The sequence below is a fragment of the Microcoleus sp. Pol10D4 genome, from assembly GCF_036701555.1.
Classification (GTDB): Bacteria; Cyanobacteriota; Cyanobacteriia; order Cyanobacteriales; family Microcoleaceae; genus Microcoleus.
The window spans coordinates 113,661-171,331 of record NZ_JAUBRA010000006.1; the positions used below are offsets into that span (position 1 = coordinate 113,661).

Here is a 57,671-nt window from a genome sequence, read left to right on the forward strand (position 1 = left end):
CAGATGGAACGAAAGTAGAAGGAAATTGGCAACAGGGGCAGCTTAAAAAATAAGCTTATAACTCACATCTTGCACCATTCTCAAGAACTGGCAAGATGCCCGTTCCACAAAAGATAAATTTTCTTGTGGGTGGAACAGGCATCTTGCCTGTTCATAAAAGCCTAATTGAGAAGGGTGCAATATCTCAGTTATAACCTATTTCTCCCTACTTGTTTACCCCCTCCTCACCAATGACATTAATGCGCTTTACAGCCGACACACCGGCGTTTTATAGCGATTTTCAAGTTGGTGAGCGTAGCGGAGGGCTTTTAATTTCACATCCGATTTACACAGGGTCTTTTTTCTGATTTTCGGGAGTGCTCGAAGAAGAGTTATTTTTTTTAACTGCATATCGACGCAGATAGATTACGTTTTGGGGCAACGGATTTGGTAGAAATTTTTCCCTTGTTCTCCCTAAAAGGAGTTTAAATCCTCGGCGTTTTGTTCATGCAGCTTGTTTAAAAGGCTGCAATTTCTCAGTTCAAACCACCCTAGCTAATTAATTTGCAGTGTTTCTACAACTAAAAAAACAAGGCCGACTGATTGTCTCGTTCTTAATGAGTTTTACTTTATTTTTGCTTCTAAATAATGGGGTTCAATCCTCGCCTCAAACAGGCACTCAAATTCTTTGGGATACCTATGGAATTCCACATATTTACGGAGAAAATAGTAAAAGCCTTTTCTACGCTTTTGGGTGGGCGCAGATGCAAAGTCACGGTAATCTGATTTTGCGTCTTTACGGGCAAGCTCGCGGGCAAGCTGCGGAATTTTGGGGTGAAGATTATCTGGAATCGGATCGCTGGGTGCAAACTATGGGAATTCCTAATCGTGCAAAGGCGTGGTATGAATCACAAACTCCCATTTTTCGCAACTATCTCGATGCTTTTGTTGGCGGAATGAATGCCTATGCAAAAGAACACCCAGAGGCGCTCACGGAAGAATTAAATGTAGCATTGCCCCTCAAACCAGTAGATGTATTGGCACACGCGCAACGCGTCATTAATTTTACTTTTATAGTCGAGCCAGATCGCCTTGAAAATCTCACTGAAAATGATACCCCCAAAGGCTCTAATGGTTGGGCGATCGCTCCTTCCCATTCTCAAAGCGGCAATGCCATGCTATTGGCAAATCCTCACCTTCCTTGGTCGGATTTATATTTATGGTACGAAGCGCAACTGGTTGGCCCAGAAATTAACGCTTACGGAGCGACTCTCGTCGGATTTCCTGTATTAACGATCGCCTTTAACGACAACTTGGGATGGACTCATACTGTCAACACTCACGATGGCTGGGATGCCTACGAATTGCCCCTCGCTAACGGGGGCTATCGCTTCGATGGCAAAATCCGAAAATTTGACAGAGAAGAGAAGGTTTTAAAAGTCAAAGAAAAGAATGGGAATTTGCGATCGGAATCTCTAGTAGTGCGGCGTTCTGTTCACGGGCCGATTCTCACAGAAAAACAGGGCAAAGCGATCGCCCTGCGCGTTGTCGGACTCGATAAACCAGCAGCCCTTCAGCAGTGGTGGGATATGGCACGCTCAAATAACTTTTCTGAATTTGAAACCGCTTTAAAGCGCTTGGAAATTCCCATGTTTACGGTCATGTATGCCGATCGAGAGGGGCATATCATGCACTTGTTTAACGGTCAAGTCCCCATTCGCAAAAAAGGAGATTTTAAATACTGGTCAGGCACGATCGCAGGCAATACCTCAGAGACTTTGTGGAGCAAAAATCATCCCTATGCGGATTTGCCGCGCGTTGTCGATCCGCCCAGCGGTTGGTTGCAAAATACCAACGATCCGCCTTGGACAACGACGTTTCCCAGCCCGATCGCACCGGATAAATATCCCGCCTACATGGCACCGCGCGGCCCGATGGATTTGCGATCGCAGCGATCGGCAAAAATGCTGTTAGAAGATGAAAAAATCTCTTTCGATGAATTGATGCAATACAAACATTCTACTCAGGTAGAACTCGCCGATCGCCTCCTCGATGATTTAATTCCCGTCGCACGACAAGGCAGTGCTCAAGCGCGCCGCGCTGCGGAAGTTCTCGCCACTTGGAATCGCAAAGTCGATGCTGACAGTCGCGGTGCGGTGCTGTTTGCCTTTTGGAAAAAAGCGATGGATGACGATAAGTTATTCGCTAAACCTTGGAGCGAAGATGCGCCGCTAACGACGCCAGACGGGTTGGCAAATCCTGCGGAGGCGGTGCGGGTGCTGGAAGCGACAGCAACCAAAGTTGAGGCGACTTATGGCGCGTTAGATGTGGCATGGGGGGAAGTCTTCCGATTGCCTGGGGAAGCGAATTTGCCGGCAAATGGAGGTGACGGTGATTTGGGTGTATTTCGCTCAGTATGGTTCGCTCCAGGGAAAGACGATCGCTTTCAAGCGGTTGCGGGCGATTCTTTTGTCGCTGCGATTGAGTTCTCGAATCCTGTGAAAGCGATGGCGCTAAACAGTTACGGCAACGCCACTCAACCTGGTTCGCCCCACGCCGGCGATCAGTCGCAGCTCTTTGCTCGCAAGGAATTGCGCCCTGTATGGCGATCGCGATCGGAAATTGAAGCTCACCTGAGTTCGCGCCAGAAACTATAGGAGAAGGAAGAAGGAAGAAGGAAGAAGTTATATCAAATCTGTTAGCATCGGAATTATTCCTATCTCTATTCTCTTAATCTGCGTGAATCAGCGTCAATCCATTGTCATCTGCGGTTAACACATTCTCTTTTTTTAACCGCAGATGATGGCAGATAAACACAGATTAACGCAGATGAATTAGATCGATTACGGTTGCAACATGGGTGATTGTTGACTGTTGACTGGGTTTTACTCTTCTGATGCTACCGGAATTGATATTAAAAGACCTCTCTCCGTTTCCCCTTTACCCATCGCGCAGCAGTCGGCAAGCATACCCACCGACTGCTACGAGCAATAAGCCCAGGGCGGAGATAGCGTATAACAAGGCCATGCCAGCACCGGCACCTGTCCCGATAATTGGGCCAAAAATAGCTGCTAAAAAACCTCCCGGTTGCATGGCGGGTTCAAAGACGCGATCGGCAAGTGGGCCTGCGATCAATAAACCGATCGCAGACGCCAATTGCATGATGACTGCTCTGGTAGCAAAAACGCGCCCTTGTACTTCTGGTGCGACTTTCGCCAACCATATCGCCTCGTTGGAACTGCCGAGGATGGGGAAATTGAAAGACGAACAAAATTGAGCGGGAACCCAGATGGAAAGCGCCTGGCCGAAAGCAAAGACTATTTTACTCAAGCCCGCGCCTGCCATGCCCAGCAGAAAGCCCCGGATTCGGCGTTTGGGGCCGCCCCAAATACTGATAATTGATGCTCCTAAAACGCCGCCGGCGCCGCCGGCTGAAAGGATAGTACCTAGGATTCTGGCATTGTTGCCGGTGCGTGCCAGAATCATCGGTGAGTAGAGGGCCGCGCCGATGTCGTGAGCGAACCAGAATAGCGAAACGGACGCCAGCAAGGCAAGCAGGCTGGGACGCTCGACGATGTAGCGGAATCCGAAGCTGAGTTCTTGCAATAGGTGAAAGCGAGTCGGCTGGGGATTGGAGGCGATATTGCTCCGCAACGCTGGCGCGATCGCGGGCTGGGGTATTTTGACAGATACTAGGGTGCCGATCGCGATTGTAAAAGTTGCCAGGTCGATCGTAAAAATCCCGCCGGGCCCAATTGCAGAATAGAGAATCCCCGCCAGCGTCGGAGCAATAATACTGGCCCCGTAATTTGCCAAAAAACTTAAACTGCTAGCGCGGCTGTAATGCTTTTCTGGCATCATTGTGGCGATCGCTGCTGAGTAAGCTAACTGCTGAATTTGGTCAAAAATTCCGTTAATCGCAGCCGCTATATATATATGCCATATTTGCAGGTTGTGGCTGATATAAAGTAATAGGATAGTGAGCGTTAACAAAGCTGAAACCGCATCACCGATCGCCATTAAAAATTTTCGATTCCAGCGATCGACGAGAATGCCAGCAACCGGAGCAAGCAAGATGCGTGGCAATTGAGTAAAAAACATCAACAAAGCCAAAGCTGTCGCTTGACTGGTGGATTCCCAAATCCAAATAGTCAGCGCAAACGCGGACATAGCGCTGCCAATCATCGAAGCAGTTTGTCCGAGCCAGAGTTGAATAAATTTTTGCATTAAATAAGCGATTGATAGGATTTAAAATTCAGAGGATAGGGGTTTTTAAGCAGGAGAATCACACCCGAATCAAACCGCACGCCGCTCTCATTAAAACCAAGGCCATTGCTGGCTCAGTGGAGATAATTCTTCATATTGCTGTCTCGCCTCCTTGCGGTAAAATTTCACCAAATGCCGCTGCCACCACATCAGTACACCCGTAACAAACAGTACAAACGCTGCTAATCCTGCGATCGCGTGTGCCAGCCGCAAGTAAATTCCGCCATAGCTGCCAATATGTAGCGGATAAAGCGAGTTGAGAATTCGATTTGCTACAGAAGCTGAATTTACACTGTCAGCCTGCAATATTTCGCCACTGTATTGGTCGAGATAAATGGTGCTAATCCCGTTTGGGTGCGGGTCATTGGGAAATTTTTTCCTTACTTTAAAACTTGCTTCAGGTGTCAAAGGCAGAGAAATAAAAGTGGTTTTAGCTTCCGGCCAAACGGTAGTAACTTGGTGTAAGATTTCGTCAAGATTTTGCCTTGAACTGCTAGAGTGGGGATGAGAATTCAAGGCGGGCTGTGGCTTTTCATTGGTTAGCCAATACAAAGCCGATTCAACCGGCGCGTAAAAAATTATCGCTGTTCCTGTAGCAGAGATCAGTATGAGAAAAGCGACTGATACAATGCCAGAAACGTTATGTAAATCAAAGACAGTCCGCTGCCAGTGAGCTTTCCAATTAATAGAAAATCCGCGAGTCAAATTGCGCCAACCCGTCCACAATACCAAACCAGTAAAAGTTAGTCCTAGCATTACTAGACCGCAAATGCCTACAAAAATATGACCTAATTCTCCTCCCGCTAATTCTGCGTGTAACGTAAAAACCAAACCTGTAAAAGTTTCTTTCCCAAGGCGCGCACCCTTAATTTTTCCACTGTAAGGATTGACATAAACGTTAACTACTTCCTCACTTTTTGACAGCATCGAAACTTGGCAAACTTCCTTCGCTGATCGCGGTAGCAAAATACTAAGAGCTTGATTTTGGGGATAAGCTTTTTCGACAATATGCAGGACATTTTCCAGCGGTATCCGTTCGCCTTGAGGAATAACTTGCAGGAGTTGGGGATTGAAGAACCGCTCGATTTCGGGACTAAAAATCAGCAAGCTGCCCGTTAAAGCAATTACTGCTAGAAATATTCCTACTACCAACCCCAAATACAAATGCAATTTGAATGCGAGTTTGCGGAAATTCATCTCTAGATTTTTCTCAAAGCCGTTAACTGTTCTCATTCAAGTCCGTTAGTGGGCCCGCGAGTCCGCCAGGGGTTGAAACCCCTGTCTAATAGCTAAAGTCCTCTCAAGAGGACTAATGATACTAAATCCGGGTTACTCACCCCCTTTTTGAACTGGCGAGCTATTTTTTCCCACTCTCCCCCTCTCCAGCAATAAAGGGGTTTTTAACCCGGATTTGGTATGAGTCCTTCAGTCCTCTTTTAGAGGACTTTAGCTTTGAGGCAGGGGTTTAAACCCCTGCCGGACTGTCGGTTTGACGTTAAATTGACACCTATGGGTAGTTCCGTGTCCCTACGGGGGAATTGAATACCTCATAAACCTTCAATCTGCTGTAATTACCAGTTAAGGCGGTAATTAACACTGAGAGTTAAACCTCTGCCTGCATAATTACCGCTGTCCGATCCAAATCCAGCTAAGTATTGGGAGATCACGGGAAAATATTGATTATTCAATAAATTCTCGACTTTGATTTGTAGCAGCCCTTTTCCTAGTTGAATTGTGCTGATGTAATCCAATGTGAGATAGCTGCTAATCGGGCCGCCATCCGAGCCGTCTTTGAAGGCTTGATCGCGATTTCCAGAATATAATAACTGTAACCGATTGTTCCATCCCTGCAAAGTTTCGTTTTGGAGATAAGCTGTTAGTTTGAGCGGTGGAATTCTGCTGCTATCGAGGGCGATGTAACGGTTGTCCTCCTCATATTCGCCATGAAGATAGGTAGCAGTCCCGCCGATCGACCATGCTCGTGCAGGTTGCCAATCCACAGTTCCTTCTAAGCCGTAAATGCGTTCTGGGGCGCGGATTAGTTCCAGGCGACCTGTGTTGCCAACTGGTTGAAAACTGATTCCTAGATCGGAGGTATTGTAAAAAGCGGCAAGCGACATTTGCACGGATTGCCACCCTCCTCGAATGCCAATTTCGTAGCTGTTGACTTTTTGCGGTTGAGTTACTTCTAACGAAGATTCAATTCCCACAAAATCGTCGGGGGGTTGGCGGAGAATGCGGCCGAAATCTGGAACTGAGAAACCTTGAGAAAAGTTGCCAAATACGTTGAAGGTGTCATTAAGTTTATAGACAGCCCCTGTATTAAATAGGGTGGCGTTAAATTTGCGATCGCCTCCTTCGATCTGGCGATCGTTAAAAGTGGTATAATCATTGACGTTTAACCCGACGCGTTCGTGACGTATCCCGCCACTTAAAATGACGATATCGTCAATATTCCATTCCAATTGACCGAAAAAGCCAAGGCTGTCATAAGTGTAAGGAGGAACGAAAGGACGCTCGGAAATTTTCCGGTAAACCCTGCCACCACTTGCGTCAACTCTCTCTGGGTCGTACAGGTCGAAACGCTGTTTGCTATCTTCAGTAATATAGTCAGAACCCCAAGTTAATCGAAGATTTTCGGCACTGGATAAAGGAGTGGTGACCGCAAGCCTTCCTCCTATTTGTTCGTTTTCGGCTCGCGAACGAGCAACGCCGACAAACGGGCCAAAGAAATCGGACGTGCGAAAATCAGAGGGAACACTTACATTGGAATTCGTTCGATAGTAAATTTGACTTTGAAGGCTGCTGCCAAAAAGGTTTTGGTTGGTGTAACTGAGGTTGAGCTGTGTACTTCTATTTCCCGGTGTTTCCCCGTCAATATCCAAATCTCCGGTTCGGATGGCGCGGGCTTTTTGCCGTCCTTCCTGGTCGTCAACACTAGGGTCTGGAATCACATTGGGATCTTGGGTTTCCCGATAGTGATTGACAGTTAGTTGCAGCCGCTGTTCGGTATCCAAATCTACCCCGACTTTGCCCATCACGTTGAAGAGGGTGCTGCTATCTCCGCCGAGTTCAAAATAGGGAATGCGATCGCCTTTGGCATCGTAAAAAGCTCCACTTCTGGCGATCGAGACAGTGCCCGTCAGATCGACATTGCCCGATCGGCCAGAAACCGTCTGCTGAGCGTTAAAGCTTAGAGCATCATCCGTGTTTGTTAAACCGCTACCGACGCCCACTTCAGTAACAGCAGTTAGCCTTTCCTCAGTTGGCCGACGAGTAATAATATTAACCACGCCACCTGTAGCCTGAGCGCCGTAGATTGCTGTAGACCCCCGCACTACTTCAATGCGTTCGATCGCGCTGGGATCGATGTTTCTAAATTCTCTGCCAAACGATTGAAGATTAGTTGTTTGCGGCACGCCGTCAATCAGAACGGAAACGTCGCGCCCCCGCAAAGTTTGTCCATAAGTGCTAGTTTGTTGAGTCGGAGGCGCGAAACCAGGAACCTGATTTGCCAGAGCTTCCCCGATATTTCTCGATTGTCCTACCTGCTGCTGAAGTTCTTCTGAGTCTACCACCGTTATAGAGCGCGGCACGTTTGACACTCTTTCTGAGGTTCGTGTTGCAGTGACAACGATTTCAATCGGGTCTCTCCCCGCCTGTGGTGTCCCAGGTGGCTGCGCTGTAGAGGGCAAGGGTTCTCCGGGTGTCCCAGGTGGCTGCGCTGTAGGTGGTAAGGGTTCTCCGGGCGTTCCTGGTGGCTGTGCTTTAGGTGGTAAGGGTTCTCCGGGCGTTCCTGGTGGCTGTGCTGTAGGTGGTAAAGGTTCTGCAGGTATCTCTACCTGCTGCCCTGTCGGTGGCAAGGGTGCTGCGGGTGTCCCCGGCCGCTGTGTTGTAGGAGCAGGTGCAGGCGGGCGAGCAGTCATCTCCGAGGTGGGTTTTAAGCCCAGAATCAGACCCGCAGCGTTAGGAATCACCCGTGCCACTGGTTGACCCCTCTCGCCAATGACTTTGATTCGGATGCTGTTGTTATCTAAAGGAGTAACGGTGACAGAAGCAATTCCCGCAGCCGGTTTGTCTTGACGAAACTCATTTCCCCCCGGTAATCGCAGTTGAGCGGTGATGACATCAACTTGTAAAGTTTCGCCAAAGCTGGCGCTGAAGACTTGCAGGGGCCTTCCATCTTCAGTGTCTAGGATGACTTCAATGCCTTCTGACGTGGGATTGAGGCGAACGCCCGTCACCTGCGCGATGTTGGAAGCGCACGCCGGCCCAGCGACTAACGCCGACACGACTCCTGCCAGCCCAAGGCTATTTAATAATTTCTGCGATCTCTTCATTAGTCTTTAATCAAAAATTAATGGAACTTCGGATATGTGGTTTACGTTGCTTGCACAACATGATTTGTGGCAGCGTTACTGCTCTTGTGTGCCTCTTGAAACTGACCTGCAGAAGATCCGGCCCAGTTGTCGGGCGCAGTTCGATCCGATCCTCCCGTCGCTAGTGGCATTTGTCTGGGAATACAGGAGGCGCGTCAGGGCGAACTCCTCAGTCCGGTGGCGCTCTGGACGATCGCCCACGGTGGGCATTTTCCTCGGTTAAAGGAAGTAGTCGCTGGACGCTTAATGAGAAAGTGCCTTAATTAGATAACAGAGCACTTGCATCTGTCAAGAGTTAACTAATGAAAAATTATGGCATCTTGTAATAGGGGGTCTCACCCCTCTATCTCCTTGAACACCACTTGCGTAGTATGGTTGATTGTGAGGGCTAGACAAACGATCGCCTAAAATGCTATGGCAAGAGTTAGAAAAGATTGTCAGATAGGCAACGATAGGAGTCAATAAAGTTTTTCAACTACTCTTGACAATTAATATCATCTAGCCTACTATGCTTAAAGTCGATAGCCGTAAAGCCCCTGAAGCTGATATCGAAGCTGGCTCGGACTGAAATCGCCCCGGAGCCATTGCCGAACAGCCCGATCGACCACAAAACGTTAAAAGAAGCGCTCATACCCGAATTGAAGACTCAAACGCGCTGATGAGAGACTCGTAACGCCCGACAACTGTTCACAGAAAGTCTATGTGGAAAGAATTTGGCGGAACTGGTTGGCGTACTGCAAACAAGATTTATTAGGTAAAAAGAATCGATGAGTCACGCAAGCATTAAGGGAAACCAACTCACCGAAAGTTGTACAAATTTAGTAGAACTCCTACAAAATAGAGCGTTACACCAACCAGAGCAGAAATATACATTTCTGTTAGACGGAAAAACTGAAACCGCCAGTTTGACTTATCGAGAGTTAGATGCGATCGCCCGATCGCACGCCGTGCGACTTCAGACATTGGGGCTCAGTGGCGAACGAGCCTTACTGCTTTTGCCGCCAGGATTGGACTATCTCGCCGCCTTTTTTGGATGCTTGTACGCCAAAGTGATCGCGGTTCCCCTCTATCCGCCGAAGCTGAAACGGAATTTAGCAAAAATTAGTGCGATCGCCCTAGATGCAGGAGCAACAATTGCGATCGCCCCGGCGCGACACTTGGAAAATTTAGAGCAGCTATGCGATCGAGCGCCGCAACTCAAAAGGCTGCACTGGCTGAGTGCAGAGGCGCTTTCCGATGACGGCGAAAAGTGGCAGCAGCCACCCATCGATCCCGACTCCGTGGCTTATCTTCAGTACACTTCCGGCTCAACCTCCACCCCCAAAGGCGTAATGGTGAGCCATGCAAACGTTTTGTACAACATCGAATATATTCATCGAGGCTTTGACCACGATTCCGAAAGCGTTGCGGTAACGTGGCTTCCCCCCTTTCACGACATGGGGTTAATTGACGGATTGCTCAAACCTTTGTATCTGGGAATTCCCTCTTACTTCATGCCGCCAGCCGCGTTTATTCAGAACCCGATGTGCTGGTTGGAAGCGATTTCGCGCTACAAAGCTACCCACAGCGGTGGGCCAAATTTTGCTTACGACTTGTGTGCTAGCAAAATCAGCAAAATGTTGGGCGATGGCCAAAAAATGCTCGATTTGAGTAGTTGGCGCGTGGCCTATAACGGCGCAGAACCCATCCACAAAGAAACCCTAGAACGATTTACCAAAGCTTTTGAGCCCTGCGGTTTTCAGGCGGATGCCTTTTGTCCTGCTTACGGAATGGCAGAAACCACGCTAAAAATTGCCACGGTTCGCAGCGGCGCAACACCGACTTTCTTAGCTGTTGACGCTGGGGCGCTGGAAAATAATCACATTGTAGAAATTGTCGAAGGCGAGGGGGGCGCGAGAACTTTAGTCGGCTGCGGTTTCCCTGAATTTGGCACTAAAGTTGCGATCGTCAATCCCGAATCTCTGACGCAATGTCAGCCGCAGGAAGTCGGAGAAATTTGGGTAGCTGGCGAAACAGTTGCGCGAGGCTATTGGAATCGCCCAGAAGAAACAGAAAAAACTTTTCAAGCATATCTTTCAGATACCAGCGAAGGGCCATTTTTCCGAACAGGAGATTTAGGCTTTTTACGCGATCGAGAACTGTTTATTACAGGGCGACTCAAAGATTTGATTATCATCCGAGGTCGCAACCTTTACCCACAAGATATAGAAAGAACGGCAGAGCGCAGCCATCCCAGTTTGCGGCAAGGGGCGATCGCGGCATTCTCGGTGGAAGTCGCAGGCGAAGAACAGCTCGTTATCGTGCCAGAATTACAATCTCGCAAAGCGCCGGATAATGCCGAGGAAATTATCAGCGCCATCCGATCCCGCATTGCTCAAGAATATGAAGTCCAAGTTTATGGAGTAGTGCTGATTAAGCCCGGAAGCATTCCGAAAACGACCAGCGGTAAAATTCAACGTCGCGCCGCCTATGCTGACTTTCTAGCTGACAATTTGGAAGTTGTCGCCAGTAGCGTTTTAGAGTTAGCTGATTCGGTGGAAATCGACAATCAGCTCACGCGAGAGATTCTGCTGAAAGCAGAGTTAGAAGAACGGCAGTCGCTTCTTGAGGCTTACCTTTGGCAGCAGGTAAACCGCCGGGGAATTCATTCCCCAGCTAATAGCCAAAGTCGGCTAAAGCCGACTGAAATCGATCAACCACTCAGTAGCTTTGGACTAGATTCTTTAAGAATTTTTGAGTTAAAAAATCAAATAGAGAGTGACTTGGGCGTTACTGTATCGGTTGCCGATTTGTTTGAGGATAGGAGCATTGCTCGACTGGCAGTGCAAATTTTAGAGCAACTAACAGGAAATACCAAAGCAGCCGTCATTGAACCTGTTTCTCGCTCGCGCCATCTTCCCCTGTCTTTTGCCCAAGAACGCTTGTGGTTCTTCGACCAATTGGAACCGGGAAACCCCTTCTACAATCTCTGCGGTGCGGTTCGGGTGACGGGGCAACTTAATGCAGAAGCACTCCGGCAAAGTATTGAGAAAATTATCGAGCGACACGAGATTTTAAGAACTGCGTTTGCTGGTGGAGAAAAAGAACAGATACAAGTTATTTTTGAGGCGAAAGTTTTCCCATTACCGCTGATAGATTTGAGCGACCGCTCCCCGGAGGAACGCGATAAAGCAGCGCAAAAACTGTCTGCGGAAGCAGCAAAATTGCCCTTTGATTTAACTCAACCACATCTGCTCCGTGCCAAACTTTTGCGCCTATCTGAAACAGAACATACCCTGCTTTTATCCGCCCACCATATCATTTTTGATGGGTGGTCTTTGGGCGTATTTTTACGGGAGCTAGCGGCATTTTATGAAGGATTATCTAATAAGAATTTAGCCACGATTCCACCGCTACCAATTCAGTATGCAGACTTTGCAACTTGGCAGCGCCAACAAATGCAGGGAGAAATATTAGAAGCTCAACTTACTTACTGGAAGCAGCAGTTAAGTGGCAGCGCAGCGGTTCTAAATTTACCAACAGACTTTTCTCGTCCCGCTGTTCAAAGTTACAAGGGAGGTCGGCAATTATTTGAATTGCCAGAGCACTTAACCGAGGCAATTACGCAATTGAGTCGCCGCGAAAAAACTACTCCATTTATGACATTGCTGGCAGCATTCAAAACACTGCTTTACCGCTACACGGGGCAAGAAGATATCCTCGTCGGTTCACCAATTGCCAGCCGCAATAGCAGCAAAACCGAATCATTAATTGGATTTTTTGTCAATACTTTAGTCCTGCGATCTGACTTAACCGGAAATCCCACTTTTCTAGAGTTGCTGAGTCGAGTGCGAGAGGTTGCGTTAGGCGCTTATGCACACCAAGAATTGCCATTTGAAAAGCTCGTAGAAGAATTGCAGCCGAATCGAGATTTAAGTCACTCGCCTTTATTCCAGGTGATGTTTGCCTTTCAAAATGCCTCGGAATTCGCCTTAGAATTGCCGGGTTTAAGCCTGAACTGCCAACAGATTCACAGCGGGACAGCAAATTTCGATTTAACCCTGGAATTAGAAGCCACAGCAACAGGTATTAGAGGGTGGTTTGAATATAGCTTAGACTTATTTGAATCGGCTACGATCGCGCGAATGGCAGGACACTTTCAGAACTTATTAGAAGGCATCGTTGCGAATCCCTCCGCGCGTCTATCAGATTTGCCCCTGCTTGCAGAAACAGAATGCCAACAACTTCTATTTGAGTGGAATAATACTGGGGTAAATTATCCCCCAAATGAGTGCGTTCACCGTTTGTTTGAAGCGCAGGCTGCGAAAACACCTGATGCTGTTGCGGTGCAATTTGAATGCCAAAGTTTGACCTACCGAGAACTGAACGATCGCGCAAATCAACTTGCCCATTATTTGCACTCTTTCGGCGTAAAACCAGATGGGATAGTAGGCGTTTATATGGCGCGATCGCTCGATGCGATCGTCGGAATTTTAGGCATATTAAAAGCAGGCGGCGCTTATTTGCCCCTCGACCCCATCTATGCTAAAGAACGCCTCGACTTCATGTTAGAAGACGCTGGAGTTAGCGTATTGCTGACGCAAGCAGAATTAAAAGCAGAAACGCCAACCCAAAATAATATTTCTGTGATTTGCTTGGATGCAGACTGGCAGACGATCGCCCAACAAAACAAGTCAAATCCTGAGAGCGCCGTTTTGCCAGAAAACCTAGCTTATATTATCTATACATCCGGGTCTACCGGCAAGCCAAAAGGAGTGATGGTGCAGCATCAATCTTTGGCGAATTATACGCAGGCTGCAAGTGTCGAATATGGCATCGAACCAGGCGATCGCATTCTCCAATTTGCTTCCCTCAGCTTCGACGCCAGCGCCGAAGAAATCTATCCCTGTTTAACGCGAGGCGCAACTTTGGTACTGCGCGGAAATTCCATGTTAGACAGCATTTCTTCCTTCCTGCAAAAATGCCGGGAATGGCAAATCACCGTCTTAGATTTACCGACAGCTTACTGGCGCGAATTAACGGCCAGACTCAGCACCGAAAAAGCAGAATTTCCACCATCAGTGCGCTTGACAATTATTGGCGGAGAAACTGCACTTTCAGCATCCCTGAATCAGTGGCAAAAATGCGTTTCAGAAAAAGTACGACTTGTCAATACTTACGGCCCCACAGAAACAACCATTGTCGCCACGTGGTGCGACACTCTCCCCACTTCCTCCTCTTCTTCTCTCCCCTCTGCGCCCTCTGCGCCCTCTGCGGTTAAAAACTCCCCAAAAACCTTGCCGATTGGTCGTCCAATTCCAAATGCCCGCACCTATGTACTCGATGCTAACTTGCAACCCGTTCCCATCGGAGTACCCGGCGAACTTTATATCGGAGGTGCGGGCGTTTCCAGAGGATATATCAACCGTTCGGATCTGAATCGAGAAAAATTTATTCCCGATCCTTTTAGCAACGTGCAAGGCGATCGCCTTTACAAAACAGGCGATTTAGTCCGCTATCTCCCCGACGGGAATTTAGAATTTCTCGATCGCACAGATCGCCAAGTAAAAATTCGCGGTTTTCGCATAGAGTTGGGAGAAATCGAATCCACACTCAGCCAACATCCAGACGTGCAAGAAGCAGTAATTCTCGCGCGCGAGGAAGATTCAGGCCAAAAGCGCTTAATCGCCTACCTAGTTTTAAACTCATCACTCAGCATTGGGAACTCTGCACTGATTAAAAATCTGCGTTCTTTTCTCCGGGAACAACTCCCAGATTATATGGTGCCTGCCAGTTTCATGTTTTTAGAAGCGATGCCATTAACGCCAAACGGTAAGGTAGATTTTAAGGCTTTTCCCGCACCGGAAACCAACAAGTCAGACGCCGATTTTATCGCTCCTGAGACTTTAGAAGAACAAGTATTAGCTGATATTTGGGCTGAGGTTCTCGGCTTAAAACAAGTGGAAATTAATGACAATTTCTTCGAGTTGGGAGGTCACTCTTTGCTGGCAACTCAACTGATTGCCAAGGTGCGCGATCGCTTTCAAGTCGAGCTATCGTTGCGCTGTCTGTTTCAATCCCCTACTGTCGCCAGTTTGGCAGTTGCGATCGCACAAGCTAAGAGCCAGCAGTCGCCCGAACCCCTGATTTCACTGCCCGCGATCGCCCCCGATCCTCAAAATCGCTACAAACCATTTCCGCTCAATGAAATGCAGCAGGCGTACTGGATCGGCCGAAATAGCTTCTTTGAAATGGGCAATGTTGCCATTCACGGCTATGTAGAAATTGAGAGCGACGAGTTAGATTTAGAGCGGTTTAGCCTCGCGTGGCAGCGAGTTGTAGAGCGTCACGATATGCTGCGGGCGATCGTACTTCCGAATGGACAGCAGCAAATTCTGGAAAACGTACCCGCTTATAAAATTGAGGTTTTGGATTTGCGATCGCTCGATTCAAAAGTTGCCGGCGAACAACTCGAAGCAATCCGCGATCGCCTTTCCCACCAAGTGCTGCCGCTCGATCGCTGGCCGCTGTTCGAGATTTGCGCTTCCAAAATTAATAAACGCCGCATCCGCCTCCACATCAGCATTGACGCCTTGTGCATAGACGGCTGGAGTTTTCAAATTTTGTTTGGAGATTTGGTCAAGTTTTACCGAAATCCCCATACTGCGATCGCGCCCTTGCAACTGTCTTTTCGCGACTGCGTGTTAGCTGCAATCGCCTTAGAAAACTCCCCATTTTACCAGCAATCCTTAGATTACTGGCGAACTCGCCTCAAAACCCTGCCACCAGCGCCGGAATTGCCCCTCGCCAAACACCCGAATTCCTTAACGCAGCCGCGATTTAAACGCTGGAGCGATCGCTTAGATTTCTCAACTTGGCAGCGACTCAAAACGCGCACAGCTCGCGCCAGCCTCACTCCTACGGGCTTATTGCTGGCCGCCTATGCGGAGGTTCTGTCTCTGTGGAGCAAAACGCCTCGGTTTACCCTCAACGTGCCGCGCTTTAATCGGTTGCCTTTGCATTCTCAAGTTGAGGAAATTATCGGAGAATTTGCGTCATTTACTCTGCTAGAAATAGATAACTCAAAGCAAGAAAGTTTTGAAGTACGAGCCAAGCGATTACAAGAACAACTTTGGCAAGATTTAGAACACCAATATGTCAGCGGCGTGCGGGTTTTACGAGAACTCGCCCAAGCGCAAGGTACAACTGCAGCGCTGATGCCGATCGTGTTTACGATCGATCCGCAAAACGCGCCTGGGGAAGATTCCTCTATCTTCTCTCTCATTCAAGAATTGGGAGAACTGGTTCACATTATCGGTCAAACGCCGCAAGTTTGGATAGACGCGCAATTTACCGAAACTACTGACGGGCTTTCTTTTAGCTGGGATGCGGTGGAAGAACTTTTCCCGCCAGGGATGATTGACGATATGTTTGACGCCTATTGCAGCCTATTGCAAAGCCTCGCCAATGAAGAGGAAACTTGGCAGAAAACGGTGCAGTTTCAGCAAGCCTTTACTAATAGCATTGAGGCACCCATTCCCGATGTATTGCTGCATGAATTGTTTGCTGAGAAAGTCGCGTCGCGATCGCACGAACCAGCCGTCATTACGCGCGATCGCATCCTCACCTACGAGGAACTCTATCTGCGAGCGAATCAAGTCGGTCATTGCTTGCGGAAGCTGGGAACTCGCCCCAACCAATTGGTTGCCGTGGTTATGGAAAAAGGATGGGAGCAAATCGTCGCTGTGCTGGGCATTCTCGCATCCGGGGCAGCTTATTTGCCCGTAGATGCGGCGCTGCCAAAAGAGCGGCTGTGGTATTTGCTGGAAAATGGCGAAGTTGAGATTGTTTTGACGCAATCTCAGTTAAATCAACGCTTGGAATGGCCGAACAATGTGCGGCGAATTTGTCTTGATACTGAGGAATTAGCAACAGAAAGCTGCGAAGCTTTGGAATCAGTACAGGAACCGGAAGATTTGGCGTATGTCATTTACACTTCCGGCTCAACTGGCTTGCCGAAAGGCGTGGCGATCGCGCACCGAGGTGCAGTCAATGCGATCGCTCAGACCAATCAAGTGTTTAATGTGGCTGACTGCGATCGCGCGATCGCAGTCACCGCACTGCACCACGATATGTCCGTTTACGATATTTTCGGCATCCTAGCAGCCGGGGGTGCGATCGTCATTCCCGATGCCACACAACGGCTAGACCCCGCTCACTGGAACGAATTGATGGTAAAAGAGCGCGTCACCATTTGGAACTCGGTTCCGCCGATGATGGAAATGCTGCTCGACTACGCTGCTGGACGTTCTGAGGTGTTGCCAGAGTGCTTGCGCTGGGCGTTTCTCGGCGGTGACTGGATACCGATAACGCTCCCTGAGAGGTTAAGGGCGATCGTCCGTGAATGTCGCGTTGTCAGTGTCGGCGGGCCAACGGAAACTACCCTTTGGAATATTTGGTATCCGGTAGAAACTGTTGATTCTTCTTGGAAAAGCATTCCCTACGGATCGCCGATCGCCAATACACGCTATTACATTTTGAATGAAAGGCTCGAAGACTGTCCCGTCTGGGTTGCCGGCGAGATGTGCTGTGCGGGAGTTGGACTGACAAAAGGATACTGGCGGAATGAAGAAAAAACTCGCGCCAGTTGCGTCACGCACCCCGTCACGGGCGATCGCTTGTACCGAACGGGAGATTTAGGGCGCTTCCTCCCTGACGGCAACATCGAATTTTTAGGACGAGAAGATTTCCGCCTTAAAATTCGAGGATTCCGCATCGAAGCAGGAGAAATTGAAGCTGCTTTGAACGAGCACCCAGCAGTCAAGGCATCCATTGTCACCGCATTCGGAGAAAATCACAGTCAAAAGCGCTTAGTAGGGTATATTGTTCCCCAACAAAATGCTGTCCTTGCGACTGAAGAATTGCGCCAATTCCTGAGAGAAAAACTGCCCGATTATATGGTGCCGTCTGCATTGATAATTCTGGACGCGCTGCCACTTTCGGCGAACGGCAAAGTTAACCGCAAGGCTCTGCCCGAACCGGATGCCGCAATTCCCGAAGCAAAGATTTTTGTCGCACCGCGCACCCCTATTGAGGCAATGTTAGCGAGAATTTGCTGTGAGGTTCTCGGCATCGAAGATTTAAGCATTACCGATAACTTTTTTGAACTAGGAGGAAATTCGCTGCTGGCAATTCAATTAACAGCAAAAATCCGAGAATCTTGTCAGATAGAATTGCCTTTGTGCGATATTTTTGCAGGACGATCGCTCGCTGTACTTGCAGAAAAGATTAATGATGCCAAGAACAAAAATGCGGCCGTTGAAGAACCCGCGATCGCGCCTGTTTCGCGATCGGCGTACCGCATGAAACTGTCATCTTTGCGCTAAGCACAAATCAGTGATGAGTCATGAGTTAGCAGCCAATAATATCATGTCTGTTCGATTGACCGTTATTCCTGTAGGGGCGGGTTCGCCAATATCTTTACTAAAAACGATAAATCTCGTAAACCCGCCCCGCCCAAGATATTACCTCATAACCAATCCCCAAATATCGGCGGCAATTCCAATTACCAATTACCAGTTACTAATCCAATGACGGTGCATTTTTCCGAAAAACTTCCAACAGATACTCGCGACTCGGCGAATGGTTCCGAAGAAGAAGTATTTGCATTTCCCACCTCTTTTGCCCAGCAAAGACTGTGGTTTATTGACCAATTTGAACCGGGAAACCCTTTTTACAACCTTCCGGCGGCTGTGTTACTAAAAGGCAGGCTAAATGTAGTAGTGCTAGAGCTAAGTTTCCAGGAAATTGTGCGCCGTCACGAAGCTTTGCGGACGACATTTGCCACTGTAGACGGTCAACCCGTGCAGGTGGTTGGTCAGAAATTTAATTTCGGGCTGCAAGTTTTAGACCTGCAACAATTGGCGGAAACTCAGCGAGAAGAAAAAGTAAAACAACTGGCTGCAGAAGAAGCTAGCAAACCTTTTGACCTAACCAAAGGGCCGCTGTTGCGAGCGAGTTTGCTACAGTTAGATGTTGAGGAATATGTCTTGCTGCTGACGCTACACCACATTGTTTTTGATGGCTGGTCAATCGGAGTCTTTCTGCAAGAATTAGCAGCACTTTACGAAGCGTTTTCGATTGGCAAACCATCCCCGCTTCCCGAACTTTCCATCCAGTACGCCGATTTTGCTATTTGGCAGCGGGAATGGCTTGCGGGCGATCGCCTGCAAACTCAACTTAACTACTGGAAAAAGCAGCTTAGTGGCCTTCCCCCCTTGCTGGAATTGCCAGCCGATCGCCCCCGTCCCCCGGTGCAAACCTATCGGGGTGCGAAAGAATCATTCCTTATCCCCAGAACGCTAAGGTCAGCCCTCAAAAAGCTCAGCCGCCAGGAAAATGCCACCCTGTTTATGACGCTGCTAGCAGCCTTTAAAACGTTGCTCTATCGCTATACAGGACAGGCAGATATCCCCGTTGGCTCTCCTATCGCCAACCGCAACAGAGCGGAAATTCAAGGGCTAATCGGGTTTTTTGTCAATACTTTGGTATTGCGAACTGATTTGTCAGGCGATCGCACTTTTCGGCAGTTGCTCGATCGCATTCGGGATGTGAGTTTAGAAGCTTACGCTCACCAGGATTTGCCGTTTGAGAAATTGGTTGAAGAGTTGCAACCAGAGCGAAATTTGAGCTACAATCCGCTGTTTCAAGTAGCTTTTGTTTTGCAAAGTGCGCCCGTTGCTGCTGAATCAATTGCCGGACTCAATCTCACTCTTTTAGATGTTGACAATCAGACAGCAAAAGTTGACTTAACGCTGCATTTAGAAGAACAGCAGGAAGAAATTAGCGGTCAGTTTGAATACAGCACAGATTTATTTGATGCAGCCACAATCAATCGGATGGCGGGGCATTTTCTCACGTTGCTGGAGGGCATAGCTGCCAACCCAGATCGGCGGATTGAAGAGTTGCCGTTGCTGGGGGAAAAAGAGCGGCATCAGTTGTTGGTAGAGTGGAATGACACCCGCGTCGATTATTCGAGCGATCGCTGCATTCATCAATTATTTGAAGCGCAGGTCGAGCGAACTCCCGATGCCATTGCAGTTGTATTTGAAGACGAAAAACTCACCTACCGCGAGCTGAATGAACGAGCGAATCAAGTCGCGCACTACCTGCAAAAACTCGGCGTAAAACCAGAAGTTTTGGTAGGGATTTGTGTCGAGCGATCGCTTGATACAATTGTCGGCATTCTCGGCATTCTCAAAGCCGGGGGCGCTTACGTTCCGCTCGATCCAGCCAACCCTCGCGATCGCCTTGCTTTTATACTCGAAGACGCACAGGTAAATGTGCTGCTGAGTGAGAAAAATTTGTTGCCAAATCTGCCTAAATTCAGCGCCAAAATCGTTTGTCTCGATGCCGATCAAAGTGCTTTCTCCCAACACAGCAAAGAAAATCCCGCCAGCGCCACCACTGCCGAAAATCTCGCCTATATTATCTACACTTCTGGCTCAACTGGCATCCCCAAAGGCGTTTTAGTTTCTCACTCAAACGTCGTCCGCCTGTTTGCTGCTACCCAGTCGTGGTACAACTTCAACGAGCAAGATGTGTGGACGCTGTTTCACTCTTATGCCTTTGATTTCTCAGTCTGGGAAATTTGGGGCGCTTTGCTATACGGCGGGCGACTCGCGATCGTGCCTTATTCAGTCAGCCGATCGCCCCAAGAATTTTACAACTTGCTATGCAAAGAAAAGGTAACAGTTCTCAACCAAACTCCTTCTGCATTTTACCAGTTGATCGAGACAGATAAATCTGTTGGAATTGGCGAAGATTTAAGCCTGCGCTTAGTAATTTTTGGCGGGGAAGCTTTAGACTTGCAAAGCTTAAAACCTTGGTTCGATCGGCACGGCGATCGACATCCCCAACTTGTCAATATGTATGGCATTACAGAAACCACAGTCCACGTCACCTATCAGCCGCTGACTGTCGCTAATTTAAGTAAAAATGCCAGCCTTATTGGCCGTCCAATTCCTGACTTGCAAGTTTACCTGCTCGATCGCAACTGTCAACCCGTTCCGATCGGCATTCCTGGGGAAATTTACGTTGGTGGCGCTGGGGTCGCGCGGGGCTATCTCAATCAGCCAGAATTAACGGCCCAGCGGTTTATTTCCAATCCCTTTAATGACAGTTTGAAAGCGCAGTTGTACAAATCGGGAGACTTAGCTCGCTACCTACCGAATGGCGACATTCAATACTTGGGACGAATTGATCACCAAGTAAAAGTGCGTGGTTTTCGCATCGAATTAGGAGAAATTGAAGCAGCACTAGGACAGCATTCCGATGTGTTGCAGGCTGTAGTTATAGTGCGAGAAGATGTACCAGGAGATAAGCGATTGATAGCTTATATAATTGCTAATTCAGCAGCACAAAATAAGCATTCTATACTGATTCACGAACTACGCTGCTTTCTGAAAGGAAAATTGCCGGAATACATGATACCTGCTGCTTTTGTGACACTGGAGGCGCTGCCACTAACTCCCAACGGCAAAGTCGATCGCAAAGCCCTTCCCGCACCGGATCGCGATCGGCCAGAACTCGAAGAGGCATTCGCCGCCCCAAGCACGGGTATTGAGAAAAATTTGGCAGAAATTTGGGCGCAAGTATTGGGGTTAGAACAAGTGGGAATTGACGACAATTTCTTTGAATTGGGCGGCGATTCTATCCTCAGTATTCAAGTCATTTCTAAAGCCAATCGAGCGGGGTTGCAACTTACACCAAAACAACTGTTTCAACACCAAACCATTGCACAGTTAGCAGCCGTCGCCAATACAACTGGAACCAAACAATCGGAACAGGGATTAATCATTGGCGAAGTTCCGCTGACACCGATTCAGCACTGGTTTTTCGAGCAAAATCTCTCCGATCCGCATCACTGGAATCAGGCGGTGCTTTTAGAGTTGCGGCAACCTCTCGAACCTGCATTAATTGAGTCAGTTTTACAGGAATTGCTGAAGCACCACGACGCGCTGCGCCTGCGTTTTGTGCGAGGAGAATCTGGCTGGCAGCAGGATCTCGCCAATCCCGACGAAGTTGCGACCTTTACCTGCATTGATTTGTCATCGCTACCTTCAGAAAAGCGAGAAGCCGCTTTCCAAACCGCCGCCAATCAGTTGCAAATTAGTTTAAATTTATCCGAGGGGCCATTACTTCGCGCTGCCCTATTTGACTTGGGTCAACATCAGCCAAATCGCTTGTTATTGGCCATTCATCACTTAGCGGTTGATGCTGTTTCTTGGCGAATTTTAATTGAGGATTTCCAGACAGCTTATGGGCAGATTAGCCGCGGCGAAACAGTCGCGCTGCCGCCCAAAACAACCTCATTTAAGCAGTGGGCAGAACGCTTGCATGAGTGGGCGCGATCGCCAGAATTGCAGGGAGAGTTCGATTACTGGTTCGCCCTTTCTCATCAACCAACTTCTAGCTTGCCAATAGATTTCCCCACAGCAGCTAATTTAGTTGCATCTGAAAAGACAGTATCCGTTGCTTTGAGTGTTGAAGAAACAAAACTGCTCTTACAAGAAGTACCTGCCGTTTACCGCACTCAAATTAACGATGTATTGCTAACTGCTTTAGGTCAAGCATTTGCACGCTGGACAGGCAATAACTCACTTTTACTTGACTTAGAAGGTCACGGGCGCGAAGATATATTTGAAGGAGTAGATTTGTCGCGCACAATCGGCTGGTTTACAGCAGTTTTTCCTGTTCTGTTAAATTTAAAAAATCCTTCCGATCTAGGGGCTACTCTCAAATCAGTGAAAGAGCAGTTACGCGCCGTGCCAAATCGCGGTATTGGCTGCGGTGTTCTAGAATATTTAAATCCAGAAATTGCTAAAAATTTGCACAACTTGCCGCAAACTGAGGTAAGCTTTAATTATCTCGGACAGTTTGACCAAGTGCTGCCGAAGTCTTCTTTATTCATGCTGTCCTCCGAGCCTAGCGGCCCCCTTCGCAGCCCGCGCGGAAATCGGCGTTACCTGCTGGAAATTAACGGATTTATTGCCAGCGGCAAGCTGCAATTAGATTGGACGTACAGCGAAAATATTCACCGACGAGAAAGCATTGAAAATTTGGCAACGGGCTTTATAGAATCGCTGCGATCGCTAATTAAATACTGTCAGTCCCCCGACGCAGGCGGCTGCACTTTTTCTGACTTTGCAGAGTTTAAGTGGAGCCAGTGGGGCCAGGACGATTTAGACAACATTACCGCAATTTTGGGAGAGCTTTAATATGATCAATGGCAATATCGAAGATTTTTATCCCCTCTCTCCAGCGCAGCAGGGTATTCTCTTTCATTCGCTTTACCAGCCAGAATCGGGCGTATATTTCGGGCAACTGCTGTGCGTTTTGCGCGGCGATCTAAATGTTTCTGCGTTTAGAAATAGTTGGCAAAAACTTGTAGAGCGACATCCCATTTTGCGGACTTGTTTCGTGTGGAAAAATTTGAAAGAACCCGTGCAAGCGGTGCGTAAGCAGGCTGCATTATCTTGGCAGCAGATGGACTGGCGATCGCTCTCGGTCTCCGAACAACAACAGCAGCTAGAAACGTTCCTAAAAGCCGATCAATCTCAGGGCTTTGACTTGACATCAGCTCCCTTAATTCGCATTGCACTGGCGCAGTTAGAAACAGATACTTTTCAGTTTATTTTGAGCCACCACCACTTAATTTTAGATGGGTGGTCGCTGGCGATCGTTCTTGAGGAAGTTTTTGCATTTTATCAAGCATTCTCCCAGGGCGAGGAACTGCACCTCAAACGCCCTCGCCCTTATCGGGATTACATCGCGTGGCTGCACCAGCAAGATTTATCTGCGGCTGAGTCATTTTGGCGGCAAACTCTCAAAGGTTTTGCAGCTCCAACTGCGATCGCCCGATGCAATATTGTCGCGGGAAACCGTTTAGAAAGTAGTGGCGAACAGCAGGTGATATTTTCTGCAACAGCCACGGCCACACTGCAATCCTTAGCGCGCCAGCATCAGCTAACATTAAATACCCTCGTACAGGCAGCTTGGGCGCTACTTTTGAGCCGATATAGCGGCGAGGAAGATGTGGTTTTTGGTACGGTTGTCTCCGGGCGACCCCCAGATTTAATGGGTGCTGAATCGGTAGTGGGGCTGTTTGTAAATCCTCTGCCAGTGCGCGTAAAAATTAACCCACAGGATGTTATTTTATCCTGCTTAAAACAACTCCAAGCGCAACAAGTTGAGGCGCGGCAGTATGAGTACAGCCCCCTCATTGAGGTGCAGGGGTGGAGCGAAGTTCCTCGGAGTTTACCTTTATTTGAGAGTTTGGTCGTTTTTGAAAATTATCCTGTGGATGCTTCTTTGCAGGAGAAGATTCACAACTTAAAAGTAGAGAATATTCGCTCCTTGGAAACAACGAATTATCCTCTAACGGTGATGGCGATGCCCGGTGCGGAATTGACGCTGAAAATTATTTTCGATCGTAGCTACTTTGAGGACAGTGCGATAGCGCGAATGCTGGGACACCTGCAAACTTTACTGGAAGGAATGGCTGCCAATCCTGAGCGGAAACTGTCAGAATTGCCCCTATTGAGCGCCGCCGAACGCCAGCAATTACTTGTCCAGTGGAACGACACCCAAGCGGATTATCCCAAAAATTCCTCAATTCACGAATTATTTGCAGCGCAAACAGAGCGAACCCCAGATGCAGTAGCTGCTATTTGCGAAAATGAACAATTGACTTACCGAGAATTGAATGCCAAAGCCAACCAAATCGCACATTACCTGCAATCTTTAGGTGTAAAACCCGAAGTTTTGGTGGGAATTTGTTTAGAGCGATCGCTGTCCGTGCTGGTGGCCATTTTGGGCATTTTAAAAGTTGGTGCCGCTTACGTTCCTCTCGATCCAGCTTATCCCCAAGAACGCCGATCCTTCATGCTGGCCGACGCAAAAGTTCCGGTGCTTTTGACTCAAAAAAACCTCCTAGAAACCCTCCCCGAACACAGCGCTAAAGTCGTCTGTATCGACGCCGAATGGCAGGAAATTTCCCGCGAGAGCGATCGCAACCCCGCTGTTAAAGTGCCAGCCGAAAACCTCGCTTACGTCCTCTACACTTCCGGCTCGACAGGTACTCCCAAAGGCGTACTCGGCACCCACCGAGGCACAGTCAATCGCTGTTTTTGGAACCCCTACCCTTTTATCGAAGCAGATATTTGCTGTCAAAAAACGTCCTTAAATTTTGTCGATTCGGTTTGGGAAATCTTTGCTCCTTTGCTGCATGGGTTGCCCACTGTCATTATTCGCGATCGAGCCGTCAAAGATATTAACCAATTCCTTCAAACCTTATCAAAGCAAAATGTAACCAGACTGGTGCTGGTTCCTTCTTTGTTGCGCGCTATCTTAGATTCCTTCCCTGATTTAGACAGGCGTTTGCCTCAATTAAAGTATTGGATTTGCAGCGGAGAAACTCTGCCGCTGGAACTTTGCCAGCAATTTCGAGAGCAGATGCCCCAGCGGGTATTAATCAATCTTTATGGCTCTTCGGAAGTAGCTGCGGACGTGACGTGGTACGATGCAACTCACTGTGTCGAGAAAGTTCCAATCGGTCGCCCGATCGCCAACACGCAAATTTATCTGCTCGATCGCAATTTGCAACCCGTTCCCATAGGAATTCCCGGCGAGATTTACGTCGGCGGCGATGGATTGGCACAGGGCTACTTAAACCGCCCCGACTTAACCTCGGAAAAATTTATTTCTAACCAGTTTGGGCAAGAAAAATTAGATTTTCTCGGTAATTGTCATCAAAAAGTTTTGTTCAAAACAGGCGATATCGGTTGTTACCTGCCGGATGGTAATATAGAATTTCTGGGCCGTGGCGATTGCCAAGTAAAAATTCGCGGTTTCCGCATCGAACTCGGAGAAATAGAGGCAGCGCTTTCTCAACATTCTTCTGTGTCCACCGCTGCTGTTTTGCTTCAGGAAAATGCACCGGGCAGTCAACGCCTAGTCGCTTACCTAGTTCCTAACTCAGGGTTGAGAAATCAGCACCCAGAACTAATTTCCGAACTGCGTTCATTCTTGAAGCACAAACTGGCCGATTACATGGTGCCTTCAGCTTTTGTGCTATTAGATGCGTTGCCACTAACGCCCAACGGAAAAATTGACCGCCTCGCCTTATCTCAAAAGTGCGATTACGTTTCTGATGAAACAGCCTTCACTGAGCCACAAACGCCCACAGAGGAAGAAATTGCTGAGATTTGGACTGCTCTTTTAGGGCTAGAAAAAGTAGGAACTAACCAAAACTTTTTTGACCTCGGCGGTCACTCTCTGATGGTAACACAGTTAATATTGCGAGTGCGATCGTGCTTTGGGGTAGAGTTAGCGATGTGCGATTTTTTTGCCGCTCCCACCATTCAGAATTTAGCTGAACTAATCGAGGAAGAAATTCTGGCAAAGGCCGATGCTAACCAGATAGATAAATTGCTCGATTTTTTAGAAAAGAGTGAGGGAGAGTCAGCACCAACTGTGATGCTGACTGAGTAAATGTCTGGTGGCGAAAAAACACAAAGAGCTCTTTTTCCCTTAAGGCTTCGGTGGGGAAAAGGAGATGAAAAAAAGCAATTTAACAGGAGTAATTCGGGATGATTCAACAAACAGTAAAACCCCAAAATTCTCAAGATATAATGGAGCAATTAAAAGCCTCTGTTACCCCACTTGAAGAAAAGTTAATGGAGCTATTCAGTGCCTCAGAAAAGTCATTTTTGGCAGAAGAAGCAATGGAGGAGCGAATTTCTGCCCTAGTTCAAGACTTTTTGTACGCAAAAACCGCTAGTACAGATATTGACTTAGAGTTAATTATTCAGCAGTTTAAGGAAAACAAAATTCCCGCCCTTCCTACAGATGTTGGGAATTATATCGATGATTTGACCCAAACCCTTGTTGCTCATTCCATCCACACATCTTCCCCCCGATATATCGGTCACATGACGAGCGCACTTCCCTATTTTGTGCGCCCGATCGCGAAGCTGTTAACCGCGATGAATCAAAATTTAGTCAAGATGGAAACTGCCAAAGTTTTAAGCCCCTGCGAGCGCCAGACTTTGGCAATGATGCACCGATTAATTTACGATTTTTCTGAGGATTTTTATAACCAGCACATTCAAAAAAGTGACAGCACGCTCGGTATCATGACAACGGGTGGCACCCTAGCTAATATCACCGCTTTGTGGTGCGCTCGCAACGCTTCTTTAGGCCCAAAAAATGACTTTGGTGGCATTGAAAAAGAAGGCTTGTACGCAGCTTTAGAGTTTTACGGCTACAAAGGAATGGTGATAATCGGCTCCAATTTGATGCACTATTCTTTTGAAAAGGCTGCCGGTTTATTAGGCATTGGCGATCGCAATCTCCTAAAAATCCCCACCGATTCCAATCACCGCATGGATTTGGCAGCGCTGCGCCAAACTGTAGTCGAATGTCGCGATCGCAATCTGCACATTCTGGCAATTATCGGTATTGCAGGCAGCACCGATTCGGGAAGTATCGATCCGCTTCCAGAAATAGCCGCGATCGCGCAAAAAGCAAACGCTCACTTTCACGTCGATGCCGCGTGGGGCGGCCCCGTGCTTTTTTCCGAACGTCACCGGCACAAATTGGCAGGCATTGAACTAGCAGATTCCGTCACCATAGATGGACACAAACAAATGTATTTGCCAATGGGAATCGGCATGGTTTTATTCCGCAATCCCCAAACCGCCAAAGTTATTGAAAAAAACGCGCCCTACACGGTGCGAAAAGACTCGATCGATCTAGGCAAGCGCTCTCTCGAAGGCTCTCGATCGGGTGCGAGTTTGTTCTTGCAAGCCGCCTTGAATATCATCGGTTATCAAGGCTATGAGTTTTTGATAGATTCAGGCATCCATAAAACGCAGCACTTGGCTAATTTACTTCGCGAAAATCCAGCATTTGAATTGCTGCTAGAACCAGAAATTAATATTCTTTTATACCGCTACATTCCAGAAACATTCAGGGAACAAGCAGCCAAAAAACAACTAACCGAAGCAGACAACCACTTCATTAATGAATTTAACGAGCGCCTTCAGGAGGCCCAGCGGCAAGCCGGTCACACCTTCGTCTCGCGAACAACCTTGCAAAACACCTGTTATGGCAAAACCATTCCCATTGTTGCTTTTCGAGTCGTCCTTGCCAACCCCCTCACCACTGAAGCAGATATCAACTTTGTTTTAAACGACCAGCTAAAAATAGCAGCAAAGCTTTCCTTAACTATCACAAACAGCGATTACTGCGAGGAAGTGAATCATGATGTCTACTAATCGTTCAGAACGGCTGAAAAACCTCTCGCCCCAGAAGCGATCGCTCCTCCTCAAAGCATTAAGCAAAGACGCAGCACAGGCTGAGCAATCTCAGCGCATTCCCAGGCGATCGCAGCAAAATTCGGCTCCCCTTTCTTTTGCCCAGCAACGGCTGTGGTTTCTCGATCGATTGTCTCCCGAAAACCCTGCCTACAACATTCCTACTGCTGTGCGTTTGCAAGGGCAATTAAATTTGTCAGCACTGCAACAAACACTCAATGCAATTGTCAGGCGTCACGAAGTTTTACGGACTGCTTTTGCAGAAGTGGACGGGGAACCTGTTCAACTGATTTCTCCTTCCTTGGATTTCGCTTTGTCGGTGGTAAACTTGCAACATTTACCAGAAACTGAGCAGCAAGCTGAAATTAAGCAGCGTACTCTTGAAGAAGCCCAACGTCCCTTTGACTTAACGCGATCGCCCTTACTGCGGGGCACTCTGCTGCAACTTAGTCCGGCAGAATATGTGTTGCTGCTGACGATACACCACATTATTTCTGATGGTTGGTCTATGGGGGTATTGGTGCGAGAAGTAGCCGCACTTTATGAAGCTTTTTCCACTGACAAACCCTCTGGGCTGCCTGAACTTCCCGTGCAGTATGCCGACTTCGCTAGTTGGCAGCGGCAGCATTTGCACGGAGAGAAATTAGAAAAACAGCTCGCTTATTGGAAACAGCAATTGGGAGGCGGTTTAGCTGTGCTGTCAACAGATAAGCAGCGCTCTCCCGTGCAAAGTTTCCGAGGATCGCAGCAATCTTTTGTGATTTCTGCTTCTTTAACTGAAAGACTAAAAACGCTCGCCCAGCAACAAGATGTCACCCTATTTATGACATTGTTCGCAGTATTTCAATCCTTGCTATACTGCCAGATAAAGCAGGATAACCTCGCTATTGGCTCTCCAATCGCCAATCGCAACCGCCTTGAATTAGAGGAACTAATTGGATTTTTTGTCAATACTTTAGTGCTGCGAATTGACACGGCAGGTAATCCAACTTTCCACGAACTACTCGGTCGAACACGCGAGGTAGCGTTAGCAGCTTACGCTCACCCCGATGTCCCTTTTGAAAAGCTCGTCGTGGAATTGGAGACAGAGCGAAATCTCAGCTATAACCCGCTATTTCAAGTGTGGTTTGTACTCCAGAATGCACCCATGCCACCCCTGGAGTTAGCTGGTTTGACCTTGAGCATTCTGGAATTCGATGTCGGTATGTCGAGACACGACTTAAGCCTCACTCTCTGGGAGAGTTCAGAAGGAATTCAAGGCTTATTTGACTACAAAACAGACTTATTTGAGGCTGCGACTGTTGCCCGAATGGTGAGAGGTTTTCAAATCCTCCTCAACCAGGTAGTCATCCAGCCAGATATCAGGATCGACGACTTGGCAGAAATTCTTGCCGAAGCAGAAAGGCAGCACCAAATCGAGCAGGAAAAACAAATTCATCTTTCGGGGATTCAAAAATTAAAAATGGCTAAACGCAAAGTTATGAAAAGTTTAAAATGATGGCTCAATCTCTCAGGTTTTTTCGGGAAAAATCGCAAGAATTTCACCAAAGCAAAAGTTATGACAAATACAGAAACAAAGAATCTCAATTCCCAAAAGTTAGGATCAGTTAGGCGCAAAGCCGTCAGCCTGTCCTCAGAGGAATTAGTCAAAACCGCCTACCTCCAGCCCGAAAACCTTCTACCTCTCGTTGTTCAGCCAACAGTAGAAAAATTAAATCTCGCGGGTTGGGCACAGAACAATCGCTCATCAATTGAAACGCAGTTATGGAAGCATGGAGGAATACTTTTTCGAGGCTTTGAAGTCGGCGGAGTGAAGGGTTTCGAGCAGTTTATTCAAACTCTTGCTGGCGACTTGTTGGAATATTCTTTTCGCTCAACTCCGCGCAGTCAGGTGAGCGGAAATATCTACACTTCCACCGAGTATCCTGCCGAGCAATTCATCCCACTGCACAATGAAATGGCTTATTCTCGAAATTGGCCGCTCAAAATCGCCTTTTTCTGCGTCAAGAAAGCCGAAAAGGGAGGAGAAACTCCGATCGCTAACAGCCGCAAAGTGTTTGAAAGCCTGGATTCAAATATTAGAGAAAACTTTGCCCAAAAAAAGGTTATGTATGTGCGAAATTACGGCGGTGGCGTAGATTTACCCTGGCAAAATGTCTTCAATACTGATAGCAAAATTGAGGTAGAAGAGTATTGCCAAAAAGCGGGAATAGAGTTAGAATGGAAAAATGGTGATCGCTTGAGAACTCGGCAAATATGTCAAGCTGTCGCTGAACACCCACACACGCAGGAAATGGTGTGGTTTAATCAAGCTCACCTCTTCCACGTTTCCAATCTTGAACCCGCCGTTCGCAAAGAGCTTTTAACTTCTTTTAAAGAGGAAGATTTACCCCGCAATGCTTATTACGGCGATGGCTCGCCCATTGAAGATTTTATATTAGACGAAATTCGTCGCTGCTATCAGCAAGAAACGATTGTTTTCCCTTGGGAAGAAGGAGATGTCTTGCTGTTAGATAATATGCTAGCCGCGCACGGACGCACGCCATTTTCTGGTTCGCGTCGGGTTGTTGTCGGTATGGCAGAAGCGTTTAGCTGTCAAGATATTTAGGCTTATTAAAGGAACTTTAGAAATGCAAAACGAAACAATCGAAGGGTTTAGACTCTCTCCACAGCAACGGCATCTGTGGGGGTTACAGCAAAATAAAAGCCAACAGACTTATCGCGTTCGAGGTGCAATTTTAATTACCGGAAACCTCGATAAAGAGATTCTTAAAAGTGCGCTGCAAAATGTCGTAAATCGGCACGAAATCCTGCGTACTAGCTTTCACTGCTTGCCTGGGATGACACTACCCCTGCAAGCGATCGCCAGCACTGGTGAAGTTCCTATCTCGGAACACAATCTCAGCGGTTTGTCTCCAGAAGAACAAGAAGCTAAAATCGCAGCGCTTTTTCAGCAATTAAGTCTGCTTCCTTTTGATTTTGAACACGGCCCACTTTGGCACATCTCTTTAGTCACTCTCGCCCAAGACAAGCACCAATTGCTGGCGAACTTCTCTGCCTTAATTGCAGATAGCGTCACCCTGAAAAATTTTACCCGCGAACTCAGTCTTTCCTACTCAGCTTATACGTGCCAAGAAGAACCAGCCGATGAGCCAATGCAATATGCCGATATTGCTGAGTGGCAAAATGAGTTACTCGAATCAGAAGAAACGGCAATCGGCCAAGAATACTGGCGAAAGCTGAACATTGAATCTTTGGATTTATTAACGCTTCCTTGGGAAAAGAAGAATTCAGAAGCGGAATTTAAGCCGCTAGTAGAAAGGGTGGAAATTCGGGGTGATTTGTTGAACAGCCTGGAAGCGATCGCCCCAAAGCACAAAAGCGATATTTCTGCCTTCCTGCTGACTTGCTGGCAAATTCTCATTTGGCGGCTTACCAGAGAGCCAAACCCGATAATCGGCGTAGCGATTGACGGCAGAAAATATGAAGAATTAGAACACTCTCTGGGGCTGCTGTGCAAATACTTACCCCTACGATGCCCAGTGCAAGACGAGTTAAATTTCTCACAAGCGAGGCAGCAAGTTGAGCTTAATCTCAACGAGATGTACAACTGGCAAGAATATTTTAGCTGGGAAGAAATCCTAGAAAACGAAAAAAGCAGCAGCTTTTGGCCCGTCTGCTTTGAGTTCCAAGCAGAGCCTAAGAACTATGATAATTCAGACGTTTCATTTTCCCTTGTTCGGCAAGATGCCTGCCTAGAGCCATTCAAACTTAAGCTCTCCTGCCTTCGCCTGTGCAATTCCATAAGCGCTGAATTTCACTACGATTCCGCTTTATTTGGTGCGGCAGATATAAAGCGCTTGTCAGAACACTTTCAGGCGCTCTTAGAAAGCATAGTCAAAAATCCAGAAGTCGCTATCAGTCAGGTAGACATACTGAGCGATCGCGATCGGCTGCAACTTCTCATTGACTTTAACCAAACTCAAAAAGATTACCCTAAAAATAAATGCGTTCATCAGCTTTTTGAAGAACAAGCAGAACGCAACCCAGACAACATTGCCGTCGTCTTTGAAAGTGAACAAATCACCTACCGAGAACTCAACGATCGCGCCAATCAACTCGCCCATCACCTGCAAAACTTGGGAGTTGAACCAGAGGTCGTTGTTGGCATTTGCCTCGATCGCTCCTTAGAAACAATCGTAGGAATGCTGGGCGTACTCAAAGCCGGTGGTGCCTATTTACCCATCGATCCAACGACCCCAATAGAGCGCAAAGCGCTAATGCTAGAAGACGCTCAGGTGAAGGTTTTGCTCGTACAACAGCGGCTCATCGAAAGCTTGCCGAAAACTCAGGCAAATATTGTTTGCATCGATACAGACATTCCCACTGTTTCTGCATCTTACACCGCTCGCGCCTCTTCTGACAATTTAGCTTACGTCATCTATACTTCCGGTTCCACTGGCACGCCCAAGGGAGTCGCGATCGAACACCGGCAACTGCTCAATTACCTGCACAGCATTCAGGAAAAATTAAACCTACCAGCCGGTGCCAGTTTTGCTACCGTTTCCACCTTCGCCGCCGACTTAGGAAACACAGCAATTTTCCCCGCCCTTTGTTTCGGCGGTTGCCTGCATATTATCTCCCAAGAACGCGCCACCGATCCAGAGGCACTGGCTGAATATTTCTGCCGCAATCCCATCGACTGCCTCAAAATAGTTCCCTCTCACCTAGCCGCCCTTTTAAATTCCTCTCAACCCAAATCAATTTTGCCTGGTAAACGGCTTATTTTAGGAGGTGAATCTACTAACTGGAGCTTAATTAAAACACTTCGCAATCTTGCTCCCAGTTGCTCAGTATTCAATCACTACGGCCCAACAGAAACAACAGTAGGTGTCCTGACTTATCAAGTCGAATTTGATAAAATTGGGTGCGATTTTGACACAGTTCCACTCGGTATTCCGATTGCCAATACTCAGATTTATATCTTGGATTCTTACTTGCAGCCGGTGCCGATCGGCGTACCTGGTGAACTGTACATCGGCGGTGATAATTTGGGACGCGGATATCTTAACCGCCCTGAATTAACCGCAGAAAAATTTATTCCCAATCCATTTGACACGCAAGCAAAGACGCGACTGTACAAAACCGGCGACTTGGCTCGCTATTTGCCAGACGGAAACATCGAATTTATCGGGCGAATTGACGGCCAAGTAAAAATTCGCGGTTTCCGCATTGAATTAGGAGAAATCGAGGCGGTGCTGGGGCAACATCCAGATATCGCGCAGGCTGTAGTTGTGGCGCCAGAAGACGAGATGGCACAAAAGCGCCTCGTGGCTTATTTGATTTCCGAGCATAAACAAGCACCTACCCACAAGGAAATTCGCAATTTTTTAATGTCAAAATTGCCGGAGTACATGGTGCCTTCTACTTTTGTGATACTCAAAAGTTTTCCTTTAACTTCTAACGGAAAAGTAGACCGACGAGCGCTGCCCGCACCTGACGAAATGCGACCGGAGTTGGCAGGAAACTTTGTCGCGCCTCGCACAAATATCGAGGAAGTTTTAGCCGCTATCTGGGCTGAAGTTCTCAAAATTGAAAAAGTCGGCATTTACGACAACTTTTTTGAATTAGGAGGGCATTCCCTATTAGCAACTCAAGTAATTTCCAGAGTGCGCCAAGCATTTCAGGTCGAGTTGCCTTTGCACCGTTTATTTGAGTCTGCGACTGTCGCCGATTTTGCTGTAGCGATCGCGCAAAAGCAAGCCGAACAAACAGACAGTGAAATGCTCGCTCAAGTTTTAGCAGACCTCGATCAACTGTCAGAAGCACAAATACAGGAAATTCTCGCCCAACAAGGAGTCAGCAAATGAGTGATTTAATCGAACGCATCGCGGCTCTTTCTCCCCAAAAGCGCGAGTTGCTGTTGCAGCGGCTCAACCATAAAAAAGAAAACGTTTCGCTCGAAAAAATTCTGCCTCAAAGTCGAGAGTCTAACACTTTTCCTCTGTCGTTTGCTCAACAGCGGTTGTGGTTTTTTGAGCAACTAACTCCAGGCAACTTTACCTATCACACCCTCGTCGGCGTGCGTTTGACGGGAACACTCGACGCGAGATCTCTCGATCGCAGTCTCAACGAACTTGTCAAGCGTCATGAAGTTTTGCGAACGGCTTTTAAGACAATAGACGGGCAACCCGTTCAGGCGATCGCTTCAAATCTGGAATTGAAAATTTTAGAAATAGATTTGCGAGGTCTTCCTGAAACTGAACGATCTCGCGAAGTTGAACGGTTGATCGCCGCAGAAGCAAAGCTTGCTTTCGATTTGTCACAAGCACCCTTATTACGTGCCAAATTGCTGCAATTGAGCGATTCAAACTGGGTGCTGCTATTGAGTACGCACCACATCATTTTCGATGCCTGGTCAATGGGAATATTCATCCAGGAACTCGCCACGTTTTATCAAGCCTTTTGCACTGGCAAACCTTCTCCCCTTCCCGAACTGTCGGTACAGTACGCAGACTTTGCAAGTTGGCAGCGCCAGTGGTTGCAGGGAGAAGTTTTAGAGACGCAGCTTGCTTACTGGAAAAAACAGCTCGGAGGCAATCTCCCTGTACTAAATTTGCCAACCGATCGCCCCCGCTCGGCAATACAAAGCTTCCGAGGTGCGGTGCATAAATTTACTATTCCCAAGGCAATCGCAGAGGAAATCGTCCAATTGAGCCAGCGGGAAAAAGCTACTTTATTTATGACCCTACTGGCAGCGTTTAAAACATTGCTTTATCGCTACACCGGGCAAGAAGATATTTTAGTCGGCTCGCCCATTGCTAACCGCAACCGACGCGAAATCGAGGAATTAATTGGCTTATTTGCTAACACTTTAGTTTTCCGAACCAATCTGTCGAACAACCCAACTTTTAAAGAGTTACTGGCTCGCGTGCGAGAAGTAGCTCTCGGCGCGTATAACCACCAGGATTTGCCCTTCGATAAACTGGTAGAAATCCTACACCACGAACGAGATTTAAGTCATAATCCGCTATTTCAGGTGTTGTTTTCTCTGCGAAATGTTCGGACGTCGCAGATAAAATTGCCAGGAGTGACGTTGAGCAGTTTGGAAATAGAACGAAAAACGGCAAGATTTGATTTAGCGCTTGACCTGGAGGAAGGATTAGAGGGTATTAATGCAACTCTTGAGTATAGCGAAGATTTGTTTGACGCTAGCACTGCACGACGGATAGCCGGACATTTTCTAACCTTACTAGAAAGTATAGCTGCCAATCCCGAACAGCGCATTTCAAATTTGCCAATATTGACGAAACCTGAACAGCAGCAACTGCTGTTCGAGTGGAACAATACTAAATCGGAACTTCCGAAAAATCAGTGCGTACACGGCTTATTTGAAGCGCAGACAGAGCGGACGCCGGATGCGATCGCTGTCGTCTTTGAAAATGAATATCTGACTTACCGAGAACTGAACAAAAAAGCAAATAACCTCGCAAGTTACTTGCAAAAAATCGGTGTCAACCCAGAAGTTTTCGTGGGAATTTATGTCGAGCGTTCCCTAGAAATGATGGTAGGGCTTCTCGGCATTCTCAAAGCCGGTGGCGCTTATGTTCCCCTCGATCCAGCGTATCCACCAGAGCGCCTGGGATTCATGCTGGAAGACGCGAAAATTTCAGTGTTACTCACTCAGAAAAAGCTATTAGAAACCCTGCCCAAAAATAGCGCCTCCCTCGTGTTTCTGGATGCAGATGGGGAAGGCATATCGAGCTGCGACGAGCCAGTCGTGGGTTTACAAAATTCGTCCAATTTAGCCTATGTGATCTATACTTCAGGCTCAACAGGTAAACCCAAAGGAGTGCAAATTTCCCACGCCTCTGTCGTTAACTTCTTGAGTTCTATGCGCCAACAACTGGCGATCGCAGATCGAGATGTTTGGCTAGCAGTAACATCCTTATCTTTTGACATTGCAGCACTGGAACTGTTCCTGCCTATTACAACAGGTTCTCGCGTTGTTGTAGCCAGCCGAGAAGTGGCATCTAACGGCGAAAAGCTTTTAGAAACATTAACAAATTCTGGCGCGACAGTCATGCAAGCTACTCCAGCCAGTTGGAAAATGCTTTTAGCAGCAGGATGGCAGGGAAACAATCAATTAAAAATACTGTGCGGGGGAGAAGCTTTACCCCGACACCTCGCGAATCAGTTGCTTTTGCGCGGCGCTTCTGTGTGGAATTTATACGGCCCTACAGAAACCACTATCTGGTCTACTCTCTATCAGGTCGATCGCAAAGATGAATCAGTTTCCATCGGTCGCCCGATCGCTAACACTCAAATTTTCATATTAGACCGCTATTTAATGCCGGTTCCCATTGGCGTATTTGGCGAACTGCACATCGGCGGTGCAGGCTTATCTAGAGGCTACCTAAACCGACCGGAACTGACCGCAGAGAAGTTTATTCCTAACCCCTTTGCAGAGAACCCAATTCATGCTTCATTCATCCTTAATTCTTCATCAGAGATTCTTTCCGAACACCTCTATAAAACCGGGGACTTGGCTCGCTATCTCCCAGATGGAAACATTGAATTTATGGGGCGCAGCGACAACCAGGTGAAAGTTCGCGGATTTCGCATCGAATTAGGCGAAATTGAAGCGGTACTCAGCCAATACCCAGCCGTGCGAGAAGCGATCGCACTGGTTCGAGAGGACAATCCGGGCGACAAGCGTTTAGTAGCTTATATCGTTGCTAACTCACAACTCCCGGGCGGACACGGGGACACCGATCCTACGCATTCAGAATTTATTAATCACTTGCGCGTCTTTCTCAAACAAAAACTGCCGCAGTACATGATGCCGTCAGCGTTTGTGCTGCTGGAAGCAATGCCTTTAACGCCTAACGGAAAAATCGATCGGCGATCGCTAAAAGCACCTGACACAAACACAGCAGAATTCGAGAGCAATTTTACCTGCCCTCGAACTCCCGACGAGCAATTAATAGCAGAAATTTGGGCGGAAGTTCTCGGTTTAGAGCGCGTTGGAATTCACGATAACTTCTTTGAATTGGGAGGTCATTCCTTGCTAGCTACTCAGGCGATTTCTCGCCTGCGAGAAGCTTTTCAAGTTGAAGTACCCTTGCGCTCTCTTTTTGAATCCCCTACCGTCGCAACTGTCACCGAAAGCCTCTTGCAATATCGCGCCTCGCAAAAACTGAAAGCACCCCCCATCAAGCGTGCGTCAAGGCAGGAAGAATTACCCCTTTCTTTTGCACAACAACGACTGTGGTTTCTCGACCAATTGCAGCCGGGGAATCCTGCCTATAATATCCCAGCAGCCGTGCGCTTGAAGGGGGCGCTCAATGTAGCGGTTCTAGAGCAAACTTTTCAGGAGATTATCAAGCGACACGAAGCATTGCGGACAACTTTTAATTCCGTGGAAGGACGACCCGCTCAGGTTATTATTTCATCTTTTAATTTCACATTGCCGATCGTAAACTTAAGAGAGTTATCGCAAGCGGAACGAGAAGCCGAGGCAATGCGACTCGCCGCTGAAGAAGCGCGCCAGCCTTTTGACCTAACAAAATGGCCGTTACTGCGCGTCACATTGTTACATCTTGACGAGACAGAATACCTGCTATTAGTGACAGTACACCACATCGTAGCTGATGGCTGGTCGATGGGGGTACTCGTGCGGGAAGTGGCGGCGCTTTATGAAGCTTTCTGCAGTGGCAAACCTTCTCCCCTACCCCAACTTTCTGTACAGTACGCAGACTATGCTGTTTGGCAAATAAACTGGCTGCAAGGCGAAGTTCTGGAAGCAAAACTCGCTGACTGGAAGCAGCAGTTGGGTCAAATTTTGCCGCCGCTGCAATTGCCAGCAAAACAACCGCGTTCTGCTGTTTCTAGCGATCGAGCTGAGATTCAAGAATTCCAGCTTGATTGGCAAGTTTCACAAGCGCTAAACGCACTCAATAGGCAACACAATGTCACCTTATTTATGACCTTGTTGGCAGCACTTCAAACCCTGCTTTATCGCTACACAAATCAAGAAGATATTGTCGTCGGTACTGACCTGGCAAACCGCACACAAGTTGAGACAGAAGCTTTAATTGGTTTCTTTGTCAATATCCTCGTCTTGCGAACCGATATGCGCGGCAATCCTACATTTCGCCAACTGCTCGATCGCGTGCGCGAAGTGACATTAAAAGCTTACACTCACCAAGATTTGCCCTTCGACAAACTGGTAGAAGAACTGCGTCCCGATCGCACCCTGAGTCAGACACCGCTATTTCAAGTTTTATTCGTCATGCAAAATGCGCCCATGCCGAATTTAGAAATGGCCGGTTTAACTTTAATGCCGGTTGCAATTGATAGCGGTACCGCTAAATTTGATTTGGCGCTATTTGTGTCGGAAACAGACACAGGAATTGTCGGCAGTTGGAAGTATAATTCCGACCTATTTGACAGAGAGACGATCACTCAAATTTCAAATCGCTTTGAAACCCTCCTCGGCAGCATTGTGGCGCAGCCTGACAGCCGTTTAAACACTTTAGAAATTCTAACTGAAGCCCAGAAGCAGAAACAAGCCATGCAAGAATTAAAGCGTGAAAAAAGCAATTTTAGTAAGTTCAAAAGCGTCAAGCCGAAGCCAGTGGCTTTGCCGCAAGGCGAATTGATAAAAACCGAGTACCTGCACCCCGACGAACTCTTTCCTTTAGTCGCAAAACCAGCAGTAGCCGATGTCGATCTCGCAGACTGGGCGAAAAATAACCGCGAATTTATAGAGGCAAAATTGCTACAGCATGGAGGGATTCTTTTTCGAGGGTTCATCGGCCCTGTGGTTGCCGCATTCGAGGAGTTTGCACTCTCAATTTGTTCTGAATTATTTGAGGAGTACGGGGATTTGCCACGCGAAGGAGTTAGCGGAAAAGTTTACGGTTCAACTCCTTACCCAGCAGATAAAGCTATCTTATTTCACAGCGAGAGTTCGCACCTGCACCGCTGGCCGATGAAAATCTGGTTTTTCTGCGTTCAGCCAGCGCAACAAGGCGGAGAAACGCCGATAGTTGATTGTCGGAAAGTTTACCAGTTGCTAGACCCGAAACTCAGAGAAAAATTTGCCCAAAAGCAAATTATGTACGTTCGTAACTACACAGACGGACTCGATGTAAGCTGGAAAGATTTTTTCCAAACAGAAGACAAATCCGTAGTTGAGGAATATTGCCGGCAAGCTGGGATGGAATTTGAGTGGAAAGCAGGAAATAATTTGAGAACTCGCAAAATTCGCCCCGCAATTGCCAAGCACCCAAAAACCAAAGAGATGGTATTTTTCAATCAACTTCCCTTGCACCACATTTCCTGCTTAGATGCCGCAACCCGCGCTTCCTTGCTCTCGGTTTTTGGAGAAGAGAACCTCCCCCGCAATGTTTATTACGGTGACGGCACTCCTATTGAAGACTCGGTAATGGCAGAAATTCAGGCAGTGTACGCGCAAGCTGCTGTTAGTTTTCCCTGGCAAGCAGGAGACATCTTAATGCTAGATAATATGCTTGCCGCTCACAGTCGCAATCCATTTATCGGTTCGCGAAAAATTGTTGTAGCGATGGGCGAAATGATTCCTGAATCAGGAATTTAATTCCCTCTCATCTCTTCCAGGCAAAAGTAAGACAATAAAGTAGTGCTTTGATAAAGAGGAACAATGCAAACAATTAATGGATTTCGGCTTTCACCCCAGCAAAAATATCTGTGGCTGTTGCAGCAAGACAGCCCTGCTTATCGCATTCAATCCGCTATTTTGATCGAGGGAATTCTTCAAACCTATCACCTAAAGAAAGCTTTAGAAAAAGTTAGCGATCTCCACGAAATTATCCGCACAAGCTTTCAGCGAAAGGCAGGGCTAAAAATTCCTATACAAGTTATCTCAGAACATAGCTCGGTTTCGTGGAACTGGATTAACTTAAGTGAAGTAAATCCCCAGGAGCAAGAAGCCAAGCTTGAAGAAATTTTTCAGCAAGAAAAGAGCGCTTTATTCAACTTCGATCGCAATCCTGTTTGGCACTTGTCTTTAATTACACTTTCATCTGAGAGGCATATTTTACTGGTCAGTTTGCCCACACTGTGCGCCGATAGTCGCACACTAAAAAATCTGGTTCAAGAAATCAGCCAGTGCTATGCCGCCTGCCTTCACGGTCAAGAAATTACCGATGAAGTTGTGCAATACATTCAATTTTCCGAATGGCAAAATGAATTGCTCGAAGATGAGGAAGCGGCGGAGGGCAAAGAATACTGGACTGGGCATAATTATTCAGCGCTAGCGAGTTTAAGGTTGCCGTTTGAAAATAGATTAATTAACGCGCCAGCTCAATTTACTCCCCAATCTTTTGAGGTCAAATTAGAGTTAGCTTTGCTGGTTCAAGTGGAATATCTCGCCCGCGAGTACAACACCTCACTTTCTACATTCTTGCTCGCTTGCTGGAAAATTTTGCTCTGGCGGCTGATTGGCCAATCAGAGCTCGCTGTTGGCGTGGCATTCGACGGTCGAAAATACGAAGAACTAGAGCCAGCGCTTGGGCTGTTTGCCAAATTTTTACCGCTGTCGAGCCAACTAACAGAAAACTTTTCCTTCGCGGAAAGCTTGCAGCAAATTCAGCAGGAAGAACGCCAAGCATACAAGTATCAAGAATATTTCTCCCACGAATATCTAGGCAACTCTTCCGGCTTTCCATTTGGTTTCGAGTTTGAGGAACAGCTCGAAAAGCATTCGGCTAGTGGCGTATTTTTTTCGATTTACAAGCAGTATGCGTGCTGCGATCGCTTCAAAGTTAAACTCTCTTGCCACCGCCAAAATGACTCGATCGCCGCTGAGTTTCATTACGATCCTATCTTCCTGGCAGACAACAGTATCCAGTGCTTGGCAGAGCAATTTTACGCCTTGGTGCAAAGTGTAGCCAGCAACCCACAAACCGCGATCGGCAAGCTCGAAATGCTGAGCGATCGCGCCCGAAATCAATTATTAGTAGAATTCAACAGCACAAAAGCAGATTACCAGCTCGATAAGTGCGTGCACCAGCTATTTGAAGAACAAGCAGAGCGATCGCCGAACCGGATAGCTGCTGTTTGTGAAAATCAGCAAATTACCTACAGCGAACTCAACGCCCGCGCTAACCAAATCGCCCATTATTTGCAACAATTAGGGATAAAACCAGAGGTGATTGTCGGCATTTGCGTCGATCGCTCTTTAGAGGCGATCGCTGGAATTCTAGGCATCCTCAAAGCAGGTGGCGCGTACCTACCGATCGACCCAGCCATGCCCAAAGAGCGCCTAGCATTGATGCTGCAAAACGCTCAGACTCCAGTGCTGTTAACCCAACAGCATCTCATCAAAAGTTTGCCTGAAACTAAGGCATATATCCTGTGCTTAGATACAGACATTCCCTCTTTTTCTCCTACTAATTTCGTCTCTGCTTCTGGTGAAAATTTAGCTTACATTATCTATACCTCCGGTTCCACCGGCACCCCCAAAGGAGTCGCCATTGAACACCGACAACTGCTCAATTACCTGCACGGAATTCAGGAAAAATTAAACCTGCCATCAGGTGCAAATTATGCCACCGTTTCTACCTTCGCCGCAGACTTGGGAAACACCGTTATTTTTCCGGCGTTGTGTTCGGGTGGATGCCTGCACATCATCTCTCAAGAACGCGCAACAGATCCTCAAGCAATTGCGGCTTATTTTCAGCAACATTCTATCGATTGTCTTAAAATTGTTCCCTCTCACTTAAAAGCTTTGTTGAGCGCTGATAACGCCTCGCAAATTTTACCGAAAAAGCGATTAATTCTCGGCGGTGAGCCTTTGATGTGGAATTTAATTGAAACAATTCAGAAATACAATCCAGACTGCTCGATCTTCAACCATTACGGGCCGACAGAAACAACTGTAGGCGTGCTGACTTATCAGGTACGAATGCAGGGCGATCGCATTTCCCAGACAGTTCCTTTAGGTCGCCCGCTACCCAACACGCAGATTTATTTGCTCGATTCGCACTTGCAGCCAGTTCCTGTAGGGGTAGCCGGTGAATTATATATTGCTGGGGCGGGATTGGCTCGCGGCTATCTAAACCAACCAGAACTCACTGCAGAAAAATTTATTTGCAAGTCATTGACTCAGGAACCGGAAACTCGACTTTACAAAACTGGCGACTTAGCTCGCTATTTGCCAGACGGAAATATAGAATTTATCGATCGCGTCGATCGCCAAGTAAAGCTGCGAGGTTTCCGCATTGAATTAGGGGAAATTGAGGCGGGGCTGTCTCATCATCCCTCTGTACGCGAGGCAGCCGTTTTACTTCAAGAAAATGAACCGGGAAATCAGCGTTTAGTCGCCTATATTGTTTCTCAATCAAAACCCAGCATTCAGGACTCACAACTGATTGAAAGCCTGCGTTCATTCCTCAAAGAAAAGCTGCCCGAATACATGATACCTTCTGCTTTTGTGGTTCTGAAAGCGCTGCCACTGACTCCCAATGGCAAAATAGACCGTCAAGCGCTTCCTGCACCGTCCATAGCAGCCAATTTTACAGATACGTTTGTAGGCCCTCGCACTCCCGGTGAGGAGATTCTTGCCGAAATTTGGAGCCAGCTTCTCAAGCTTCAAAAGGTAGGAATTCACGACAATTTCTTTGACTTGGGGGGACACTCATTACTGATTACTCAGTTGTTAGCCAAAGTGCGAGAAATTTTTCAGGTGGAATTGCCTTTGCGCGTTTTGTTTGAAGCTCCTACTGTAGCTGGTTTAGCTGAAAAAATCGAAATCCAACAAGGGGGCAACACAGCGGGCGATCGCACTGCAAGTTTCGATATTAACGCTGAAGTTGTTTTAGATCCGGCAATTCGCTCTACAACTCCATTGAGCGAGCCAAAAACTGAACCGGCTTGCATTCTCTTAACAGGGGCGACGGGCTTTTTGGGAGCCTTTTTACTCCGCGACCTCTTGCAACAAACTCAAGCAGAAATTTATTGCCTAGTCCGTTCTGCCGATTCAGAATCAGCTAAAAAGCGGATTCAAAGCAGCCTCGAATCCTATTTAATTTGGGATGAAAGCAGCAGCGATCGCATTATCCCAATTGCTGGAGATTTGTCTCAACCACTTTTGGGGCTTTCCGAGGAGCAGTTCGGAGTTTTAGCCAGTAAAATTGATGTCATTTACCACAATGGCGCGTTTGTCAAGTTTACTTATCCCTACTCGGTTCTCAAACCCCCTAACGTTTTGGGGACGCAGGAAGTTCTGAGATTGGCGAGTCAAAGTAAGCTAAAACCAGTCCATTTAATTTCTACGATTTCCGTTTTCTCGGCAATTGGAGAATCTGGGATTAAGCTCGTGCGAGAGGAGGATGAACTGACTCCGGGAGAGGGTTTAAAAGGCGCTTACACTCAGACTAAGTGGGTGGCAGAAAAGTTAGTAGAGGTCGCGCGCGATCGGGGAATTCCTGTTAGCATTTACAGGCCAGGTCGCATTTCTGGGGATAGCAAAACAGGGGCTTGCAATCCCAGCGATTTACTATACAGGTTAATCGCTGGTTGCGTGCAACTTGGATGTACTCCCGATGACGATAAGCTGATGAATGTAGCGCCTGTTGACTATGTGAGCCGAGCGATCGTTCACTTGTCGAGCAAAAAAGAATTGCTAGGAAAGACTTTTCATTTAGTCAACAATCAGTCCTTTCAAATGAGTGAATTGCTTGGCTGGATTTGCTCAATGGGTTATCCAATCAAACGAGTTTCTTCTGAGACTTGGCAAGCAGAAATAATCAAGCGCGCTGGAAATTCTCCCGATCATGCTTTGTACCCGCTAGTCGGTCTTTTCTCCGAAAAAGTTTCGGAATCAGAAATGGCTAAATCTGCCACGCTGCAATTCGATTGCCAGAATGCGTTGAAGGGACTTTCTGGAACTGATATTATCTGCCCACAAGCCGATGCGAGTTTGTTTCGGACTTATTTTTCTTATCTCGCAAATTGTGGCCTGATAGGTAGCCGCAATTAAAACTTGTAAGGGCGCAAAGCATTGCGCCCCTACCTGACTCAATCTCTGGAAAATTCAAAATGAACGAACAATTGCAGCAAAGACACATGAAAGCGCTGATAGAGCGCTACACCGATCGCACAAAAACCTCTAAGAATTTCGCGCAAAAATACCGTCCGGTTCTCGCTGACAATCGGGCTTCTGATGGGTTTCGCTTTCCCGTCAAGGAGATGTTTTATCCCATTGTCGCCGATCGCTCGCTTGGCTCTAAAATGTGGGATGTTGATGGCAACGAGTACATCGATATCACAATGGGATTTGGCATCAATCTTTTCGGTCATAATCCGCCCTTTATTAAAGAAGCCCTATTAGAGCAACTCGATCGCGGCGTACAAATTGGCCCACAAGCAGACCTTGCCGGAGAAGTTGCGGAATTAATCTGCGAACTGACGGGGATGGAGCGCGTCGCTTTTTCTAATACCGGCACCGAAGCAGTGATGGCAGCTTTACGATTAGCTAGAGCGGCAACTAAACGCAATAAAATTGCTTTGTTTTCTGGTTCTTATCACGGTCATTTTGACGGAACTCTCGCCGTTGTAAAAAAGATAAATGGCGATTTATGCACCATTCCAAAAGCGCCAGGAATTCTTGCTAATTTTATTGAAGATGTTTTAGTTTTGGATTACGGAAGCCCTCATGCCCTGGAAATTATCAAAGCTCACCAGCACGAATTAGCGGCGGTTCTCGTGGAGCCGGTGCAAAGCCGCCGTCTCGATTTGCAACCCAAAGAATTTCTCCAGCAACTCAGGCAATTAACAAAAGAATCAGAAATTGCGCTGATTTTTGATGAAATGGTTAGTGGTTTCCGAATTCATCAAGGCGGGGCGCAGGCGTGGTTTGGCATTGAGGCAGATATTGCAACTTATGGCAAAATTGTCGGGGGCGGTATGCCCATTGGAATTATCGCTGGAAAAGCTGCTTATATGGATAAAATTGACGGCGGTTTGTGGAACTACGGCGATGATTCCTACCCCCAGATAAAAACCACAATTTTTGCTGGCACTTTTTGCAAGCACCCACTTGCTCTGGCCGCTGCGCGTTCCGTGCTGCGCTATCTTAAAAATCAAGGCCCAGCCCTTCAGCAGCAGTTGAATCAGCGAACTTCGCAGCTAGTTGAAACCCTGAATACTTATTTCAAAGAGAATGAAGTCTCTGTCTGGCTTGTAAATTTCGGATCGCAATTTCGCGCTGCTGCATCCGTTGAGATAGATCCGCTACTTTTTCACTTACTCGAAAAGCGTATTTTCATATCCGAAGGTCGTAGCTGCTTTCTCTCCACCGCTCACACTAATGAAGACACAGATCGCATCATTCAGGCTGTTAAAGAGAGTATTCAAGAAATGCGCGAAGGAGGCTTTTTCCCGATTCAGCAATAAACTTGGTTTTTGATCTCGCGCATTTTTAACGGACTCAGATTTAACTCACCTCCGAACCTCAATTTTCAGGAATGGAGAACTGGGTGATCATTAGGGATAGAAATTACTGAATATTTCTACTTACCATTGTCTCGGTTGATTCATTTTTATCTACTCAATCCATGTACGCAGCCCGTTGGGGGTTGCGGAATGTGGATTTAAATGTCTGTGCCTTGCAACTGCGCTTTCCACGCTCAAAGATTTATGCAATAAGTCTCAGGACTAATGGCTACTAACTACTGGCTAAATCAATCATTAATAAATTCACCTTCACAGATAATCGAGTCTCTGTTCTCCAAATCTTCTTGATTCCAGACCGCGTTTAATGCTGCGGAACTTAAGGAAGTTGACATCGTATTTAATGTTGTGTTGTAGTATTCTACAGCATTATTAAGTTCCATCTGCGGCGCTTCTTTGAAGTACGAATTAATATCAGGCGTACACCGCTGGGCTTGGTAGTATACATAAGCTTCAGCATTAATGCACATTACGTGATAAAAATCCTTATTTGCTGCCGCAACATCTCCAAGTTTATACAGCGCTAAACCCCGGTTGAGATAAGCTTTAACATAGTTCGGCTCTAGTTTTACTGCTTGGTCAAAGTCTTCAATTGCAAGCTGCATTTGTTTTAATTTATAGCGAACGCAACCTCTGTTATAATAGGCATAAACATTTTGTGGATCGATGGCGAGTGCAATGTTGTAATCGGCCATCGCCTGCGTATTGTCTCCTAGTTGGTGGTAACAGAGACCTCGATTTATGTAAGCTTTGATATATTTAGGATTCAACCGCAGCGTTTCGTTAAAGTTTTCCGTTGCTGCCTCTTTTTCTCCCAAAAGGTAGTAAGCGCGCCCCCGGTTGTAATAGGTTTTATAATTGTGGGAATTGATAGATAGAGCTCGATTGTAGTCTTCTATTGCTTCTTCGTAATTTCCTAAATTAGCAAGTACAAGTCCCCGGTTGTTGTAGATAGCGTGGCTGTTAGGCTTATTTGCTAAAGCGCAGTTGAGATCTTCAATGGCTTTTTCGTGTTCTCCGAGATGACGCCAAGCATTGCCTCTATTCAAGTAAGCCTCGAACAAATTAGGATTGATATCTAGGGCTTGGCTGAGGTCGGCGATCGCTTTTTGGTAGTCTTTCATGTAATAGTAAACCAAGCCGCGATTGTTATAGGCTTTGGCATCGGCGGGATTGAGTTGCAGTATCTGATCGAAGTCCTCAAGTGCCGCTTCATAGTTTCCTTTCTTGGCGCTGTGCAAACCGCGCTTGTAAAATTGTTTGAGGTTCATAGGTCAACTTTCAGGATTGCTTGATTCTGGGGGTTGATTCCTTTGCTGTCAGTTTTGAGTTGAACAACTGTTAAAGTTCTATTTTTTTGCCACCCGTTATTAGATTACCCTCAAATTCATTGTAGGCTATCTACCGGAAACAGGATTTTGGGTTTATTTTAACAGCAGTTAAATCCTGTGGAAAGAGTCTGCACCTCGGCTGGATTTACTTCGTCAGTTCCATTGTTTAGGCGATCGACTTGATCTCAAAAGTCTAGTTTTACTTGCTGCTCTGTGTCTATTGGTGCGGCTGCGATCGGCTCGATAGGCAAATTAAGTTTGAGACCGCTACTGAGTATAAATTGTTGCCAGCAGTCCTACCGAGTAAACTCTATATTTTGTTGACAAACTTCGTCTCAGTATTTGCGGCAGTACGTCTCTACAAACTTTTGTTGTCTAACTACCAATTACCGATTGATTTCCTCTTCCACATAAACAGTCAATTTCTCCAAATCTGGAAGTTCGATCAATTCTTGTTCCTTTTCCTTAACCGACATGGGCATCATCACAGGTTTACGCTGCTCGATCCAGCAACTCGCCAGCGGTAAAGTTTGTTCCAAATCTTCCAAAGGCCTCGGAATTACCATCACCGCGTTCAACTCGCCAATTCGCTCAGCTTCGTACATCCCGGCCTCTACGGCTACTGCTACATCTGCAACTGCACCGCGAATAATTGCCGTGCACAAACCGGCGCCTATTTTCTCGTAAGCTGCCAAGTGTACGTCTGCGGATTTGAGCATAGCATCGCAAGCACCGACCATTGCCGGAAATCCCCGGGTTTCGAGCAAACCGATCGCCTGATGGCTAAGCCGAGAATAACTGCCGCTTTCCGACAGTTGAGTCAGGCGAAAGCCGATCGGCAAAACCACTTCCAAATTAGCCAAAGGTCTAGCAATCACCAACTTAGAAACAAACTGCCCGAACTGTTCGGCAGTTTGAGCTCCAGCTTCCACAGCCAAACGCACATCCGAAATTCTGCCCCGGACGATCGCCGTACAGTGACCGGAACCTATTTTTTCGTATCCTACTAAAATCACTCCTGCCGACTTCAGCATCATGTCAGCAGTCCCCACAATTGCCGGAAAACTCTTGGTGGATACCAAACCCAAAGCAGTGTCTTTGAAGTATTCCTGGCGCTGCGATCGCTCTTCGTGACTGTTACGATCTGTTTGTCCGTCCATCTTCTATCACCCTTAGAAACTTCCCAAAATAAAAATTTGTTGATAGTTTATAGTTTCTCAGATGAGAAGACAGACTGCACGAGCTACAAGACACAGATTGCTGCGGCAAGGCCTTACAAATTGCTGAGCTACCAATAATATGAGATTACCTATTTATATTTGATCTTTCTGCCTTCAGCATAGCTGCCTTTTACGGAAATGACGGCTACCCGGAACCGCCCGATAGAGTTTGGCCGTTTTCCTCCGGTCGATTAAAAGCTTGCCGGTGCGGAAACAGCGTCCCCAACAGCCGATTGATGTGAGCTTGACCGTACAGAATAGTTGGCGTTTCCCCTGGTTGGGGCGGCTCTGTGGCGGTGGATTCCGGCGGCTCTGGGGCAGTCTCCGGCGCAGTTTGAGGCGGTGTTTGGGCGGGTTGTGGCGGCTCGATCTGCTCGATCGGTTGATCGACTGGTGGCGTAGTGGCTTCGGGGGTTTCTGGTGATGTTGGCGCTGCTGTTGGCTCTGCTGCGGTTGCTTCTGTTGCGGTTGCTTCTGCGGCGGCTTGGCGGCTGGTATCTCCCATTAGAGAACCTGCTGCCATAATTTGCATTTTGTCGATACAAGGATTGATTAGGGTCGTCCCGGCGCCAATACAGGCATTTTCCCCGATCGTTCCCGCACCTACCACCAGCACCCCTGCACCCAGAATAACGCCCGCCGCGATTTCCAGAGTACCTTCACGGGCGTGAAGGATAACTCCCATACCGATACAGGCACCGGCGGCGATCAATATCCGGCTGCCCGGATCTGCTTGCAGGATTACTCCAGGGGCGATCGCCGCACCCTCATTCACAACTACATCGCCACTCATCAAAATCTGAGAGTTGCTACTTAATTGCAGTGGCGATAAATACATTCGACTTCACCATGAAAGGAGCTATTTTTTTCGATAAAACGACTTTAAATTATGGGTTTTCTCGACTGATAAATTTAACCATGTCAATCTAAGAAACGATAATTTACTAATACAGAGAAGCTTGATGCTTTAACGTTTTATAGAAACTTTTAAAAGATTCTAGATTTTGACCAACATTTGTCAATCGAGCTTTTTAACTATCTCAAATCCAACTTCAATCCGCTGGGGTTTCTCCCGTTGGCCCCAGTGCGAGGGCTTAACGGAAGAAACAGGCTAATTACCAGGCAAATTAAGGTCGTTGGATAATTTCTTCGAGTACCCGGCGCTTCGCCTTGGAGTCGATGCCAAGCAAGCGGACGTACTCGCCGCTGTGTTCTTTGAGACAGCTTTCGAGGGCAGAAATCACTTCAGATTCGCGGTTGGATGAGATCGGGGCGCAACTGTTCCAAGAACCGGTGCGGAAACGGCGCGCGTCGGCGTGTTCCGTGCCAATTTTGTAGCCTTGGGAAAGCAGGTTGCGGATTTGGTCGATCGTCTTGCCGGTCAAACTTCCGCTGCTGGCCGAACCAGTCGAAGCTGCTTTGTATCCCGATGTTGCTGCAGGCTTAGATGTTCCTGCCGGCTTAGCCGATTGACCAACCGGGCCGTCGGGACGCTGAATAATTTCTTCAACGATACGTCGTTTAGCTTTCGGGTCAATCCCGATCAAGCGCACGTACTCGCCCTGGTACTCGTTCATCACAGCTTCCAAAGCGGCGATCGCCTCAGATTCGTTTCTCACTTGCAGCGAAGCCCCGCTTTGCCAAGAACCGGTGCGGAAGCGGCGCGCGTCGGCGTGTTCCGTCCCCACCTTGTAGCCTTGAGCTAGCAAGCCGCGAACCTGAGCCACTGTTTCGGCACTCAATTTTCCGCTTGACACGGAACCGCTATTGTGGTATGAAGCTTGTTGTGCAACTTTACCGTTAGATTGGTGAGTTTTCGCACCGTTAGAACCGTTAGAGCCGTTGTCTCCCGGTCTTTGGACGATTTCTTCTAGTACGCGGCGTTTGGCTTTGGTGTCAATCCCGATCAAGCGGACGTATTCTCCTTGGTGTTCAGCCATGCAAGCTGACAAAGCCGCGATTACTTCAGAGTCGCGCTTTGAGGAAATCGGGCCGCAAGTACGCCAAGAACCGGTACGGAAGCGGCGCGCGTCGGCGTGTTCGGCTCCCACGCTGTATCCTTGGGCTAGTAAATTGCGGATGCTATCGGCAAGAGTTGAACTCAATTGGGTGCCGGCATGGGTAGAATATTTGGTTTGAGTCATATTGGGGTTTTTAGTTTGCTCGTTGCGAATTGGTGCTAGACAGGCGATGTTCTCAGCGCAGCGATAACCCGTTCTCAGAGCGTCATTGATGCCGATGACATGGGTCGCAAATTGAACGTCAGAATCTAGAACGTCAGGCAAGCGATCGGCTTGCTTCTGATTAGTGATGATGGCTCCCGAAGGTACGTACTTACCTTCGGGAATCTCCACATCTTTAATTAGTACGTGCATCATGACAATGCAGCCGTTGCCCACTCTGGCATTGAACACCGTAGAGCGAAAGCCGATAAAGCAGTCGTCGCCCACGTAGGCAGGGCCGTGAATTAAACTCATGTGGGTGAGGGAAGTATTCTTCCCCACCCACACAGAATAGGATTTGTCGTCGTCTCCTGTGACTCGGCCTTTTTCTAGGCCGTGAATCACTACTCCGTCTTGAATGTTGCTTCCTTCTCCGATATAAAAAGGAGTGCCTTCATCGGCGCGGATAGATGTCCCGGGGGCAATCATCACATTAGAACCGATATGCACATCCCCAATAATGTTAGAAAAGGAATGTACGAAGGCGGTATCGTGAATTTTGGGCTCAGCCAAGTTTTTCGACCAAGGCGTCGGGGGAGCCGCAACGTTGCGGACTGCCATAAATTAAGTTCTCCTAAGCTGAAAAATTTTTTGTTAGTTGTTAGTTGTCAACTGTTCACTGTTAGCTGTTCACTCTTCACTGTCAACTGTTTACTGTTAGCTGTTAGCTGTTCACTGCCAACTGCCAACTGCCAACTGTCAACTAGCGGTACGGGTCGTCTTTTTTACTGTAAATGAGGCGGTTTTCTACATTGACAGTATCTATAATGCCTACTACTAGAGCATCGATCGGACGGTTTTCACTTCCGGGCGCGATCCGGGCTGCGCTGCCTCGGGTTACTAAAACCCATTCATCTATACCAGCACCCACACAGTCAGCGGCTACCTCATAGCCGGGAACTGGCGAACCTTCCTCATCGATGAATTGCAGCAGTAGAAATTTCGATCCTCTCAGTGTCGGCTCTTTTTGGGTACTGACAACTGTGCCGAGAACTTTGGCCATTTGCATTTTAGGTAATAGGTAATAGGTAATTGGTAACTGTCATTTTTACCGGGTCACTTGTCTTTTTTTTAATTAGCTTTACTCAGTCCGCTGTCCGCATTTTAGAGTTATGCGTCGAGTAACTAATGACTAATGACTCATGACTAATGACTCATGACTAATAACCAATATCCCATACCCACCTCAATTAAAAATTAAAAATGCTAAATCACAAACCTCGCGATTTTTAATTTTTAATTACCAAACGCCCCTAACAGCCGTGAGCCTATCTTATGATCTGTTGAGAGGGCGAATGCCGCTCACGCCTTCGCGGAACTGTTCTACAGCTTCGGTGTAGCGAATGGGCAACACGTACTCTAAGTTTTCGTGAGGGCGGGCGATAATGTGGGTGGACATCACTTGTCCGCCGTTAACCCGCTTGACGGATTCGACTCCGGCTGCGACCGAAGCTTGCACTTCCGAGACATCTCCTCTTACAATGACCGTAACCCGAGCGCTACCGATTTTTTCGTAGCCTACCAAGGTGACGCGGGCTGCTTTGACCATCGCGTCAGCGGCTTCTACCACTGCGGGGAAGCCTAGGGTTTCGATCATGCCAACTGCAATTGCCATTGGTTTTACTCCTGATTGAATATTTGGGGAACTAAACAGTTAATTTTTGACGATCGCACTAATTTTCGTCCAACGAAATCTATGGGCGCTAAGAACTTAGTAGCCTCGGAACTGTTCTACTGCTTCTGTATATCGAATCGGCAGAACGTATTCTAGGTTTTCGTGGGGGCGAGCGATAATGTGGGTAGAGACGACTTCTCCGCCATTCACCCGCTTGACGGATTCGACTCCGGCTGCGACTGAGGCTTGGACTTCCGACACGTTGCCGCGCACAATTACGGTGACGCGGGCGCTGCCGATTTTTTCATAGCCCACGAGGGTAACGCGGGCAGCTTTGACCATAGCATCGGCAGCTTCCACAACAGCGGGAAAACCTTTTGTCTCAATCATTCCCACGGCAATTGACATTTTTGAATCTCCTTTGAGGATGAGCGAAATTACCGTTACAAATCTTTGAGAAATCTAAAAATTTGGACGGGGAGGCCCACATTTTTTAGTAAGGCAGTGTAAAGCTTCCTATCCTATAAGAATAGGGGAAGCTGTCCACCTTGACAATATAAACTAACATCATAATGTTTAATAACAAAAATTAAAATTTTTTATGTTACTTAAACTAATTTAATATTTATTTAATAATCTTAATATTGAGAGAGGTAGATACCGAGAGCGAGAGGGGATTAAAGTAAGTAAGAATACTCATAAAGTAGAGTCCGGTATGTGAAGCAAGAGCTGATAACTGCCGGGAAACTTGGGGATTTCAAAAGGGGGATCGCAGGGAAATCGGCAAAAAAGGCAGTCTTGGCCTATCGGCAGGCATTTTTTTCTTTGAGTGCCTCGTCTGCTCAGCCTGTAATTTTGTATTGAGATAATTATCAGTTTTGATGCTTTAATGTATAGTTAATCTGGAGTGCAAATTATTTTGCCACAACTATACGATCGGGGTTAGTCAAAGTTTTAGGGTCTCGCGCGATCTACCGCGACTGTTTTTTGTATAAAGGCAGCCGGTAATTTGAAGTTTAAGGGATAAATTAAATGACTCAATTTCTCCTCCAAGCCTGTTGGTGGGTACCTTTATATGGCTTAATAGGCGCAATTTTAACTTTGCCGTGGTCTACGGGAACAGTTCGCAGAACAGGGCCCAGACCGGCCGCTTACTTCAATTTGTTGATGACTGTGTTGGCTTTCATACACGGGTCAATTATTTTTACAGCGACTTGGGATCAACCGCCCCAACAGTTGCTCGTCCACTGGGTACAAGCAGCCGATTTAGATTTGTCTTTTGCAATAGAAATCTCCACCGTCAGCGTCGGAGCAATGGAGTTAGTTACAGTTCTGAGTTTGCTAGCACAAATTTACGCTCTAGGCTACATGGAAAAAGACTGGGCGCTAGCTCGATTTTTTGGGCTGATGGGTTTTTTTGAAGCGGCAATTAGCGGCATTGCCATTAGCGACTCGCTGCTTATAACTTACGCTTTGTTGGAAGTGCTGACGCTTTCAACTTACTTGCTAGTCGGGTTTTGGTACGCTCAACCGCTCGTAGTAACAGCCGCTAGAGATGCGTTTTTAACCAAGCGTGTAGGAGACGTGCCACTGCTGATGGGAGTAGTGACGCTTTCAACTTTAGCGGGAAGTTTGAATTTTTCCGATTTGGAAACATGGGCGGAAACTGCAACTTTGTCTCCCCTAGTGGCGACTCTTTTAGGCTTGGCTTTAATCTCCGCACCTACGGCCAAGTGCGCTCAATTTCCCTTCCATCTATGGCTCGACGAGGCGATGGAAGGGCCCAACCCGGCTTCGATTATGCGGAATACGGTAGTTGTGGGCGCTGGGGCTTATGTTTTGATTAAACTTCAGCCTGTTTTAGCACTGTCGCCCGTGACTGGTGCGGTGCTGGTGGTTTTGGGTGCGGTGACGGCTGTTGGCGCTTCCTTGGTGGCGATCGCCCAAATCGACATCAAAAGAGCACTATCGCATTCTACCAGCGCTTCTATGGGTTTGGTGTTTATCGCCGTGGGGCTAAATCAAGTTGACATTGCTTTGCTGTTGCTGTTCGCGCACTCGATCGCCAAAGGTCTATTATTCATGAGCGTAGGGTCAATTATTACCACAACTAACACTCAAGATTTAACAGAAATGGGTGGGTTGTGGTCGAAGATGCCTGCCACGACTACGGCTTATTTAGTAGGCGCTGCGGGCATGGTAGCCTTGTTGCCTCTGGGCAACTTTTGGGCGATGCGGCGCTGGCTCAACGGTTTTTGGACTTTGCCTTTGTGGCTGGTAATAGTGCTGCTTTTAGTTAACGGTTTGACAGCACTAAATTTAACTCGCATATTCGGTTTAGTCTTTGCGGGAAAACCGCAGCCGAAAACTCGCAGAGCTCCAGAAGTTGGTTGGCCGATGGCTTTGCCGATGGTAATTTTGACAGTGATGGGGCTGTTGGTGCCTTGGATGTTGCAGCGGTGGCAACTTTTAATTAGTTGGACTGGCCCTTGGGCGCAAACGGGGGATTTTGATGCTTTAAATTTGCTGTTGAAGACTCTGGATATTCCGCTGTTAATGTTATCTGGGTTGATTGGCGTTGCGGTTGGGGTGGCGATTTATTGGTACGGGGCTTTACCTCGACCGGTACGGCTGCCGGTGCCGGCGTTGCAGGATTTGTTTGCTTACGATTTTTATATCGATCGAGTGTACCGCTTGACTGTGGTTTGGGCTGTGGCTTCTATTTCTAAAATCAGCGCTTGGACTGATAGGTATGTGGTGGACGGGGCGGTGAATTTGTTCGGTTTTGCGACAATTTTCAGCGGTGAAGGGTTGAAGTACAGCGGCACCGGCCAGTCGCAGTTTTATGTGTTGACTATTGCAGCGGGGGTTGCTGTGTTGCTGGCGTTGATTATTTGGCAGTTTTAAACTGCAGAGGTTGGCAGATGAATTTTTTGGGGTTTGTCTGCTTTTTGTCTGATGTTATTTAATTTTAAACCGCAGATGAGGGCGGATGAACGCAGATGAACGCAGATTATTTTAGTCTGGGTTTTTCTGCTTTTTTATCTAGTTTTACTCAAAATCGATCGGCCATAATTCGGTCACTGGAACTTCCCAACCGGGCAAAAGTTCGGGAATTGAAATCATGTCGCCGTCTCTCAATACCACTGGCTCGGCTGTCGGAGTGTAAATTGTTATTGTGCGCTTGTCTGGGTCGATTAATATTCCTACTTTGGCTCCGAGTTCGATGAATGATAAAATTTTTTCTCGGAGGGGTTTGAGGCGATCGGACTGAGATTTGATTTCTACCACTAAGTCGGGAACAAGTTCGGCAAAATACCTTTTACTTTGTTTGAGGCGATCGGCTACCACAAACGAAACATCGGGAGTTCTCAGATCGGAATTGGGGAGAATAAACCCGCCGCTGGACTCAAACACTCGTCCGAGTTTGCGGGGTTTGACCCAGTTACGCAAAAGACTCCTAAACTCAAGTCCAATTTCGCTCGATACAAGGTCTGATGGGCCCACAATGATAATCTTCCCATCTACCAGTTCTAATTGGTAGTCTAGATGTGCTTCCGAGAGTATACCTTGCAGTTGTTCCAAGTCGGCAACGGTGAGGCGGGTGGAAGGAGAACCGGATTTAATTTGCAAATCTTCTCGATCTGTAAGACTTGAGGTCATAGAAGGATTCCACAGACATTTGAATCTATGTTAACAAGAAAATTAGCCGATCGCTTTTATATGTAGTTGCTTTGCGTTAATGTTAAATATAGCTCTAAATACTGTGTAACAAAGGAAAGTTTTAATTGATGCTCAGTGCTTTAATCTGGATACCAATGTTGGCTGCTGCCCTGATTGGGCTCTGGCCCGGTTCAGTGAGTTCTAAAATAGTTCGGAATGTCGCGATCGCCATTGCGGCCATAACTTTTATTCTTTCGGTGATTTTGGCAGTTCAGTTTGATGCCAGTATCAGTCAGTTGCAGTTTGCGGAATTCATTCCTTGGATAGATGTTTTGGGATTGAATTACAATCTCGGCGTTGATGGTTTGGCTCTGCCTTTGGTAATTTTAAATACTCTGCTGACAGGAATAGCTATTTACGCTACGGATGAGTCGATCCGCAGACCTCGACTTTATTATTCTTTGATTCTGTTAATTACTGGCGGCGTAACAGGGGCTTTTTTATCTCAAAATTTGCTGCTGTTTTTCTTGTTTTTTGAGGTAGAATTGATTCCGCTTTACCTGTTAATTGCGATTTGGGGAGGCGAGCGCCGGGGTTATGCTGCTACTAAGTTTTTAATCTATACTGCATTTTCGGGAATTGTGCTGCTGGCTGCTTTCTTGGGCACTGGTTGGCTTAGCGGTGCTTCGAGTTTCGATATGGTTGGTGCAGCGGGCGCATCGCATTTGCAAGGAGGATTGCCATTGCCTTTGGTAAGGCAAATTGTTTTGCTGACAGGGGTATTGCTGGCTTTTGGAATTAAGATGCCTTTAGTGCCTTTTCATACTTGGCTGCCGGATGCTCACGTAGAAGCTTCGACGCCGGTTTCGGTGCTGCTGGCGGGGGTGCTTTTGAAGCTGGGAACTTATGGGATGCTGCGCTTTGGTTTAGGTTTGTTTCCCGATGCGTGGGCGGTGGCGGCGCCGATTTTGGCGAGTTGGGCGGTGGTAAGCGTGCTTTACGGGGCGAGTTGCGCGATCGCCCAAAAAGATATGAAAAAAATTGTAGCTTACAGTTCGATCGCTCACATGGGCTACATTTTGTTAGCTAGCGCCGCAGCTACTCCGATTAGTATGCTGGGAACTGTTTTGCAAATGGTTAGCCACGGTTTAATTTCGGCGCTGCTATTTTTGAGTGTCGGCGTTATTTACAAAAAATCCGGCACCCGCAACATCGATGTGCTCAAAGGTTTGTTCAATCCCGATCGCGGTTTGCCGATGATTGGCAGTTTAATGATCCTCGGCGTGATGGCAAGTGCCGGCATTCCGGGTTTGGCTGGATTTATTGCTGAATTTTTGATGTTTCGGGGCAGTTTGCCAGTGTTTCCCGTGCAAACTTTGCTCTGCATGATCGGCACTGGTTTAACTTCAGTTTACTTTTTACTTATGGTCAACCGCGCCTTTTTCGGCCGCCTTTCGGATGTGGTGGTAAATTTGCCGCAAGTCCGCTGGCGCGATCGCATCCCTTCGCTGGTTTTAGCAATAATTATCGCCATCATGGGAGTGCAGCCGGGAGTTTTAATTGCTTTGAGCGAAAAAACTGCGATCGGAATGGTAGCTAATGTGCCACCGCAAGTTCAAGTGATTGCTCAAAACTTGAAATAAAATATGACCTAGGTTCGTAGTGAGGAATACAAGTCCTCTCTTAACAGCTTCTAGCCCATCATTAAAGGACTTGCATTCCTTACTACAAACCTATTTCTTCGTTCTTCCTTCTATTCAGGCTTAATTAAAATGACAAGTACCGTATTAAAACCATCTTCCCATCCCCTATCCGCATACATTGACATCTTGGAATCAGGCCAAGCTTTACTGCCTGAATCTACGGAAAATGTAGTTGAAGTTGTCGGCATTCTCAAAAGTTACGGTGTGGTTCTCGATGCCTATTCTCGCAATCTCAATTATATTGCAGAAGAACAGTTTTTAGTGCTCTTTCCGTTTTTTAAATATTTCAACGGAGATGTGACTCTGCCCAAATTAATTCGCTATTTGTGGCACGATCGCATAAATTTTGAGTATGCTGAGTATTGCATGAGAACAATGCTTTGGCACGGCGGCGGCGGTTTGGACAGTTATTTGGATTCCCCGGAATTTAGCAGTT

At 47.3% G+C, this 57,671-nt stretch carries 28 protein-coding genes (2 of these 28 cut by a window edge); 16 read left to right on the forward strand and 12 right to left on the reverse strand.

Annotated elements, in window-relative coordinates; all coding sequences use genetic code 11:
• Both QUA36_RS05680 and QUA36_RS05685 read left to right on the forward strand, forming a co-directional pair.
• On the forward strand, positions 1-53 hold the 3' end of the coding sequence (locus QUA36_RS05680; RefSeq protein WP_333456045.1) for a hypothetical protein. The gene continues 1,033 nt to the left of window position 1, outside the view; the window shows 53 of its 1,086 coding nt (coding positions 1,034-1,086); its start codon lies beyond the left edge, outside the window; the stop codon is at positions 51-53.
• Positions 54-548: 495 nt separating this feature from the next.
• Positions 549-2,636, forward strand: coding sequence for an acylase (locus QUA36_RS05685; protein ID WP_333456046.1), 2,088 nt, complete (start codon positions 549-551; stop codon positions 2,634-2,636).
• A 283-nt stretch (positions 2,637-2,919) separates the two neighbouring features.
• Here QUA36_RS05685 and QUA36_RS05690 read toward each other — a convergent pair whose 3' ends face one another.
• From QUA36_RS05690 to QUA36_RS05700, 3 genes are all read right to left on the reverse strand, one after another.
• Positions 2,920-4,206, reverse strand: coding sequence for an MFS transporter (locus QUA36_RS05690; RefSeq protein ID WP_333456048.1), 1,287 nt, complete (start codon positions 4,204-4,206; stop codon positions 2,920-2,922).
• Between the two features lie 90 nt (positions 4,207-4,296).
• Positions 4,297-5,478 carry a PepSY-associated TM helix domain-containing protein gene (locus QUA36_RS05695; RefSeq protein WP_333456050.1) on the reverse strand — a complete coding sequence of 394 codons (1,182 nt, stop codon included), beginning with the start codon at positions 5,476-5,478 and terminating at the stop codon, positions 4,297-4,299.
• A gap of 338 nt (positions 5,479-5,816) precedes the next feature.
• Positions 5,817-8,585, reverse strand: a complete 2,769-nt coding sequence (locus QUA36_RS05700) for a TonB-dependent receptor domain-containing protein (RefSeq protein WP_333456051.1) — start codon at positions 8,583-8,585, stop codon at positions 5,817-5,819.
• Positions 8,586-8,711: 126 nt separating this feature from the next.
• On the opposite strand from QUA36_RS05700, the gene QUA36_RS05705 reads away from it, so the two are divergent.
• Positions 8,712-8,891 carry a hypothetical protein gene (locus QUA36_RS05705; protein ID WP_333160222.1) on the forward strand — a complete coding sequence of 60 codons (180 nt, stop codon included), beginning with the start codon at positions 8,712-8,714 and terminating at the stop codon, positions 8,889-8,891.
• A 208-nt stretch (positions 8,892-9,099) separates the two neighbouring features.
• Here QUA36_RS05705 and QUA36_RS05710 read toward each other — a convergent pair whose 3' ends face one another.
• Positions 9,100-9,255, reverse strand: a complete 156-nt coding sequence (locus QUA36_RS05710) for a hypothetical protein (protein WP_333160220.1) — start codon at positions 9,253-9,255, stop codon at positions 9,100-9,102.
• A gap of 136 nt (positions 9,256-9,391) precedes the next feature.
• On the opposite strand from QUA36_RS05710, the gene QUA36_RS05715 reads away from it, so the two are divergent.
• The 10 genes from QUA36_RS05715 (at position 9,392) to QUA36_RS05760 (ending at position 45,424) form a co-directional block, all read left to right on the forward strand.
• On the forward strand, positions 9,392-17,989 hold the full coding sequence (locus tag QUA36_RS05715; protein ID WP_333456054.1) for an amino acid adenylation domain-containing protein: 8,598 nt from the start codon (positions 9,392-9,394) through the stop codon (positions 17,987-17,989).
• Between the two features lie 204 nt (positions 17,990-18,193).
• Complete coding sequence (locus QUA36_RS05720) at positions 18,194-22,882, forward strand: amino acid adenylation domain-containing protein (protein WP_333456056.1); 4,689 nt, start codon at positions 18,194-18,196, stop codon at positions 22,880-22,882.
• Between the two features lies 1 nt (position 22,883).
• Positions 22,884-26,156 (forward strand): amino acid adenylation domain-containing protein, encoded by a 3,273-nt coding sequence (locus tag QUA36_RS05725; protein WP_333456058.1) that lies wholly within the window; start codon positions 22,884-22,886, stop codon positions 26,154-26,156.
• A 98-nt stretch (positions 26,157-26,254) separates the two neighbouring features.
• Positions 26,255-27,943, forward strand: coding sequence for a pyridoxal-dependent aspartate 1-decarboxylase PanP (gene panP, locus QUA36_RS05730; RefSeq protein ID WP_333456060.1), 1,689 nt, complete (start codon positions 26,255-26,257; stop codon positions 27,941-27,943).
• Entirely contained in the window at positions 27,930-29,480 is a 1,551-nt protein-coding gene (locus QUA36_RS05735; RefSeq protein ID WP_333456061.1) for a condensation domain-containing protein, read from the forward strand. Before panP ends, QUA36_RS05735 begins: the two co-directional genes overlap by 14 nt.
• A 60-nt stretch (positions 29,481-29,540) precedes the next feature.
• Complete coding sequence (locus QUA36_RS05740) at positions 29,541-30,590, forward strand: TauD/TfdA family dioxygenase (protein ID WP_333456063.1); 1,050 nt, start codon at positions 29,541-29,543, stop codon at positions 30,588-30,590.
• 22 nt (positions 30,591-30,612) lie between these two features.
• On the forward strand, positions 30,613-33,852 hold the full coding sequence (locus QUA36_RS05745) for an amino acid adenylation domain-containing protein (RefSeq protein ID WP_333456065.1): 3,240 nt from the start codon (positions 30,613-30,615) through the stop codon (positions 33,850-33,852).
• Positions 33,849-39,605: an amino acid adenylation domain-containing protein gene (locus QUA36_RS05750; protein ID WP_333456067.1), complete on the forward strand. Its 5,757-nt coding sequence runs from the start codon at positions 33,849-33,851 to the stop codon at positions 39,603-39,605. The genes QUA36_RS05745 and QUA36_RS05750 overlap by 4 nt, the downstream gene beginning before the upstream one ends.
• A 63-nt stretch (positions 39,606-39,668) precedes the next feature.
• Positions 39,669-44,009 (forward strand): amino acid adenylation domain-containing protein, encoded by a 4,341-nt coding sequence (locus QUA36_RS05755; RefSeq protein WP_333456069.1) that lies wholly within the window; start codon positions 39,669-39,671, stop codon positions 44,007-44,009.
• A 59-nt stretch (positions 44,010-44,068) separates the two neighbouring features.
• Positions 44,069-45,424 (forward strand): aminotransferase class III-fold pyridoxal phosphate-dependent enzyme, encoded by a 1,356-nt coding sequence (locus tag QUA36_RS05760; protein ID WP_333160201.1) that lies wholly within the window; start codon positions 44,069-44,071, stop codon positions 45,422-45,424.
• A 287-nt stretch (positions 45,425-45,711) separates the two neighbouring features.
• Here QUA36_RS05760 and QUA36_RS05765 read toward each other — a convergent pair whose 3' ends face one another.
• The 7 genes from QUA36_RS05765 to QUA36_RS05795 all read right to left on the reverse strand — a co-directional run bounded on the left by QUA36_RS05765 (position 45,712) and on the right by QUA36_RS05795 (position 52,277).
• Positions 45,712-46,752, reverse strand: a complete 1,041-nt coding sequence (locus QUA36_RS05765; protein WP_333160199.1) for a tetratricopeptide repeat protein — start codon at positions 46,750-46,752, stop codon at positions 45,712-45,714.
• A gap of 446 nt (positions 46,753-47,198) precedes the next feature.
• Positions 47,199-47,972, reverse strand: coding sequence for a BMC domain-containing protein (locus QUA36_RS05770; protein ID WP_333160197.1), 774 nt, complete (start codon positions 47,970-47,972; stop codon positions 47,199-47,201).
• 205 nt (positions 47,973-48,177) lie between these two features.
• On the reverse strand, positions 48,178-48,870 hold the full coding sequence (locus tag QUA36_RS05775; protein WP_333456072.1) for a carbon dioxide concentrating mechanism protein: 693 nt from the start codon (positions 48,868-48,870) through the stop codon (positions 48,178-48,180).
• Between the two features lie 289 nt (positions 48,871-49,159).
• Positions 49,160-50,815 carry a ribulose bisphosphate carboxylase small subunit gene (locus QUA36_RS05780; protein ID WP_333456074.1) on the reverse strand — a complete coding sequence of 552 codons (1,656 nt, stop codon included), beginning with the start codon at positions 50,813-50,815 and terminating at the stop codon, positions 49,160-49,162.
• 142 nt (positions 50,816-50,957) lie between these two features.
• Positions 50,958-51,263: a EutN/CcmL family microcompartment protein gene (locus QUA36_RS05785; RefSeq protein WP_172186882.1), complete on the reverse strand. Its 306-nt coding sequence runs from the start codon at positions 51,261-51,263 to the stop codon at positions 50,958-50,960.
• Positions 51,264-51,527: 264 nt separating this feature from the next.
• The gene (locus QUA36_RS05790) at positions 51,528-51,869 is read right to left on the reverse strand and encodes a carbon dioxide-concentrating mechanism protein CcmK (protein WP_006635058.1); all 342 of its coding nucleotides are present in this window, start codon (positions 51,867-51,869) and stop codon (positions 51,528-51,530) included.
• Between the two features lie 96 nt (positions 51,870-51,965).
• The gene (locus tag QUA36_RS05795) at positions 51,966-52,277 is read right to left on the reverse strand and encodes a carbon dioxide-concentrating mechanism protein CcmK (RefSeq protein WP_006635059.1); all 312 of its coding nucleotides are present in this window, start codon (positions 52,275-52,277) and stop codon (positions 51,966-51,968) included.
• A gap of 624 nt (positions 52,278-52,901) precedes the next feature.
• Here QUA36_RS05795 and QUA36_RS05800 point away from each other — a divergent pair.
• Positions 52,902-54,776 (forward strand): NAD(P)H-quinone oxidoreductase subunit F, encoded by a 1,875-nt coding sequence (locus tag QUA36_RS05800; RefSeq protein WP_333160191.1) that lies wholly within the window; start codon positions 52,902-52,904, stop codon positions 54,774-54,776.
• A gap of 144 nt (positions 54,777-54,920) precedes the next feature.
• Here the strand turns inward: QUA36_RS05800 and QUA36_RS05805 are convergent, their stop codons facing one another.
• Entirely contained in the window at positions 54,921-55,532 is a 612-nt protein-coding gene (locus tag QUA36_RS05805) for a Uma2 family endonuclease (RefSeq protein WP_333456076.1), read from the reverse strand.
• Positions 55,533-55,660: 128 nt separating this feature from the next.
• Between QUA36_RS05805 and QUA36_RS05810 the strand changes: the two genes are divergently transcribed.
• Together QUA36_RS05810 and QUA36_RS05815 are read left to right on the forward strand one after the other, a co-directional pair.
• Positions 55,661-57,175 (forward strand): NADH-quinone oxidoreductase subunit M, encoded by a 1,515-nt coding sequence (locus tag QUA36_RS05810; protein ID WP_333456078.1) that lies wholly within the window; start codon positions 55,661-55,663, stop codon positions 57,173-57,175.
• A 129-nt stretch (positions 57,176-57,304) separates the two neighbouring features.
• On the forward strand, positions 57,305-57,671 hold the 5' end (the start) of the coding sequence (locus tag QUA36_RS05815; protein ID WP_333456080.1) for a CO2 hydration protein. Its footprint extends 800 nt past the window's final position; only the first 367 of its 1,167 coding nucleotides appear in the window; the start codon lies at positions 57,305-57,307; its stop codon lies off the right edge, out of view.

What these genes read in the sequence shown, in the direction of transcription:
- QUA36_RS05690 (WP_333456048.1), bottom strand. Translation starts at nt 4,206, where the DNA reads ATGCAAAAATTTATTCAACTCTGGCTCGGACAAACTGCTTCGATGATT.
- QUA36_RS05695 (WP_333456050.1), bottom strand. Translation starts at nt 5,478, where the DNA reads ATGAGAACAGTTAACGGCTTTGAGAAAAATCTAGAGATGAATTTCCGC.
- QUA36_RS05700 (WP_333456051.1), bottom strand. Translation starts at nt 8,585, where the DNA reads ATGAAGAGATCGCAGAAATTATTAAATAGCCTTGGGCTGGCAGGAGTC.
- QUA36_RS05710 (WP_333160220.1), bottom strand. Translation starts at nt 9,255, where the DNA reads ATGAGCGCTTCTTTTAACGTTTTGTGGTCGATCGGGCTGTTCGGCAAT.
- QUA36_RS05715 (WP_333456054.1), top strand. Translation starts at nt 9,392, where the DNA reads ATGAGTCACGCAAGCATTAAGGGAAACCAACTCACCGAAAGTTGTACA.
- QUA36_RS05720 (WP_333456056.1), top strand. Translation starts at nt 18,194, where the DNA reads ATGACGGTGCATTTTTCCGAAAAACTTCCAACAGATACTCGCGACTCG.
- QUA36_RS05725 (WP_333456058.1), top strand. Translation starts at nt 22,884, where the DNA reads ATGATCAATGGCAATATCGAAGATTTTTATCCCCTCTCTCCAGCGCAG.
- panP (WP_333456060.1), top strand. Translation starts at nt 26,255, where the DNA reads ATGATTCAACAAACAGTAAAACCCCAAAATTCTCAAGATATAATGGAG.
- QUA36_RS05735 (WP_333456061.1), top strand. Translation starts at nt 27,930, where the DNA reads ATGATGTCTACTAATCGTTCAGAACGGCTGAAAAACCTCTCGCCCCAG.
- QUA36_RS05740 (WP_333456063.1), top strand. Translation starts at nt 29,541, where the DNA reads ATGACAAATACAGAAACAAAGAATCTCAATTCCCAAAAGTTAGGATCA.
- QUA36_RS05745 (WP_333456065.1), top strand. Translation starts at nt 30,613, where the DNA reads ATGCAAAACGAAACAATCGAAGGGTTTAGACTCTCTCCACAGCAACGG.
- QUA36_RS05750 (WP_333456067.1), top strand. Translation starts at nt 33,849, where the DNA reads ATGAGTGATTTAATCGAACGCATCGCGGCTCTTTCTCCCCAAAAGCGC.
- QUA36_RS05755 (WP_333456069.1), top strand. Translation starts at nt 39,669, where the DNA reads ATGCAAACAATTAATGGATTTCGGCTTTCACCCCAGCAAAAATATCTG.
- QUA36_RS05760 (WP_333160201.1), top strand. Translation starts at nt 44,069, where the DNA reads ATGAACGAACAATTGCAGCAAAGACACATGAAAGCGCTGATAGAGCGC.
- QUA36_RS05765 (WP_333160199.1), bottom strand. Translation starts at nt 46,752, where the DNA reads ATGAACCTCAAACAATTTTACAAGCGCGGTTTGCACAGCGCCAAGAAA.
- QUA36_RS05770 (WP_333160197.1), bottom strand. Translation starts at nt 47,972, where the DNA reads ATGGACGGACAAACAGATCGTAACAGTCACGAAGAGCGATCGCAGCGC.
- QUA36_RS05775 (WP_333456072.1), bottom strand. Translation starts at nt 48,870, where the DNA reads ATGTATTTATCGCCACTGCAATTAAGTAGCAACTCTCAGATTTTGATG.
- QUA36_RS05780 (WP_333456074.1), bottom strand. Translation starts at nt 50,815, where the DNA reads ATGGCAGTCCGCAACGTTGCGGCTCCCCCGACGCCTTGGTCGAAAAAC.
- QUA36_RS05785 (WP_172186882.1), bottom strand. Translation starts at nt 51,263, where the DNA reads ATGCAAATGGCCAAAGTTCTCGGCACAGTTGTCAGTACCCAAAAAGAG.
- QUA36_RS05790 (WP_006635058.1), bottom strand. Translation starts at nt 51,869, where the DNA reads ATGGCAATTGCAGTTGGCATGATCGAAACCCTAGGCTTCCCCGCAGTG.
- QUA36_RS05795 (WP_006635059.1), bottom strand. Translation starts at nt 52,277, where the DNA reads ATGTCAATTGCCGTGGGAATGATTGAGACAAAAGGTTTTCCCGCTGTT.
- QUA36_RS05800 (WP_333160191.1), top strand. Translation starts at nt 52,902, where the DNA reads ATGACTCAATTTCTCCTCCAAGCCTGTTGGTGGGTACCTTTATATGGC.
- QUA36_RS05805 (WP_333456076.1), bottom strand. Translation starts at nt 55,532, where the DNA reads ATGACCTCAAGTCTTACAGATCGAGAAGATTTGCAAATTAAATCCGGT.
- QUA36_RS05810 (WP_333456078.1), top strand. Translation starts at nt 55,661, where the DNA reads ATGCTCAGTGCTTTAATCTGGATACCAATGTTGGCTGCTGCCCTGATT.